The 53,575-nt window shown below is 69.5% G+C and carries 51 protein-coding genes, 1 rRNA gene and 2 pseudogenes (1 of these 54 only partly in view); 34 read left to right on the top strand and 20 right to left on the bottom strand.

Annotation, left to right across the window (positions count from 1 at the left end):
• Positions 1–91 (top strand): 5S ribosomal RNA (rrf, locus tag AB0H49_RS27260); the annotation flags it as partial.
• A gap of 7 nt (positions 92–98) precedes the next feature.
• On the opposite strand, the gene AB0H49_RS27255 is transcribed toward rrf, so the two are convergent.
• On the bottom strand, positions 99–1,670 hold the full coding sequence (locus AB0H49_RS27255) for a hypothetical protein (RefSeq protein ID WP_357255523.1): 1,572 nt from the start codon (positions 1,668–1,670) through the stop codon (positions 99–101).
• Between AB0H49_RS27255 and AB0H49_RS27250 the strand changes: the two are divergent.
• The 6 genes and pseudogenes from AB0H49_RS27250 to recN all read left to right on the top strand — a co-directional run.
• A pseudogene (locus AB0H49_RS27250) lies at positions 1,557–2,237 on the top strand (hypothetical protein); the annotation flags it as partial. The gene AB0H49_RS27255 and the pseudogene AB0H49_RS27250 sit on opposite strands and share 114 nt — an antisense overlap.
• Before the next feature lie 400 nt (positions 2,238–2,637).
• Positions 2,638–3,528, top strand: coding sequence for an HAD-IIA family hydrolase (locus AB0H49_RS27245; protein WP_357255521.1), 891 nt, complete (start codon positions 2,638–2,640; stop codon positions 3,526–3,528).
• Between the two features lie 13 nt (positions 3,529–3,541).
• Entirely contained in the window at positions 3,542–3,850 is a 309-nt protein-coding gene (locus AB0H49_RS27240) for a hypothetical protein (protein WP_357255519.1), read from the top strand.
• 1 nt (position 3,851) lies between these two features.
• Positions 3,852–4,673: a TlyA family RNA methyltransferase gene (locus AB0H49_RS27235; protein WP_067788262.1), complete on the top strand. Its 822-nt coding sequence runs from the start codon at positions 3,852–3,854 to the stop codon at positions 4,671–4,673.
• Positions 4,670–5,662, top strand: a complete 993-nt coding sequence (locus AB0H49_RS27230) for an NAD kinase (protein WP_355003103.1) — start codon at positions 4,670–4,672, stop codon at positions 5,660–5,662. Before AB0H49_RS27235 ends, AB0H49_RS27230 begins: the two co-directional genes overlap by 4 nt.
• Positions 5,640–7,409 (top strand): DNA repair protein RecN, encoded by a 1,770-nt coding sequence (gene recN, locus AB0H49_RS27225; protein WP_357255517.1) that lies wholly within the window; start codon positions 5,640–5,642, stop codon positions 7,407–7,409. Before AB0H49_RS27230 ends, recN begins: the two co-directional genes overlap by 23 nt.
• Before the next feature lie 123 nt (positions 7,410–7,532).
• Here the strand turns inward: recN and AB0H49_RS27220 are convergent, their stop codons facing one another.
• Entirely contained in the window at positions 7,533–7,955 is a 423-nt protein-coding gene (locus tag AB0H49_RS27220; RefSeq protein ID WP_355003105.1) for an SRPBCC family protein, read from the bottom strand.
• Between the two features lie 159 nt (positions 7,956–8,114).
• On the opposite strand from AB0H49_RS27220, the gene AB0H49_RS27215 reads away from it, so the two are divergent.
• On the top strand, positions 8,115–8,450 hold the full coding sequence (locus tag AB0H49_RS27215; RefSeq protein WP_355003106.1) for a hypothetical protein: 336 nt from the start codon (positions 8,115–8,117) through the stop codon (positions 8,448–8,450).
• Positions 8,451–8,525: 75 nt separating this feature from the next.
• Positions 8,526–9,713: a zinc-dependent alcohol dehydrogenase gene (locus tag AB0H49_RS27210; RefSeq protein WP_355003107.1), complete on the top strand. Its 1,188-nt coding sequence runs from the start codon at positions 8,526–8,528 to the stop codon at positions 9,711–9,713.
• 12 nt (positions 9,714–9,725) lie between these two features.
• Here the strand turns inward: AB0H49_RS27210 and AB0H49_RS27205 are convergent, their stop codons facing one another.
• The 4 genes and pseudogenes from AB0H49_RS27205 to AB0H49_RS27190 form a co-directional block, all read right to left on the bottom strand.
• The gene (locus tag AB0H49_RS27205; RefSeq protein WP_355003108.1) at positions 9,726–9,947 is read right to left on the bottom strand and encodes a lipopolysaccharide assembly protein LapA domain-containing protein; all 222 of its coding nucleotides are present in this window, start codon (positions 9,945–9,947) and stop codon (positions 9,726–9,728) included.
• A gap of 158 nt (positions 9,948–10,105) precedes the next feature.
• Positions 10,106–10,456: pseudogene (locus AB0H49_RS27200) on the bottom strand (hypothetical protein); the annotation flags it as partial.
• Between the two features lie 10 nt (positions 10,457–10,466).
• A complete protein-coding gene (locus AB0H49_RS27195; protein WP_357255514.1) occupies positions 10,467–11,273 on the bottom strand; it encodes an LLM class flavin-dependent oxidoreductase in 807 nt (268 codons plus the stop codon).
• A 160-nt stretch (positions 11,274–11,433) separates the two neighbouring features.
• Complete coding sequence (locus AB0H49_RS27190) at positions 11,434–11,829, bottom strand: nuclear transport factor 2 family protein (RefSeq protein WP_355003110.1); 396 nt, start codon at positions 11,827–11,829, stop codon at positions 11,434–11,436.
• Between the two features lie 304 nt (positions 11,830–12,133).
• On the opposite strand from AB0H49_RS27190, the gene steA reads away from it, so the two are divergent.
• The 12 genes from steA to AB0H49_RS27130 all read left to right on the top strand — a co-directional run bounded on the left by steA (position 12,134) and on the right by AB0H49_RS27130 (position 25,420).
• Entirely contained in the window at positions 12,134–13,360 is a 1,227-nt protein-coding gene (steA, locus tag AB0H49_RS27185) for a putative cytokinetic ring protein SteA (protein ID WP_355003111.1), read from the top strand.
• A complete protein-coding gene (locus AB0H49_RS27180) occupies positions 13,360–14,304 on the top strand; it encodes a copper transporter (protein ID WP_355003112.1) in 945 nt (314 codons plus the stop codon). Before steA ends, AB0H49_RS27180 begins: the two co-directional genes overlap by 1 nt.
• A gap of 156 nt (positions 14,305–14,460) precedes the next feature.
• On the top strand, positions 14,461–16,173 hold the full coding sequence (locus AB0H49_RS27175) for a CTP synthase (RefSeq protein ID WP_357255511.1): 1,713 nt from the start codon (positions 14,461–14,463) through the stop codon (positions 16,171–16,173).
• 8 nt (positions 16,174–16,181) lie between these two features.
• Positions 16,182–16,841: an NUDIX hydrolase gene (locus AB0H49_RS27170; protein WP_357255509.1), complete on the top strand. Its 660-nt coding sequence runs from the start codon at positions 16,182–16,184 to the stop codon at positions 16,839–16,841.
• A gap of 12 nt (positions 16,842–16,853) precedes the next feature.
• Entirely contained in the window at positions 16,854–17,804 is a 951-nt protein-coding gene (gene xerD / locus AB0H49_RS27165; protein ID WP_355003115.1) for a site-specific tyrosine recombinase XerD, read from the top strand.
• A gap of 308 nt (positions 17,805–18,112) precedes the next feature.
• Complete coding sequence (locus AB0H49_RS27160; RefSeq protein ID WP_355003456.1) at positions 18,113–19,057, top strand: ParA family protein; 945 nt, start codon at positions 18,113–18,115, stop codon at positions 19,055–19,057.
• Positions 19,054–20,073: a segregation/condensation protein A gene (locus AB0H49_RS27155; RefSeq protein ID WP_357255507.1), complete on the top strand. Its 1,020-nt coding sequence runs from the start codon at positions 19,054–19,056 to the stop codon at positions 20,071–20,073. The genes AB0H49_RS27160 and AB0H49_RS27155 overlap by 4 nt, the downstream gene beginning before the upstream one ends.
• Positions 20,074–20,147: 74 nt before the next feature.
• Positions 20,148–20,792 (top strand): SMC-Scp complex subunit ScpB, encoded by a 645-nt coding sequence (gene scpB, locus AB0H49_RS27150; RefSeq protein ID WP_355003457.1) that lies wholly within the window; start codon positions 20,148–20,150, stop codon positions 20,790–20,792.
• A gap of 8 nt (positions 20,793–20,800) precedes the next feature.
• On the top strand, positions 20,801–22,033 hold the full coding sequence (locus AB0H49_RS27145; protein ID WP_357255505.1) for a pseudouridine synthase: 1,233 nt from the start codon (positions 20,801–20,803) through the stop codon (positions 22,031–22,033).
• Positions 22,034–22,098: 65 nt separating this feature from the next.
• Entirely contained in the window at positions 22,099–22,770 is a 672-nt protein-coding gene (cmk, locus tag AB0H49_RS27140) for a (d)CMP kinase (protein ID WP_355003458.1), read from the top strand.
• Positions 22,767–24,182: a ribosome biogenesis GTPase Der gene (gene der / locus AB0H49_RS27135; protein ID WP_355003118.1), complete on the top strand. Its 1,416-nt coding sequence runs from the start codon at positions 22,767–22,769 to the stop codon at positions 24,180–24,182. The genes cmk and der overlap by 4 nt, the downstream gene beginning before the upstream one ends.
• A gap of 107 nt (positions 24,183–24,289) precedes the next feature.
• Complete coding sequence (locus AB0H49_RS27130) at positions 24,290–25,420, top strand: helix-turn-helix transcriptional regulator (protein WP_357255503.1); 1,131 nt, start codon at positions 24,290–24,292, stop codon at positions 25,418–25,420.
• Positions 25,421–25,582: 162 nt separating this feature from the next.
• On the opposite strand, the gene AB0H49_RS27125 is transcribed toward AB0H49_RS27130, so the two are convergent.
• Together AB0H49_RS27125 and AB0H49_RS27120 are read right to left on the bottom strand one after the other, a co-directional pair.
• Positions 25,583–26,257, bottom strand: coding sequence for a SnoaL-like polyketide cyclase (locus tag AB0H49_RS27125; protein ID WP_357255501.1), 675 nt, complete (start codon positions 26,255–26,257; stop codon positions 25,583–25,585).
• A gap of 352 nt (positions 26,258–26,609) precedes the next feature.
• Positions 26,610–27,458 (bottom strand): helix-turn-helix transcriptional regulator, encoded by an 849-nt coding sequence (locus tag AB0H49_RS27120; RefSeq protein ID WP_357255499.1) that lies wholly within the window; start codon positions 27,456–27,458, stop codon positions 26,610–26,612.
• Between the two features lie 138 nt (positions 27,459–27,596).
• Between AB0H49_RS27120 and AB0H49_RS27115 the strand changes: the two genes are divergently transcribed.
• Complete coding sequence (locus AB0H49_RS27115) at positions 27,597–28,376, top strand: NAD(P)H-dependent oxidoreductase (protein ID WP_357255497.1); 780 nt, start codon at positions 27,597–27,599, stop codon at positions 28,374–28,376.
• 102 nt (positions 28,377–28,478) lie between these two features.
• On the opposite strand, the gene AB0H49_RS27110 is transcribed toward AB0H49_RS27115, so the two are convergent.
• Positions 28,479–29,360 (bottom strand): hypothetical protein, encoded by an 882-nt coding sequence (locus AB0H49_RS27110; protein WP_357255495.1) that lies wholly within the window; start codon positions 29,358–29,360, stop codon positions 28,479–28,481.
• Positions 29,361–29,488: 128 nt separating this feature from the next.
• On the opposite strand from AB0H49_RS27110, the gene AB0H49_RS27105 reads away from it, so the two are divergent.
• The 4 genes from AB0H49_RS27105 (at position 29,489) to car (ending at position 34,865) form a co-directional block, all read left to right on the top strand.
• Positions 29,489–29,839, top strand: coding sequence for a DUF3703 domain-containing protein (locus tag AB0H49_RS27105; protein WP_355003459.1), 351 nt, complete (start codon positions 29,489–29,491; stop codon positions 29,837–29,839).
• Between the two features lie 78 nt (positions 29,840–29,917).
• The gene (locus AB0H49_RS27100) at positions 29,918–30,463 is read left to right on the top strand and encodes a carboxymuconolactone decarboxylase family protein (RefSeq protein ID WP_357255493.1); all 546 of its coding nucleotides are present in this window, start codon (positions 29,918–29,920) and stop codon (positions 30,461–30,463) included.
• Between the two features lie 48 nt (positions 30,464–30,511).
• Complete coding sequence (locus tag AB0H49_RS27095; RefSeq protein WP_357255491.1) at positions 30,512–31,267, top strand: acyl-ACP thioesterase domain-containing protein; 756 nt, start codon at positions 30,512–30,514, stop codon at positions 31,265–31,267.
• Positions 31,268–31,376: 109 nt separating this feature from the next.
• A complete protein-coding gene (car, locus tag AB0H49_RS27090; protein ID WP_357255489.1) occupies positions 31,377–34,865 on the top strand; it encodes a carboxylic acid reductase in 3,489 nt (1,162 codons plus the stop codon).
• Positions 34,866–34,990: 125 nt separating this feature from the next.
• Here car and AB0H49_RS27085 read toward each other — a convergent pair whose 3' ends face one another.
• The 6 genes from AB0H49_RS27085 to AB0H49_RS27060 form a co-directional block, all read right to left on the bottom strand.
• The gene (locus AB0H49_RS27085; protein ID WP_357255487.1) at positions 34,991–35,923 is read right to left on the bottom strand and encodes a TauD/TfdA family dioxygenase; all 933 of its coding nucleotides are present in this window, start codon (positions 35,921–35,923) and stop codon (positions 34,991–34,993) included.
• Between the two features lie 117 nt (positions 35,924–36,040).
• On the bottom strand, positions 36,041–37,381 hold the full coding sequence (locus AB0H49_RS27080; protein WP_357255485.1) for an LLM class flavin-dependent oxidoreductase: 1,341 nt from the start codon (positions 37,379–37,381) through the stop codon (positions 36,041–36,043).
• A gap of 24 nt (positions 37,382–37,405) precedes the next feature.
• Positions 37,406–38,275, bottom strand: a complete 870-nt coding sequence (locus tag AB0H49_RS27075) for an ABC transporter permease (protein ID WP_357255483.1) — start codon at positions 38,273–38,275, stop codon at positions 37,406–37,408.
• Positions 38,268–39,113, bottom strand: a complete 846-nt coding sequence (locus tag AB0H49_RS27070; protein WP_355003129.1) for an ABC transporter ATP-binding protein — start codon at positions 39,111–39,113, stop codon at positions 38,268–38,270. Before AB0H49_RS27070 ends, AB0H49_RS27075 begins: the two co-directional genes overlap by 8 nt.
• The gene (locus AB0H49_RS27065; protein WP_357255480.1) at positions 39,110–40,192 is read right to left on the bottom strand and encodes an ABC transporter substrate-binding protein; all 1,083 of its coding nucleotides are present in this window, start codon (positions 40,190–40,192) and stop codon (positions 39,110–39,112) included. Before AB0H49_RS27065 ends, AB0H49_RS27070 begins: the two co-directional genes overlap by 4 nt.
• Positions 40,193–40,551: 359 nt before the next feature.
• Positions 40,552–42,132, bottom strand: coding sequence for a putative glycoside hydrolase (locus tag AB0H49_RS27060; protein ID WP_357255479.1), 1,581 nt, complete (start codon positions 42,130–42,132; stop codon positions 40,552–40,554).
• 114 nt (positions 42,133–42,246) lie between these two features.
• On the opposite strand from AB0H49_RS27060, the gene AB0H49_RS27055 reads away from it, so the two are divergent.
• Positions 42,247–43,260 (top strand): polysaccharide deacetylase family protein, encoded by a 1,014-nt coding sequence (locus AB0H49_RS27055; protein ID WP_357255477.1) that lies wholly within the window; start codon positions 42,247–42,249, stop codon positions 43,258–43,260.
• Positions 43,261–43,273: 13 nt separating this feature from the next.
• Here AB0H49_RS27055 and AB0H49_RS27050 read toward each other — a convergent pair whose 3' ends face one another.
• Complete coding sequence (locus AB0H49_RS27050; protein ID WP_357255475.1) at positions 43,274–44,128, bottom strand: aminoglycoside 6-adenylyltransferase; 855 nt, start codon at positions 44,126–44,128, stop codon at positions 43,274–43,276.
• 467 nt (positions 44,129–44,595) lie between these two features.
• Here AB0H49_RS27050 and AB0H49_RS27045 point away from each other — a divergent pair, with 467 nt between their 5' ends.
• Complete coding sequence (locus AB0H49_RS27045; RefSeq protein ID WP_357255473.1) at positions 44,596–45,294, top strand: hypothetical protein; 699 nt, start codon at positions 44,596–44,598, stop codon at positions 45,292–45,294.
• A gap of 46 nt (positions 45,295–45,340) precedes the next feature.
• On the opposite strand, the gene AB0H49_RS27040 is transcribed toward AB0H49_RS27045, so the two are convergent.
• Positions 45,341–45,502, bottom strand: a complete 162-nt coding sequence (locus AB0H49_RS27040; protein ID WP_179831081.1) for a hypothetical protein — start codon at positions 45,500–45,502, stop codon at positions 45,341–45,343.
• A gap of 311 nt (positions 45,503–45,813) precedes the next feature.
• Between AB0H49_RS27040 and AB0H49_RS27035 the strand changes: the two genes are divergently transcribed.
• Together AB0H49_RS27035 and AB0H49_RS27030 are read left to right on the top strand one after the other, a co-directional pair.
• Entirely contained in the window at positions 45,814–47,055 is a 1,242-nt protein-coding gene (locus AB0H49_RS27035; protein ID WP_357255471.1) for a hypothetical protein, read from the top strand.
• Positions 47,056–47,181: 126 nt separating this feature from the next.
• Positions 47,182–47,622, top strand: a complete 441-nt coding sequence (locus AB0H49_RS27030; RefSeq protein ID WP_357255469.1) for a hypothetical protein — start codon at positions 47,182–47,184, stop codon at positions 47,620–47,622.
• A 48-nt stretch (positions 47,623–47,670) separates the two neighbouring features.
• Here AB0H49_RS27030 and AB0H49_RS27025 read toward each other — a convergent pair whose 3' ends face one another.
• A complete protein-coding gene (locus tag AB0H49_RS27025) occupies positions 47,671–48,132 on the bottom strand; it encodes a hypothetical protein (RefSeq protein WP_357255467.1) in 462 nt (153 codons plus the stop codon).
• Between the two features lie 236 nt (positions 48,133–48,368).
• Here AB0H49_RS27025 and AB0H49_RS27020 point away from each other — a divergent pair, with 236 nt between their 5' ends.
• Positions 48,369–50,249, top strand: coding sequence for a cutinase family protein (locus AB0H49_RS27020; protein WP_357255465.1), 1,881 nt, complete (start codon positions 48,369–48,371; stop codon positions 50,247–50,249).
• A gap of 139 nt (positions 50,250–50,388) precedes the next feature.
• Positions 50,389–51,279: a manganese catalase family protein gene (locus tag AB0H49_RS27015; protein ID WP_355003139.1), complete on the top strand. Its 891-nt coding sequence runs from the start codon at positions 50,389–50,391 to the stop codon at positions 51,277–51,279.
• A gap of 42 nt (positions 51,280–51,321) precedes the next feature.
• Here AB0H49_RS27015 and AB0H49_RS27010 read toward each other — a convergent pair whose 3' ends face one another.
• Positions 51,322–51,786, bottom strand: coding sequence for a hypothetical protein (locus AB0H49_RS27010; protein ID WP_357255463.1), 465 nt, complete (start codon positions 51,784–51,786; stop codon positions 51,322–51,324).
• Positions 51,787–51,894: 108 nt separating this feature from the next.
• Between AB0H49_RS27010 and AB0H49_RS27005 the strand changes: the two genes are divergently transcribed.
• Complete coding sequence (locus AB0H49_RS27005) at positions 51,895–52,572, top strand: phosphodiesterase (RefSeq protein WP_357255461.1); 678 nt, start codon at positions 51,895–51,897, stop codon at positions 52,570–52,572.
• On the top strand, positions 52,569–52,961 hold the full coding sequence (locus AB0H49_RS27000) for a hypothetical protein (protein ID WP_357255459.1): 393 nt from the start codon (positions 52,569–52,571) through the stop codon (positions 52,959–52,961). Before AB0H49_RS27005 ends, AB0H49_RS27000 begins: the two co-directional genes overlap by 4 nt.
• 11 nt (positions 52,962–52,972) lie before the next feature.
• Here the strand turns inward: AB0H49_RS27000 and AB0H49_RS26995 are convergent, their stop codons facing one another.
• Positions 52,973–53,575, bottom strand: the 3' portion of a protein-coding gene (locus tag AB0H49_RS26995) for an alpha/beta hydrolase family protein (protein ID WP_357255457.1). The gene runs 300 nt beyond the window's last position; only the last 603 of its 903 coding nucleotides appear in the window; its start codon lies beyond the right edge, outside the window; its stop codon occupies positions 52,973–52,975.

The following is a 53,575-nucleotide window of genomic DNA, read 5'->3' as shown; positions in this document are numbered from 1 at the left end:
GCCCGGTCCCATTCCGAACCCGGAAGCTAAGGCCACCTGCGCCGATGGTACTGCACTCGACAGGGTGTGGGAGAGTAGGACACCGCCGGAACATCCTTTCACGATAGGGGACCCAATTCTGGGTCCCCTATCGTCGTTTGGGGCGCTTTAGCGCCCCTGGCGCCGTCGAGTCCGAGCCCCGCCGACGGCACGTGATTCAATTTGATGGGGCCCTGAACAACCTCAGCGGAACCTAGAAGGGGATCACCGTGTCCGAAGACAACGACGGTCGGAAGCCATTCCGACGTAGCGCTTCCTCCTCGGGTCAGCGCGACGCCGGTTCGGACCGGCCGTCTCGCGGCACGGGTGGCTCGTACGGATCTTCGCGCGGCGGTTTCGACCGCAAAGGCGGGTCCGGTGAACGCGGTGAGTCCGGTGGACGCGGTGGCTTCCAGCGCCGCGAGGACCCCGGTAGCCGTGGTGGTTCTGGAAGACGCGAGGACTCCGATAGTCGCGGCGGTTTCGACCGCGGCGGCGAACGTCGCGGCGGTTTCCGGCGCGGTGAGGGCTCCGGCGAGCGCGGCGGTTATAGTTCGCGCGGTTCTTCCGAAGAGCGCGGTGGTTTCCAGCGCCGGGGAGAGTCGGGCGAACGCGGCGGTTACGAGCGCCGCGGCGATTCCGGAGAACGTGGCGGATTCAAGCCGCGCCGCGACTCCGATGACAAAGGCTTCAAGCCACGCGGTGGCTCCGAGGATCGCGGCGGCTACGGTCGCGGCGGTTCCAGCGAGCGCGGTGGATTCCAGCGCGGCGGCTCGGGAGATCGCGGCGGCTTCGAGCGCCGTGGCGGTTCCGGTGAGCGTGGTGGTTCCGATCGTGGTGGTTCCGAGCGCGGTGGGTACCAGCGCGGCGGTTCCGAAGAGCGTGGCGGGTTCAGCCGCGGCGGCTCGGGCGAGCGTGGCGGATTCAACCGTGGCGGATCGGGTGAACGCGGTGGTTACGAGCGCCGTGGCGGCTCGGGCGAGCGTGGCGGGTTCGAGCGCCGTGGCGGTTCCGGTGAGCGTGGTGGCTTCGATCGTGGTGGTTCCGAGCGCGGTGGGTACCAGCGCGGTGGTTCCGAAGAGCGTGGCGGGTTCGGCCGCGGCGGCTCGGGCGAGCGCGGTGGTTACGAGCGGCGCGGCGATTCCGGAGAACGTGGCGGATTCAAGCCGCGCCGTGACTCCGATGACAAAGGCTTCAAGCCACGCGGCGAGCGTGGCGGTTTCGACCGCGGCGGGGATTCCGGCGAACGGCGCGGGTTCTCCGGGCGCGGCGAGGGTGAGCGTGGCGGATACGAGCGCCGCGGTGACTCCGGAGAACGCGGCGGTTTCCAGCGCCGTGGTGATCGTCCCGACTTCGCTCGGCGCGAAGGCGGTCGCGGCGATGCCGAGGATCGTGGTTTCGATCGCGGCGAGAGCGGCGATCAGGGCGGTTTCAAGCGCCGGAGCGAATCGGGCGAGTACGACCGCGGGCAGCAGGATCGTCGTCGCGGTGGCGAGGGCGCTCGCACCGGTGGCCGTTCCATGGATCGGCGCCCGCCGCGTCCCGAGGAACCTGATCTGCCGGACGACGTGCAGGCGTCCGATTTGGACACCGCCGTCCGTCGCGATCTGCTGAGCCTGGACAAGGGCAATGCCGAGACCGTGGCGCGGCACCTGGTGATGGCGGTCCGCCTCGTCGAGGACGATCCGCGCTTGGCGCTCGCGCACGCACGCGCCGCCAGACAGCGCGCGGGCCGGATCGCGGTGGTGCGTGAGACCGCGGGCGTCGTCGCTTACCACGCGGGCGAGTGGGCGGAAGCGCTGTCCGAGCTGCGTACTGCCCGGCGCATGTCCGGCGGGCACGGTCTGCTCGCCGTGATGGCCGACTGCGAACGCGGTCTCGGTCGTCCCGAGCGCGCGATCGAGCTGGGGCGTAGCGACGAAGCCCGCACGCTGAGCGGTGACGAGGCCACCGAGTTGCGCATCGTCGTGGCGGGTGCGCGCATGGATCTCGGCCAGTACGACCAGGCCGTGGTGACGCTGCAAACGTCCGACCTCGACCCGGAGCGCACCGGCTCCGCTGCGGCTCGCCTGTTCTACGCCTACGCCGACGCCCTGGTCGCCGCGGGTCGCACCGACGAGGGCCTGACCTGGTTCCTCAACGCGGCCTCCGCCGACCTCGACGGCGAGACCGACGCCGAGGAACGCGCCGACGAACTGACCGGCGACACCGACCTGTAGTCCGCACCGACCGCGCTGGACTGCGCGGCAAACGCGGCCGCGTTGTAATCGTCGCCGGGTCCACACTGCGCCACGCCGCTTCAGGCGCTCGATGCGCGGCGGCTGAGGGGCCGACCGTGAAGCGCCGTCGCGGAACGGGTTTCGCAACCCGTGGGCGACCGAAGCCGTGCTCAGCACGTTGGGCCGGATCGTCCGCCCGGCGCTGTGTGCTCGGCAACGCGATGCCCTATCTGTCGGCCGCCTGACGTAGGGTCGAGGCCTCGGCGTGTGGTCGAGGCGCTCGGATCGGCGGGCGTGCGCCGCGACTCGGCCATGGCGGATCGATCCACGGCGAGCGGCGCGACGAGCCTTGGGCGCGCACGGAATTGGGCACGGCACGGTGACACGAAGTGAGAGTGGTGTGAAGCGGCTACGAGATCGCTACGAAGCCCTGTTGCTGGACCTGGACGGCACGCTGTATCGCGGTTCGGCGGTGATCGAGGGTGCGCCGGAAGCGTTGGCGGGCAACGGCGAGTCGGAGCAGCGGCTCGTGTACGTCACCAACAACGCGAGTCGCGGCCCGGAGGTGGTGGCCGAACATCTGGCGGACCTGGGTTTCCCCGCGACCGCTGAAGACGTGGTGACCAGTGCCCAGGCGGCCGCGCGGTTGCTGGCCGAACGCCTGCGCCCCGGCGCCGAAGTGCTCGTCGTCGGCACCGACGATCTGGTCGCCGAGGTCGACGCGGTCGGCTTGCGCGGCATCCGCCGCTTCGACGGGACCGTGCCCGCCGCCGTGGTGCAGGGGCATTCGCCGCAGACGGCTTGGCCGGATCTGGCCGAGGCCGCCTACGCGCTGCGTGCCGACGCGCTCTGGGTGGCGGCCAACACCGACAAGACCCTGCCGAACGAACGCGGTCTCGCACCGGGCAACGGCGCGATGGTCGCCGCGCTGCGCGCCGCCTCGGACCGCGAGCCGATCGTCGCGGGCAAACCGTACGCGCCGCTGCTGGAGGACGCGCTGGTGCGCGCCGGAACCCGCAGCGCACTGGTCGTCGGGGACCGGATGGACACCGACATCGAGGGCGCGCAGCGCGTCGGACTCGAATCGCTGCTCGTGCTGACCGGCGTGAGCACCTTGGACGAGCTGCGCACCGCACCCGAGACACGCATCCCCACCTACGTCGCGGATTCCCTGGACGCGCTGAACCACCCGCCGGTCGACGACGACTCGACCGACGACCTGTCCGAGCGGCTCCGGCGCTACCCCGGTCGGGCGGTGACCGTGCGCGCGCCCGATTCGGAAATCCGATAGCGTTGGCAACACGATGACTACTCCGACGCCCCGCCCGCAGGGACCCGGCGTGCCCGGTTCCGGACCGAACGCGCCCCGCCCCGGCATCCCGCTGCCCGGCAGGCATCTGCCCGGCGCGCAAGGTCGCCCGGAGCCCGCCGACCCGGACCGGATCCGCGGCGAGATCGACAGCCTGCTCGCCGAGCTCGACGCGCGCGGCGCCGCCTTCGGGGCGGCCCCGGAGAGCGCGGAATCCGGCGTCGACATCACCCGGCGCGCGCGCATCCTGGAGCAGGCACACGACGTGCTGGTCCAGGCCCTGGCTACGGTGGACAAGATCTGAGGTGGCCAGGCGCGCGCGAGTGGACGCCGAACTCGTTCGCCGCGGGTTGGCGCGATCGCGGGAGCACGCGGTCGAGCTGATCGGCGCGGGTCGGGTCCTGATTGCTGGATCGGTCGCCACCAAACCGGCGACCGCGGTGGAGGCGGGTACCCCGCTGCTGGTGCGGGAGGAGCCCGACGAGGTGCAGTGGGCCTCGCGCGGCGCGCACAAACTCCTCGGCGCGCTGGAGCGATTCGAGGCCGAGGGCGTGCGTGTCGCGGGCAAGCGCTGTCTCGACGCGGGCGCGTCCACCGGCGGGTTCACCGATGTGCTGCTCAGCAGGGGCGCGCGTGAGGTGGTGGCCGTCGACGTCGGGTACGGCCAGCTGATCTGGCGGTTGCAGAACGACGACCGGGTGCGCGTGTACGACCGCACCAACGTCCGCAATCTGACACCCGAACTCATCGACGGCACGGTCGAACTCGTCGTCGGTGACCTGTCCTTCATCTCGCTCGGCTTGGTGCTGCCCGCCCTCGCCGCCTGCGCCGCCGACGGCGCCGACCTGCTGCCCATGGTGAAACCGCAGTTCGAGGTCGGCAAGGAACGGGTCGGCTCCGGCGGTGTGGTGCGGGATCCGGCGCTGCGCGCGGAGGCCGTGCGGACGGTCGCCGCGGCGGCCGCCGAGCACGGGCTGCGCACGCTCGGCGCGGTGGCCAGCCCGCTGCCGGGTCCGTCGGGCAATGTCGAATACTTTCTGTGGCTGCGCAAGGACGGGCAGTTCGAATACGACGCGGAGCAGGTCGCTGCTCTGGTCGAGCGTGCGGTTGAGGAGGGTCCACAGTGAACGCGGTGGCGCCGGAATCCGGCGGCCGGGAGATCCTGCTGGTCTCGCATCCGGGCCGGGCCGAGATCATCGAGACCGCCCACCGGGTGGCGAAGATCTTCACCGAGGCGGGAATCGGGCTGCGGGTTCTGGACGACGAGGCCGACAGCACCCGCTTCGACGTCGAGGCCGGGCCGGACGCGGTGGCCCTCGCGGCGCCGGGCGGCTACCCGGTGCGGGTGGTCGAGCACGGCCCGCACGCCGCGGTCGGCTGCGAGATGGTGCTGGTGCTCGGCGGTGACGGCACGTTCCTGCGCGCCGCCGAACTGGCGCGTCCCGCGTCGGTGCCGGTGCTGGGAATCAACCTGGGGCGCATCGGTTTTCTCACCGAGGCCGAGGCCGAGCACTTGGACGAGGCCTTGGGCCAGGTGGTGCGCGGCGATTACCGCATCGAACACCGGATGACGATCGACCTGTCGGTCCGGGTGGACGACGAGGTGGTGGAGACCGGCTGGGCGTTGAACGAGGCCAGCATCGAGAACGCTTCGCGGATGGGCGTGTTGGAGGTGGTGCTCGAGGTCGACGGGCGCCCCGTCTCGTCGTTCGGCTGCGACGGCATCCTGGTCTCCACGCCGACCGGTTCCACGGCCTACGCTTTCTCGGCAGGTGGTCCGGTGGTGTGGCCGGAGCTGGAGGCGCTTCTGGTGATCCCGAGCAACGCGCACGCCCTGTTCGCGCGGCCGCTGGTGACCAGCCCGGAGTCAAGGATCGCGGTGGAATCCGTTGCCACGGGCCACGATGCGATAGTTTTCCTGGACGGCAGGCGCACCATGGCGCTGCCGAAGGGCGGCCGCGTCGAGGCCGTCCGCGGCGCCGAACCGGTGCGCTGGGTGCGGTTGGACTCCGCGCCGTTCGCGGACCGGATGGTGCGCAAGTTCCAGTTGCCTGTGACCGGCTGGCGAGGCCGACGGCGAACGGAGAGCACACGTGCTGACAGAGATCAGGATTGACAGCCTCGGCGTCATATCCACGGCCACGGCGCAGTTCCACGAGGGTCTCACCGTCCTGACCGGTGAGACCGGCGCGGGCAAGACCATGGTGGTGACCAGCTTGCATCTGCTGAGCGGCGCCCGCGCGGACGCGGGACGGGTGCGGCTGGGCGCGGCGCGCGCGGTCGTGGAGGGCCGGTTCACCGTCGAGGACGTGAACGAGGCCGCCCGCACCGAGGTCGGGCAGGTGCTGGAGTCGGCGGCGGCCGAGGCCGACGACGACGGCAGCATCATCGCGATCCGCACGGTCGGCAGCGACGGACGCTCGCGTGCGCATCTCGGCGGGCGCGGTGTGCCCGCCTCGGTGCTCGCCGATTTCACCGCGCCGCTGTTGACCGTGCACGGACAGAACGACCAGCTGCGCCTGCAACGCCCGGAACAGCAGCTCAACGCGCTCGACCAGTTCGCGTCCGAGACCGTCGGCCCGCTGCTGCGCAAGTATCAGGTGCACCGCCGCTCCTGGCTGGACGCACGCAACGAGCTGCTCGAACGCACCGCGCGCAGCAGGGAATTGGCGTTGGAGGCCGATCGGCTCAAGCACTCGCTCGCCGAGATCGACGCCATCGCACCCGAACCCGGCGAGGACGTGCGGATCGTCGGTGAGGTGCGCAGACTGAGCGACCTGGATTCGTTGCGCGAGGCCGCGGCGACCGCGCACGACGCGCTCGCCGGACCTGCCGACGCGCCCGAAGACGGTTCCGGCGCACTGGAATTGCTCGGCGCCGCGCGCTCGCGGCTGGAATCGGCCGACGATCCGGCCCTGTCCGCGCTCGCGCCGCGGCTGGGCGAGGCCATCGCGGTGGTCGTCGACCTGACCACCGAGCTGAGCGGTTACCTCTCCGACCTGCCGTCGGATCCCGGCGCGCTCGATTCGCTGCTGACCAGGCAGGCCGAACTCAAGAGCCTCACACGCAAGTACGCGCCCGACATCGACGGCGTCATCGCCTGGGCCGACGAGGCGCGCGCCCGGTTGGATTCGCTCGACGTTTCCGAGGAGGCACTGACCAAGCTTGCCGCGGAGGTCGACATCGCCGCCGAACGCGTGCGCGCGGCGGCCCGCAAGCTCACCGCGGCCCGCACCAAATCCGCGGGCAAGCTGGCCGCGGCGGTCAGCGCCGAGCTCGGTGGTCTGGCGATGGGGAAGGCGCGGTTGGAGGTCGAGGTGCGTCCGGTGCCCGCGGGCGCCCAGGATTCCGCGCCGCTGACCGTCGACGGCGCCGAACTGCACGCGGGTTCGTCCGGTGTGGACGAGGTCGAGTTCCGGCTCTCCGCGCATTCGGGCGCGCAGTCGCTGCCGTTGAGCAAGAGCGCTTCCGGTGGCGAGCTGTCGCGGGTGATGCTCGCGCTCGAGGTGGTGCTCGCCAGTTCCGATCACGGCGCGACGATGGTGTTCGACGAGGTCGACGCCGGTGTCGGCGGCCGGGCCGCGGTGGAGATCGGCCGCAGGTTGGCCAGGCTGGCGCGCACTCACCAGGTCATCGTGGTGACGCACCTGCCCCAGGTCGCGGCGTTCGCCGACACGCATCTGGTGGTGGACAAGTCCGATGACGGCAAGGGCAAGGTCAACAGCGGGGTTCGTGCGCTCACCAAGGACGAGCGCGTCATCGAGCTGGCCCGCATGCTCGCCGGTCTGGAGGACACCGAGACCGGTCGCGCGCACGCCGAGGAACTCTTGGAGACCGCCCGCGCCGAGCGCGCCACCGCCTGAAGTCCCGAACGCGAAGGCCCTCGTCCCGAAAGTACTTCGGGGCGAGGGCCTCGTCACGCAAGTCTTTTCGGCGCGCGTCCCGGGCTCAGAGTGGCTGGTGAGAACCCAGTGCGGCCGGAGTGATCAGCGGAACGCCTTCTGCGCGCCCTTGATGAACTGGTTGATCAGGACCCGCAGGCCGGCCTCGACCGCCTTGGCCGGCACCGGCAAGCTCGGCTCCGACTCCATCGTGTACGTCACCCGGGTGCCGCCCTCGGCGTCGGCGAAGGTCACGATGCCGACGTGGCGCTTCACGGGGACGCCCTTGACGATCTTGTATTCCATCCGCTCGCCGGGCACCAGCTTGGTGGTCTCCTCGATGAAGCCGACGGTACCGCGGCCCACCACGTACTGAGCGCCCACACCCGAGGGCGTCGGGGAGCCCGGCTTCTTCAGGGTGAACTGCACGCCGGGGAGGTGGCCGTTGATGCCGTCCCGTTCGGCGAAGAACTTGTAGACGGCCTCGCGCGGGGCGGGGATTACGGCGTCGACGGTGCTGCTGGCCATGCGTTTCTCCTCTTCGAGCTGTCTGTGACGGAAGTGTATAGGTACCACGTCACGCGCCGGAGTGCCGTGTAGGCGCGGTCACATTCCGTCGATTCGGTTTCGGTCCGCGCTGACGGGCAACTGCGGGTACATCGACAGCCGAAAATCAGGAGGACGACCATGTTCCGAACGGGTCTTCGCTTGGCGTTCATCACCGCGGCCGCCGCCTCGGCGGTCGTGCTCGGCGGCGCGCTGGCCGCCGCGGCCCCGACGCTCACCGCCGACACCGCCGAGGAAGGCAGCATCGCGGTCGGCAGCAACCCGGAGGGCGAGCAGTGGACCTGCGCGCTGATCGGCTCGGCCGAGCAGCAGGGGAGCCGCTTCGACATGGCGCGGGCCGGGGAGAGCCGCGGCGGATTCGCCGCGGGCAGCACGGTGACCGCGGGGTGCCTGAACACCCAGTCGTTCGCCATCACCGTCGTCACGGGCGTGACCTCGCTCGACGACGAGGACTGACGCGGCCTGGAAAGACTTCGTCCGACGGCTCATCAACGCCGCCGGTATATCCGAACACTCGGCGAGGAGACCCGCATGAAGGCCGTGACGTGGCAGGGCAGGCGCAAGATATCGGTCGATTCCGTGCCGGATCCGCGCATCGAATCGCCCACCGACGCCATCGTGCGGGTGACGTCCTCGGGCATCTGCGGTTCCGATCTGCACCTCTACGAAGTGCTCGGCGCGTACATGAGCGCGGGCGACGTGCTCGGGCACGAACCCATGGGCATCGTCGAGGAGGTCGGCTCGGAGGTGACCGGTCTGGCGAAGGGCGACCGGGTGGTGGTGCCTTTCCAGATCAGCTGCGGTCGATGCGTGATGTGCGCGGCGGGTCTGCCGACCCAGTGCGAGACAACGCAGGTCCGCGACTACGGCAGCGGCGCCGCCCTGTTCGGTTATTCCAAGCTCTACGGACAGGTGCCTGGCGGGCAGGCCGAATACCTGCGGGTGCCGTACGCCGAGCACACGCACATCAAGGTGCCCGAGGGCCCCGATGACGACCGTTTCCTCTACCTTTCGGACGTGCTGCCCACGGCGTGGCAGGCCGTCGAGTACGCCGGGGTGCCGGACGGCGGCTCGGTCACCGTGCTCGGTCTCGGTCCCATCGGTGATATGGCCTGCCGGGTCGCCGCGCAGCACGGCTACCGGGTGATCGGCGTCGATCGTGTGCCCGAGCGTCTGGCGCGGGTCGCCGCGCGCGGCATCGAGGTGCTCGACTTCGAGGCGGTCGGCGCGCCGCTGGGCGACGTGATCCGGGAGATCACCGAAGGCCGGGGGACCGACGCGGTGATCGACGCCGTCGGTATGGAGGCGCACGGCTCGCCGTTCGCCTCGATCGCCCAGCGCTCCGCGGCCTACCTGCCGGACGCCGTGGCGCAGAAGCTGATGGACAACGCCGGTATCGATCGTCTCGCCGCACTGCACTCGGCGATCGACATCGTGCGCAGGGGCGGGACGATCTCGCTGGTCGGCGTGTACGGCGGAATGGTCGATCCGATTCCGATGCGGGTGCTGTTCGACAAGCAGATCCAGCTGCGCATGGGCCAGGCGAACGTCACCCGCTGGGTCGACGACATCATGCCGCTGCTGGTGGACGGCGATCCGCTCGGCGTGGAATCCTTTGCCACGCACCGTCTTCCGCTGTCCGCCGCGCCGGAGGCCTACGCGATGTTCCAGCAGAAGTCCGACGGCGCGGTGAAGATCGTGCTGGAACCGAGCGCCTGATCTAGGCCCTGCCTAGCGCCGCTTGCGCATCGTCAGCACGCCGGCGATCCAGCCGACGGCGAACATGACGAGCAGGATCAGCCACATCGGCGACTGCACGCTGATCAGCAGGAATTCGATCGTCACCTTGGTGCGGTTCTCCAGGACGAACAGCACCGCGAGCACCGTCAGAGCGAGCGCGGCCCATTGCGTCGGCGAGATCCGCGACAAGAACGAACGGGATTCGGTGGCCATCGGTCGATCCTCTCTGCCCGGGTGCGCCGTCGCCTGCCGTGCCGTCGCCGCTCCCGACCTCGGCGACGCCGCGAACGTGCTCGGCATTGAGAAGTCGCTTCAATGTAGCCGAGGCGCTCGAGTGGCGGCGGCGATGACATGTAATTGCCGCCTCGACCTCAGCTGTTGGCGACGTAGGCGTCGATCTCGCGGAGGTAGCCGTCCAGGCGCGCCGGGGTCAGCCAAGACGCGGAATTGCGGGCCAGCTCCACCAGCCGGTCGTCCTCGACGATGTTGGTGCCGTGGTCGAGCCGGTCGACGCTGATCTCCTCCAGCGCTTGGCGGATGTGTTCGCGGGAGTCGGGTTGATCGATGTCGCAGTGCATGGTGAGCAAGAAGCCCTCGCGGCGAGCCCGTTCGAATGCGGCGGCGAACTTGCGCGGCGGGTTGCCGCGCTCGTCGGAGTCCAGGCCGACGCCGATGATGATCCAGTCCCGGTAGGGCAGCGCTTGCATCAGTGTGGAGGCCGATTTCCGAGGTTCACAGTGACTGCTGGAGCTCGGCGGCGAACTCGTAGCTCGCCTCCCACCCCGTGGGCGACGGCGCGAGGATCACCCGTTCGGCGCCGGCGGTGGCGTATTCGGCCAGTTGGTCGGCGGCCTGCCCGGGAGCGGTGGCCAGCGGCGGGGCGACCACGGTGATCGTCGGCGCGGTGCGACCGTATCCGTCGGGGAGCGTGGACAATTCGCGTGCGCTCGCGGAGACTTGCGCGGGACTCGCGCCGATCGTGATCCAGCCGTCGGCGTACTCGGCCGCCCGCCGCCGCGCCCGTGGACCGTCGCCCGCGACCAGAACCGGTGGCATCGTCGCGACGGGGGCGAGGGCGAGTTCGGTTCCGTCGGTGAGGGTCACCGGTTTTCCGGCGACCAGGTCGGGGAGAAGGCGCAGCGCCTCGTCGGTGCGTGGGCCGCGCTCGGCGAAGGACGCGCCCGCCGCGCGCCAACCGACGTCGCCGTGGGCCGGATTGCCGGTGCCGACGCCGAGCAACAGGCGGTTGTCCGACACATACTGCAACGCGCCGATCTGCCTGGCCGCCCAAGTGACCGGGCGCAGGGCGAGGATCAGCACCCCGTAGCCGACGCGCACGCGGTGGGTCGCGGCGGCCGCCGTGGCCAGCACCACCGTGCTGTCCAGAATCGGGCCGCTGGCCACCAAATGATCTGCGGCCCAGACCAATTCGAGCCCCGCCGCTTCGGCGAAGCTCGCGGCCGCACGGACGTCACCGAGCATCGGGTGTTCGGGATCAGGGGAGGAGGTGGGCAGGATGACGCCGAGCTGCAAAGTCATGCCCGCGACGTTACGAGCGGCTCCGACCGCGGCCAATGTCGCGAAAGCTCATCCTCATGTCACCGACGCTCACCGCGAAATCTTCTGCTCATCAGTGATTTCGACAGTGCGGGAATCTCGCGTCCGATCGCACCAGGCGCACCTGAACCGGCGCACGAGATCAGGCGGCGTCGGTGAGTTGGGTGAGCACGCACAGCCAGCGTCCGTCGTGACGCACGAACACATCGGTGGTCCATTCGTCGGCGTCGACGCGCCCGCCCTCGTAGTGCGCCGTATTGCGAACCCGCACCGTCAGCGTCGCGACGTCCCCGTACACCTGGATCCGAGGCTCGCCGACCCGCTCCATCATCGAGTGGCTCAGCGTCCCGGCGCCGACCAACTCGAGAAATCGCGCCCCCTCCGACACGCCGTTCGACGAAACGAAAACCCAGTCGTCGGAGACGAATTCGGCGATCAGCCGGGCATCGTTGGCTACCAGCGCCGCCAGCCACTCGTCATAACGCCGCCGGATCTCTTCCGCGACCGATCCATTCTCGATTGTCCCTGAGCTCCTCATACCGAAGCACGGTAGACCGCGTGGGCGCAGGCGGCTTGGACGAAAGGAACCCACCATGTCAGCGTTTCGGGCTTGGTGACTTCCTGCATGGTCGGCTGCGCCAGTCCGGCGCGGGCGACGACGCGCAGCGCGGCGTCGCAAACTCATGCCTCGAGCGGCAGCGCTGTCCGAGACGCGTGCGACGTGGAGGCAACCAGTCCGGTCGGTTCGAAAATGGGACAGGCTTGTATCACTGTGACGAATGGGGCGGGTGGTTCCGGCGCGCCTCCACCAGTGGTTGAGAGTTTGCGGCCATCATCGGGCCATGAGGATGCTGGCGTTGTTGTCGAAGAACACCGAAACGCTGCCCGGTCTGACCGGGACGGCCCGGGTGGATCGCAACACCCGGCGCCTGCTGCGACGGATCGGTCCCGGCGATGTCGTCGTACTCGACGAGATGGACCTGGATCGGATCACCGCCGATCGGCTGGTGGAGGCGGGTGTGGTCGCGGTGATCAACACCTCGCCCTCGATCTCCGGCCGCTACCCGAACCTGGGCCCGGAAGTGTTGGTGTCCAACGGCATTCCGCTGCTGGACACGGTCAGTTCCGACGCCTTCACCAAGATCAAGGACGGCAGCCGGGTCCGCATCGACGGGGGCGTCGTCTACGCGGACAAGCTGACCAAGAAGGAGCCGGAGGTCTTGGTCGAGGCCATCGAGCTCACCGAGGCCACCGTCGCCGAGCGGATGATCGAGGCACGCAACGGACTGGCCGATCACCTGGAAGCCTTCGCGGGCAACACCATCGAGTACGTCCGCACCGAGAGCGCGCTGCTCATCGACGGCATCGGCGTTCCCGAGCTGGAGCTCGACATGAAGCGCAGGCACGTGGTCGTGGTGGCCGACGGCCCCGACCACGCCGACGACCTGAAGCGGCTCAAGCCGTTCGTCAAGGAGTACACACCGATCATGGTCGGCGTCGGCCGCGGCGCGGACACCCTGGTGAAGCAGGGCTACCGGCCCGATCTGATCGTCGGCGATCCGGAAGAGATCACCTCGGCGACCATGAAGTGCGGCGCGGAGGTCATCCTGCCCGCCGACACCGACGGCCACGCCAAGGGCCTGGAGCGCATCCAGGATCTGGGCATCGGCGCGACCACCTTCCCGTCCTCCGGCGCGCCCGCCGACCTCGCGCTGCTGCTGGCCCACCACCACGGCGCCGCGCTGATCGTGACCGTCGGCGCGGCCGCCTCGCTGGACGACTTCTTCGACCGCGGCCGCCGCGACAGCAACCCGGCCACCTTCCTGACCAGACTCAAGCTCGGCACCAAGCTGATGGACGCCAAGGCCGTCGCCACCCTGTACCGCAACCGGGTGTCGGGCGTGGCGATCGCGATGGTGGTGCTGGCCGCGCTGATCGCGGTCATCGTGGTGCTGCTCGCCTCCAACTCCGGCGGCGAACTGCTCGACTGGGGCGTCGACACCTGGAACCGCCTCTCGGTTCGGGCCGAGGGCCTCCTACAAGACCTGTCGAACACTCAGGGGCGGTAATGATCTCACTGCGCCAGCACGCGACCTCCCTCGTGGCCGTCTTCCTCGCGCTCGCCATCGGCGTGGTGCTCGGCTCGCAGACGCTCGCCGCGGACCTGCTCTCCGGACTGCGCGCGGACAAGACCGAACTGCGTCAGCAGGTCGACGCGCTCGGCGAACAGAACCGCCATCGCACCGACCAGCTCGACGCCGCCGACCGGTTCATCGCGGGCTCCGCGGACCGCATTCTGGGCGGTGCACTCGGCGCTCGCTCGGTCGTAATCTTCACCACTCCGGACGCGGACGCCGCCGATATCGAGGCGGTGTCGAAGGGCATCCAGACCGCGGGCGCGACGGTGGCGGGCCCGATCGCGCTGACCGACGCGTTCACCGACGCGACCGAAGGCGACCGGCTGCGCACCGCGATCACCAACGTCATCCCGGCTGGCGCGCAGCTGCGCACCGGCGGCGTCGACCAGGGCAGCATGGCGGGCGATCTGCTCGGCCTGGTGCTGCTGCTCGATCCGGCCACCGCGCAACCGCGCAGCACCCAGCAGGAGCTGAGCCTGGTGCTGGAGACCCTGCGCGGGGGCGGCTTCCTCGCCTACGGCGACACGCCGGTGCAGCCCGCCCAGCTCGCGGTGGTGGTGACCGGCAACGGCGCGAAAGCCGCGGAGAACAGCCAAGGTTCGAATCTGGCCCGGTTCGCGGGCGGACTGCGCGGGCGCGGCGCGGGCGTGGTGCTCGCGGGCCGTTCCGGCGCGGCCGAGGGCGCGGGACCGATCGCGTCCGCCCGGTCCGACGCGACGCTGGCCACCACCCTGACCACCGTGGACAATCTGAATCGGGAGATCGGCAGGGTCACCGCCGTCCTCGGGCTCAGCGAACAGCTCAACGGCGGCGCGGGGCGATACGGCACCGGCGCGAAGGCGACCTCGCTCACCCTCGCCGCGCTGCCGGGCTGAACTCGCGGACCGCCGCTATCCGCCGCACGTGCGAACGCCGCCGGGCGATCCCGCTCACAGTCGCAGACCCGCCGCTCTGACCGAGTTCTGGCGATCGGTCAGCAAACGTGCGTGGCGTTCGTTTCACCGGGCTCGGACGTGTTACCGTGAAGACCCGTGGGTCAAACACGGATTCAGACGCGAACCGCTACCAAACACATCTTCGTCAGCGGTGGTGTCGCGTCCTCATTGGGTAAAGGCCTTACCGCTTCGAGCCTCGGTCAGCTGCTGACGGCGCGCGGTCTGCGCGTCACCATGCAGAAACTCGACCCTTATCTGAACGTCGATCCGGGCACCATGAATCCGTTCCAGCACGGAGAGGTGTTCGTGACGGAGGACGGCGCCGAGACCGATCTGGACGTCGGCCACTACGAGCGATTCCTCGACCGGGACCTGTCCCGCGACGCGAATGTGACCACGGGGCAAATCTATTCGTCGGTGATCGCCAAGGAGCGCCGCGGCGAGTACCTGGGCGACACGGTGCAGGTGATCCCGCACATCACCGACGAGATCAAGAGCCGCATCCTCGCGATGAGCGGCCCCGATCTGCAGGGGCAGACGCCCGATGTGGTGATCACCGAGATCGGCGGCACCGTCGGCGACATCGAGTCGCAGCCCTTCCTGGAGGCCGCCCGGCAGATCCGCCACGACGTGGGCCGCGACAACGTCTTCTTCCTGCACGTCTCGCTGGTGCCGTACCTGGCGCCCTCGGGCGAGCTGAAGACCAAGCCGACCCAGCACTCGGTGGCCGCGCTGCGCAACATCGGCATCCAGCCCGACGCGCTGATCCTGCGCTGCGACCGCGAGGTGCCGCAGGCGCTCAAGAGCAAGATCGCGCTGATGTGCGACGTCGACGTGGACGCCTGCATCTCCACCCCCGACGCTCCCTCCATCTACGACATCCCGAAGGTGCTGCACCGCGAGGGCCTGGACGCCTACGTGGTGCGCAGGCTCGGCCTGCCGTTCCGCGACGTGGACTGGACCGTGTGGGGCGATCTGCTCGATCGCGTGCATCAGCCGCGCGAGGAGGTCGAGGTCGCGCTGGTCGGCAAGTACGTCGACCTGCCCGACGCGTACCTGTCCGTCACCGAGGCGCTGCGCGCGGGCGGGTTCGCCTCGCGCGCCAAGGTGAAGATCCGCTGGGTGCCCTCCGACGAATGCGAGACCGAGTCCGGCGCGGCGGCCGCGCTGCGCGACGTGGACGCGGTGCTGATCCCCGGCGGCTTCGGCATCCGCGGCATCGAGGGCAAGGTCGGCGCGATCCGCTTCGCCAAGACCAGGAAGATCCCGCTGCTCGGGCTGTGCCTCGGCCTGCAGTGCGTGGTGATCGAGGCGGCCCGCTCGGTCGGCCTCGCCGATGCCAACTCGGCCGAGTTCGAGCCGGACACCACGCACCCCGTCATCTCCACCATGGCCGACCAGAAGGACGTCGTGGCGGGCGAGGCCGATCTCGGCGGCACCATGCGCCTCGGCGCGTACCCGGCGACCCTGGAGAAGGGGTCCGTCGTCGCGCAGGCCTACGGCGCCGAGCACGTGTCCGAGCGGCACCGGCACCGCTACGAGGTGAACAACGCCTACCGCGACAAGATCGGCACCAGCGGTCTGAGGTTCAGCGGCACCTCGCCCGACGGGCACCTGGTCGAGTTCGTCGAGCTGCCCGCCGACGTGCACCCGTTCTTCGTCGCCACCCAGGCGCACCCGGAGCTCAAGAGCCGCCCGACCCGCCCGCATCCGCTGTTCGCGGCGCTCATCGCGGCGGCGCTGAAATACAAGCTGGCCGAACGGCTTCCGGTGGACATCCCCGGCGAGGAACTGGCGAACGCGGAATAGGCATCGAAGTGAGCGACAGAGGGGGAGATGTGCCGGGACGTCACGAATTCGAGACCGTCGCGAGCAAGACGCTCTACACCGGCGCGATCCTGGCGCTGCGCCAGGATCGGGTGGCGATGCCCGGCGGGCACGTGGTGGAACGCGAGGTCGTCGAGCACCACGCCGCCGTCGCGGTGGCCGCGATCGATGACGACGACAACATCGTGCTGATCCGCCAGTACCGGCACCCGCTCGGCGCCCGGCTGCTCGAGCTGCCCGCGGGCCTGCTCGACATTCCCGGCGAGGACCCGCTCGCGGCGGCGAAGCGGGAACTCGCCGAGGAGACCGGGCTCGCCGCACGGGAATGGGCGGTCCTCGTCGACGTGGCGCTCTCGCCGGGATTCACCGACGAGGCGCTGCGGGTCTACCTGGCCAGCGGGCTGTACGACACCGACCGGCCGGACCCGGAGTTCGAAGAGGCGGATCTGGAACTGGTCCGGATGCCGGTCACCGAGGCGGTGCGCGCGGCGCTGGCCGGGGAGATCACCAACGCCACCGCGGTGGCGGGCGTGCTCGCCCTCGTCGCGGCGCGCTCCGGCGACACGCCGCTACGGCCCGCCGAGGCGCCGTGGCCTGGCCAACCCACCGCGCTGCTGCGGCGTAAAGCGGCGCCACCGCCGGAAAGCTGACAGGATTCGAGGGTGATCGCGCGCGAGATCGACTCCTACCTCGACCATCTCGCTGTCGAGCGCGGAGCCGCGCGCAACACCCTCGGCGCCTATCGCCGCGATCTCGATCGCTATCGCGACTTCCTGATCGGGCGCGGCGTCACCGAATTGGATCGTGTCGCCGAATCCGATGTCGCCGAGTTCACCGTCGCCCTGCGCGCCGGTGGCGAGCAGCATCCGCCGCTGGCCGCGAGCTCGGTGGCGCGCGCGTTGATCGCGGTGCGTGGACTGCACCGCTTCGCCGCGGCCGAGGGACTCACCAGAACCGATGTCGCGCACGCGGTGAAGCCGCCCGCGCCGGGTAGGCGGCTGCCCAAGGCACTGCCCTACGACAAGGTGCTGCGCCTGCTGGAGGCGGCGGGTGGCGGCGCCATCGCGGACGAGGAACAGAACGCGGTCGACGGCGGACCGCGCGGGCTGCGCGACCGCGCCCTGCTGGAACTGCTCTACTCCACGGGCGCGCGCATCTCCGAGATGGTCGGCCTCGACGTCGACGATCTCGACACCGACGACCGCGCCGTCGTCCTGCGCGGCAAGGGCGGCAAACAACGCATGGTGCCGATCGGCCGTCCCGCGCTGTCGGCGGTGGACGCCTATCTGGTGCGCGGGCGTCCGACACTGGCCGCGGCGGGCAAGAACGTCGCGGGCGCGCTGTTCCTGAACGCGCGCGGCGGGCGGCTGTCGCGCCAGAGCGCTTGGCAAGTCCTGCAGACCGCGGCGGAACGCGCGGGAATCGGCGCGGCCGTCTCGCCGCACACCCTGCGGCACTCGTTCGCGACGCACCTGCTCGACGGCGGCGCCGACGTGCGCGTGGTGCAGGAACTGCTCGGCCACGCCTCCGTGACGACCACCCAGATCTACACGCTGGTCACCGTGAACACGCTGCGCGAGGTGTGGGCGACCGCCCATCCGCGCGCCCGCTGAGCCGCGCACGTCGGCGTCGACCGCTCGTCGCCGACCCGGACAGCGGGTATCGTCCGAAATCGAAGTGCTTCCGGCAGCTCGGTCGTGACACGTGCGGCGAGTCGGGGTGGGAGAGCATCGCGACAGCAACGCGGGTGTCGCGTGTCCGAGCGCGGGTCTCGCGCGGTCAAGCGGTAGCGTCTACCGAGAGCTGGACCGTACGAAAGCGAGGTCGGGCCCGATCGGCCTCGCTAGGCTCGGCGAGGCAACGGGCAGGAACGTCTAAGGAGCAGCGGATCGTGACGACAGCCGGCGCGGCGGAGCCGCCGATGGGTGCTGGGGCGCAGCCGCTTACGGGGCCCCGGTCGGACGGGTACTCGGACGCCGCGGCGGAAACGCTGTGGGACAGCGGGGTCGAGCCCGTTCCGGAGAGCCCGGAACTGGGACCGACCGGACGCCCACTGCGCCTGGTGCCCGACCCGCCGCCGGTCGCCCGGCACGGCGAGGCGCTCATCGTGGCCATGTGCAACCAGAAGGGCGGAGTCGGCAAGACGACCTCCACCATCAATCTCGGCGCGGCACTGGCCGAATACGGCCGCCGCGTGCTGCTGGTCGATTTGGATCCGCAGGGCGCGCTCTCGGCCGGACTCGGCGTCGCCCACCACGATCTCGACCTCACGGTGCACAACCTGCTCGTCGGCAGCCGCACCTCCATCGACGACGTGCTGATGCGGACCAAGGTCGAGAACATGGACCTGCTGCCGAGCAACATCGATCTCTCGGCCGCGGAGATCCAGCTCGTCAACGAGGTCGGCAGGGAGCAGACCCTCGGTCGCGCACTGGAACCCGTGCGCGACCGCTACGACTACATCCTCATCGACTGCCAGCCTTCGCTCGGCCTGCTCACCGTCAACGCGCTGGCCTGCTCCGACGGCGTCATCATTCCGATGGAGTGCGAGTACTTCTCGCTGCGCGGGCTCGCGCTGCTCAACGACACCGTGGAGAAGGTGCGCGACCGGCTGAACCCGCGGCTGAGCCTGTACGGCATCGTTGTCACCATGTTCGATGCCCGCCTACTACATTCGCGCCAGGTGATGGCGCGTGTCGTCGAGGTCTTCGGCGAGCTGGTCTACGACACCGCCATCGCGCGCACCGTCCGCTTCCCGGACGCGAGCGTGGCCGGTGAACCCATTACCACGTGGGCGCCGAAATCCGGTGGCGCCGAAGCGTATCGGTCGATGGCGCGGGAAGTCATCCACCGGTCCGGCCGGTGAGCGAGGCAGCGGACCCCGCACGAACGACGACTACGCAGACGATCGGCCCGCACGTTGTCGCGCGGGGCGATTCGGACGAGCCGCGTGAACCCGCGGAATTCGGCGATGCGGTGCGACCGGACGATGCCGCGGAGTCGAGTGATGCCGCGGAGCCGCGTGATTCGACGACCACGGGCGATGCCGAGCAGGGCGGATCCGGATTCCGGCTCAAGCTCAGCAATTTCGAGGGGCCGTTCGACCTGCTGCTCACCCTGATCAGCTCGCGCAAGCTGGACGTCACCGAGGTGGCGTTGCATCAGGTCACCGACGAGTTCATCGCCTACACCAAGGCGATGACCGCGAGCATGAACGAGCAGAGCGGGCTGCGCGCGGACAAGATCCTCGACCAGACCACCGAATTCCTGGTCGTCGCCGCGACCCTGCTCGACCTGAAGGCCGCGCGGCTGCTGCCCTCCGGTGAGGTCACCGACGCCGAGGATCTGGAACTGCTGGAGGCGCGCGACCTGCTGTTCGCCCGGCTGCTCCAGTACCGGGCGTTCAAGCAGGTCGCCGAATTGCTCGGTGAACTGGAGGCGGTCGCGCTGCGCCGCTATCCGCGCTCGGTCGGCCTGGAGGAGCGGTTCGCCGGTCTGCTGCCCGAGGTTACGCTGGGAGTCGACGCGGCCGGATTCGCCGATATCGCCGCCGCGGCGTTCCGCCCGCGCCCGACGCCTAAGGTCGGGCTGGACCACCTGCACGCACACGCCATCTCGGTCGCCGAGCAGGCCGCGCTGGTGCTGGAACGACTGAAGGCGCGCGGCGCGGGCGGGTGGACGACGTTCGCCGAGCTGGTCGCCGACTGCGAGATGCCGGTGCAGATCGTGGCGCGCTTCCTCGCGCTGCTCGAGCTGTACCGGGGCAAGACCATCGAGTTCGACCAGCCCGATCCGCTCGGACCGCTCGCGATCAGCTGGATCGGCGAGCCCGAGGACGGAGCACCGGCGCAGGCCGTGACGATCGAGGAGGACTACGGGTGACGGACTCGACCATCGACACCGCCGCCGACGGTGCGGTAACCGACAGCGCGGCTCGATCTCGCGGGAGCGACGCAGTGGTGTCCGACACCCCCGAGACCCTCGACGACGCCGAATTCCGCTCCGCGCTGGAGGCGATGCTGCTCGTCGTCGACGCTCCCGCCCCGGTAGAACAGCTGGCCGCGGCCTTGGACGACACCACCGAACGGGTGGAGTCGGTGTTACGCGCGATGTCGGCGGAGCTGACCGCGCGCGGCAGCGGCATCGATCTGCGTTTCGTCGGCGACGGGTGGCGCTTCTATACTCGCAGCGAGTACGCACCGTATGTGGAGCGCGTACTGCTCGACGGCGCCAGGACCAAATTGACGCGGGCGGCGTTGGAGACATTGGCGGTGGTGGCCTACCGCCAACCGGTGACCAGGACCAGGGTGAGCGCCGTTCGCGGCGTGAACGTCGACGGCGTGATGCGCACGCTGCTCGCCCGCGGGCTGATCGCCGAGGCCGGGGTCGACCCGGAGACGAACGGCACGCAGTACCGCACGACCGAACTGTTCCTGGAACGGATCGGACTTGCCTCGCTGTCCGATCTGCCACCGCTGGCGCCACTGCTCCCGGGCGTCGACCTGATCGATGAGATCAACGAGAGCCTGGAAACGGACCCCCGTTACACCAGGTTGAGGAAACCCGCCGAGGCCGATTTGGATCTCGGCACCGAGGATTGACAGGACAGATGAATACTTCCGCTCGCCGAGATGGCACACCGGATCGTAGGAACAACAGCGGCCAGCCCGCCAGGGGCGGCGCCGCACGCAACGTAGGCGCCCGCGGCGCCAGGGCAGCCCAGCGCGGCGGAACCGCGCGCGGCGCCGCACCGTGGGGGTCGGACGACAGGGGCGGCGCACGGCGCGGCGCGGGAGGCGCGAGCCAGGGCGGATCCGCCCAGCGCGGCGCGGGCCAGCGCGGTTCCGGTCAGCGTGGGGCGGCGCAGCAGGGATCGAGCCATGGCGGTTCGGGTCAGCGGGGACGCGGCGGCTCCGGCCAGGGCGCTTCCACGCAGCGCTCCTCGTGGGGCCAAGGCGCGGCCAAGGCTCCGGCCGCTCGCAAGGCGAAGAATCCCAAGCCGCAGCGCCAGATCCCCGCGCAACCGCTGCTGAGCAACGCCAAGCCCGCACGCCGCCAGAACGTCGAGCCGGCGAACACCGAGGGCCCGGCCAAGCTGCCGTGGGGCGAGGGCGAGCGGCTGCAGAAGGTGCTCGCCAAGGCGGGCGTCGCCTCGCGGCGCGCGGCCGAGGAGATGATCGACCAGGGCCGAGTGGAGGTCGACGGCGCGATCGTGCGCGAGCAAGGCCTGCGCATCGACCCGCAGACGGCGGTGGTCCGGGTCGACGGAACCCGCGTCGTGGTTCGCGACGAACTGGTGCACGTCGCCCTCAACAAGCCGAAGGGCTGGCAGTCGACCATGTCCGACGATCTCGGTAGGCCCTGTGTCGGCGATATCGTCGCCGAGCGGATCGCGGCCGGACAGCGGCTGTTCCACGTCGGACGGCTCGACGCCGACACCGAGGGCCTGCTGCTGCTGACCAACGACGGTGACCTGGCGCACCGGCTCATGCACCCCTCCTTCGAGGTGTCCAAGACCTACCTCGCGACCGTCAACGGCGAGGTCAACAACAAGATCATCGGCAAGCGGCTGCGCGACGGCGTCGAACTCGAGGACGGCCCCGCCAAGGTGGACCGCTTCCAGGTGCTCGAACTCGGCGAGGGACGCTCGCTGGTGAAGATCGTGTTGCACGAGGGGCGCAAGCACATCGTGCGCCGACTGCTCGACGCGGTCGGCCATCCGGTGACCCGGCTGGTGCGCACCCATATCGGCCCGGTGGCGCTGGGCGATCAACGGCCGGGCACGCTGCGTGTCCTCGGCCGCGATGAAATCGGCAAACTCTACGAGGCGGTGTCGTTGTGAACGGTGTGGAGATTCCGGTCGAGGCTCCCGGTCGGCTGGCCGGCCGAGCTCCGCTGGTGGTCGCCATGGACGGGCCCTCGGGCACCGGGAAGTCCAGCGTCTCCCGGCGCCTCGCCACCCGGCTCGGCGCCCGCTATCTCGACACCGGCGCCATGTACCGGGTCGCCACCCTGCGGGTGCTGCGGACCGGCATCGAGCTCACCGACAGCGCGGCCATCGGCGCCGCGGTCAAGGAGCTGCCGCTGACGATCGGCACCGATCCCAGCCACGAGGTGATCGAGCTCGACGGCGAGGACGTGTCCGCCGAGATCCGCGGCGACGCCGTCACCAAGGCGGTCTCGGCCGTGTCCGCGGTGGCCGAGGTGCGCGAGCTGCTCGTCGCGTTGCAGCGCGAGATCACCGCGACAGCGCAACGCATCGTCGTGGAGGGCCGCGACATCGGCACCGTCGTGCTGCCCGACGCGGACGCCAAGATCTATCTGACCGCCTCCGCGGAGGCGCGCGCCGAACGGCGCAACCAACAGAACATCCAGGAAGGCCGCGGCGACGACTACGCGGCCGTGCTCGCCGACGTGCAGCGCCGCGACAACCTCGACTCCACCCGCAAGGTGTCCCCGCTGCGTCCCGCTGTGGACGCGGTGCTCGTGGACACCAGCGAGCTGAGCATGGACGAGGTCATCGACGAGCTGTACCACGTTGTCGCGCAGCAGATTTCGACAACGGGAGAGAATCGGTGACCGAGGACGTACTGGCCGGCGACGGCGTATGGAGCGACGAAACCGACTGGGAGATAGCCGATCTCGAGGGTGAGCAGGAGGGTGAGGAGCACCTCGCCATGCCGACGCTCGCGGTGGTCGGGCGTCCGAACGTGGGCAAGTCCACGCTGGTGAACCGAATTCTCGGCCGCCGCGAGGCCGTCGTCGAGGACGTCCCCGGCGTCACCCGCGACCGCATCTCCTACGAGGCGAGTTGGTCGGGTCGACGTTTCCTGGTGCAGGACACCGGCGGCTGGGAGCCCGACGCCAAGGGCTTGCAGCAGCACGTCGCTCGTCAGGCCGAGGTGGCCATGGCGACCGCCGACGCGATCCTGCTCGTGGTCGACGCGACCGTCGGGGCGACCGCGACCGACGAGGCCGCGGTGAAGAAGCTGCGCCGGTCGAAGATCCCGGTCATCCTGGTCGCCAACAAGGTCGACGACCAGCGCGTCGAGTCCGAGGCCGCGTCGCTGTGGTCGCTCGGGCTCGGTGAGCCGCGCATGGTCTCCGCCGCGCACGGCCGCGGCACCGGCGACCTGCTCGACGACGTGCTCGAGGTGCTGCCCGAGACGCCGCGCGAGGGCACCGGCGGCACCGGGCCGCGCCGCGTCGCGCTGGTCGGCAAGCCGAACGTCGGCAAGTCCAGCCTGATGAACAAACTGTCCGGCGACGAGCGCTCGGTGGTGCACGATGTCGCGGGCACCACCGTCGATCCGGTCGACTCGCTCGTCGACTTGGGCGGCAAGATCTGGAAATTCATCGACACCGCGGGTCTGCGCCGCAAGGTCGCCAACGCCAGCGGCACCGAGTTCTACGCCTCGCTGCGCACCAAGTCGGCGCTGGAGGCCTCCGAGGTGGCGATCATGCTGATCGACGCCTCGCAGCCGATCACCGAACAGGACCTGCGGGTGATCAGCCTGGTCGCCGACTCCGGGCGTGCGCTGGTGCTCGCCTTCAACAAGTGGGACCTGGTCGACGAGGACCGCCGTCTCCAGTTGGAGAAGGAAGTCGATCGCGAACTGGTCCGGGTGCCGTGGGCCCAGCGCGTCAACATCTCCGCGCACACCGGTCGCGCCGTGCAGAAGCTCGTGCCCGCCATGGAGACCGCGCTGGAATCCTGGGACAAGCGCATTTCCACGGGCCGCCTGAACACCTGGCTCAAGGAAGTCGTCGCGGCCACCCCGCCGCCGATGCGCGGCGGTCGTCTGCCGCGCGTCCTGTTCGCGACGCAGGCCTCCACCCGGCCGCCGACCTTCGTGCTGTTCACCACCGGCTTCCTGGAGGCGGGCTACCGCCGCTTCCTGGAGCGTCGTCTGCGCGAGGAATTCGGCTTCGACGGGTCGCCGGTGCGGATCTCGGTGCGTGTGCGGGAGAAGCGCGAGCGGAAGAAGTAGTCGAAGACGTCCCGGGCCCAGTCGTGGTGGCGGATCGACCAGATCCGCACCGGCCTCACATGACAGCCCCATACGGTTGGGGAGTGGACGCGGGTGACACTGGGCAGATGACGGATGGCGGCGCTACACGGCGCTGGCGGGGCATCGCCGCGCTGAACCCAGGGCGACTGGCGATCGTCGGCCGGATCGGCACCGCCGCTCTGCACGCGCATCACTCGGTGCAGGTCATCGTCGCGGACGAGAACATGGTGCTCGCCGATGCCGCGGGGGAGCGGGTGGCCTGCCGCGCGGCCGTCATCCCACCGGATGTCGCCCACGCGGTGATTCACGGTGCGCCACGTGGGGCTGTGGTGCACCTGGATCCGGAGTCGGTGCCGGGTGCGCGGTGGGCGACGGTGGCGCGACCCCGCGAGACGGCGCGCGGATGGGCTTGCGCGGCAGCGGAATTGGGGTTGGAAGCCGCCGTGGACCGGTTGCGGCTCGAGCAGTTCTTCAGCCGATCATGGCCCGCCGCAGCAGGTGCTGTCGAACGGTCGATCAGCGAACCGAGTGCCGGTGAGCCGTCGCCCCGTGGATCTGGTGAAGCGTCACGGGACGAACTGGCTGCTGGCGCTCCGGAGGTCGATGAGGTCGGCGGCGGATTGCGCGTCGTGCGGCACATGGCCGAATGCTCGCCCGGCAAGGCGAGTGCTGGCGAACGGTCGTCCGGTGCGGCGAGTGCTGGTGAGCGGCCGCCCGGTGGGTGGGGAGCTGGTGAGCCGTCGTCTGGCGAGGCAGGTGCTGTTCGAAGGCCGCAGGCGTCACTCAGTGATGAAGCGACCGCCTTCGTCGGCTGGGTGTGGTCGGCGTTCGAGTCGGGATCGGAGGCGGAGTGGCTGCGCGGCGGCGCGGGGGAGGCGGTGCGCCATCCCGCGGTGGCCGAGGTGCTGCGGCTGCTGCCGGAGCGAATCGCCGCGGGTCCGGTGCGGCTGGCCGACCTGGCCCGCGCCGTCCATCTGTCGGAAAGTCGTCTCGCGCACGTCTTCTCGGCCGAACTCGGTCTGCCGTTCCGTCCGTACCTGCGCTGGCTGCGAATCCAGCGCGCTGTCGAACTGCTCGCCGCGGGCCACTCGCTCACGGACGTGGCGCACGAGGCGGGCTTCGCCGACAGTGCACATTTGACCCGCGTCTGCCGCGCCATGTTCGGCGCTCCCCCTTCCCAATTCGGCGACCTCGACTGGCGAGGCGCCCTCCGTTGACGACAGCGCCGCACCCCTCGGAGAACTGCCTTCGGTCAGCGGAGCAATTCGTCTGCCACCGGCGCCCCGGGATCGGTTGCGCTGCAAGCGAAGCCGCCGCCGCACCGCGAACCCTGAACTCCCGGAACGAGCTCAGCGTCACGCCCGATCCGGAAGGCGCGGTCAGGACTTGGACACCGGGCAGCCGTGGGCCAGTGGGCTCAGTAGCTGGTTGTTGTCGTAGAAATGCTCGAGCTCGAGGATGCGCAAATCCTCACTGACCCTGGCGATCGTGACGCCGAACATCTCGATCGTCGCTCCGGTGGGCTGGTGCTCTCGGTACGGCCCGTCGTAGCGGCCCCAGTGCCGCCAGCGGAAGCTGACGGTGGGCGGGCCGGACAGCACCTCCAGCACCTCCCAGAAGAAGCCGTTCGGGAAGGCGGTGTGGAAGATCTTGTGTGAGCTGTCGAAGGTCTCGGCTGCGGCCTCATAGTAAGGGTTGTCGCCGATCAGGATGTTGTAGCTGCCGATCCGCGCGAATTCCTCCGCGTCCTGCCAGGGACCGCCGTTCACCCGGCCGCGGTAGTGCTCGGCCACCAGTGACACCCATGTCGCCGGATCCTTCTTGTGCGAGACCTCCATCTCGAAGACCCGCACCAGATCCTCGACGATCGCTTCCAGCGATCCCGGTGCGTGTTCGGTGATCCGCTCGCGCGGCACGATCTCATCGGTCAGGCGGTAGTCCGGTGCGCCGTTGCGCCAGTCCTCGGCCGCGGCGGCCGCGACCACGGCATCACGGCCGCGCAACCACAGCGGCGTTTCGTCCGTGGGTGTCGAATCAGTTGTGTCAACCGTCATTTCGGTTCTCATCCCGTTGAAGCTATTGGACGTGACGACCGTAACAGTCGGTCGATAGGTTGTCGCGACATCTCGACTGCGCTGGATAGCTCGAATGTTGTTGGGCTTCTGCGATATTCGTGTGTAGAAGTTCGTGCAACCCGCCACAGCGAGGCATCGTTGCGCAGGGTTGCGGACCCGGCCGCGGGTCATCGGATTCCGCGGTGGTCGACGCCGCCGAGAAATTGCTGTCGGTGACAGTCGGCGGTTCGGAGTCGCACTACGCCGCTTGCCAATTCGGCGAACTCGACTGGCGAGGCGCCGTCCATCGCCGGCAGCGCCGCCGGCCAGGCGGTAGTCGGACATCGTCGAGTTACTCGCGCACCTGAGCGTTCGTGGTGGAATGCGCCTCACCGCTGTCCACGCCCAGGCCCGCGAGCAGGCGCAGCCCATCCTCGGTGGGGCTGCCGGGGGCCGCGGAGAGCACCAGCAGCTCCATGCCGGATCCGTCCGGTAGTGCGAAGCTCTCGTGGTGCAGTTCCAGCAGTCCGACCAGCGGGTGCCGGTACGCCTTGCGGCCATGCGTGCGGGCGCGCACGTCCGCGCGGGCCCAGAGGCGGCGGAATCGCTCGCTGCCCATCGCCAGCTCGCCGATGAGCGAGGCCAGGCGGGGATCCTCGGGGTATTTGCCCGCGGCCAGGCGCAGGTGCCCGACCACGTCGAGGGTGCAATTCTCCCAGTCCGCGTACAGGCCGCGCTCGGTCTCCTCGAGGAAGATGTGCCGGGCGGTGTTCAGGCCCGGCATCGGCCGACCGTAGAGGAGCCCGGCGAGACGGTTCCCGGCGAGCACGTCCAGGCGGTGGTCCATGATCAGCGCGGGTGCGTCGGCGACCAGGTCGAGGACGCGCAGCAACTCCGGCCGGACCCGCCCGCCCGGCGCCTTCGCGCGGCGGCGGCGCTGCCGGGCGAGCCGGTAGAGGTGCTCGCGTTCGGTCTCGTCGAGGCCGAGGACGCGGGCGAGCGCGTCGAGGACCTGGTCGGACGGCTGGGTCGCGCGGCCCTGCTCCAGGCGTACGTAGTAGTCGACGCTGACTCCGGACAGGTGCGCGACCTCTTCGCGGCGCAGCCCTTCGACCCGGCGGTGCCTATCGGTGGGGATGCCGACGGACGCGGGGTCGACCCGCGAACGCCGCGTCCGCAGGAAGCCCGCAAGATCGTCCATGCCCCCAGTATCACCTCGATGGTGGCCGTGAAGGTGGTCCTGCTGTTACCAGGAAGTCCCGTCCGATGGAAGACGCGCCCCTGAACGCCCGGCGCCGCGGCGCCCAGGATCGAAGGCATCCGATCCGAAGGAGTTCCCATGAAGACACTGATCGTCCACGCCCACCCGGAGCCGAGGTCGCTCAACAGCTCGCTGAAGGACCTCGCGGTGTCCACCTTGGAGACCGCCGGGCACGAGGTGCGGGTGAGCGATCTGTACGCGATGAACTGGAAGGCGGTCGTGGACGCCGCGGACTACGGCCCCGACGCTTCGAGTCCGCTGAAGGTCGCACGGGACTCGGGCCGGGCCTTCGACGCCGGGACGCTCACCACGGACGTCCGAGCCGAGCAGGAGAAGCTGCTGTGGGCCGACACGATCATCTTCCAGTTCCCGCTGTGGTGGTACACGATGCCCGCGATCCTCAAAGGCTGGGTGGATCGGGTGTTCACCTACAACTTCGCGTACGGCGTCGGCGAGCACAGCGACACCAGGTACGGCGAGCGCTTCGGCGAAGGCACCCTCGCGGGTAGGAAGGCCTTGCTGTCGGTGACCGTCGGCGGCCCGGAGTCGCATTACGCCGCTCGCGGGATCAACGGCCCCATCGATGACCTGCTGTTCCCGATCCACCACGGCATCCTCTACTACCCGGGCATCGAGTCGCTGCCGCCGTTCGTGCTGTACGGCGCGGACCGGATCACCGGCGAGGACTACCCGGACGTCGCCAAAGCTTGGGAGCAGCGCCTGCTCACTCTGGAGTCGACCGAGCCGATCGCGTTCCGGCGGCAGAACTTCGGCGACTACGAGATCCCCTCCCTGCACCTGAAGGAGGGACTGGAGCCCGCGGGCCGCACGGGTTTCGGGCTGCACGTGTGCCCCTGACCTCCGGCGACGCGAAGGACGAGCTGGGAGGAGCCGCCCGAAGGCCGTGGCGAGTGCGGCACCTGCCAGGGTGTGCGTGGCCGGCACGAGGGTGGAAGGCGGCTATTCGGCGAGCGCCGATCGCAGGTGTTCGTAACCCGGTGCCAGGCAGCGGATCCGCGCCGCGAGTTCGGCATCGTTGCCGGTTACCAGCGAGTACTGGAGACTGCCGACAATGCGTGACTGTTCGACGGCGATGGTCGCCGCCCGGTGGCGGCCCACGCTCGACAGGCTCACCGCGGCGTCGGCCAAGCGGCGAGCGCCGACACGTATGCCGAACGCTTCCAGTAGGTCTCGGACGTGCGGCGGAAGTCCCGCGTCGACCAGTTCGGCGATCCGCTCCGCGGAGTCTGCCGCGCCCGTCAGCCAGCGGACCGCTTTCGGCAATGCCTTCTCCAATGCCGCCTCGATGGAAACGGCACGCGCACGGACGAATTCCGACCGCATGACGAAAGGGCCGTCGGCGTAGGCGATCTCGTCCGCCCGCCACGCCACCGCTAGATCGGCGGCGGGCAGCGTCGCGTACGGATGACCCTGAGGGTCATGCAGGACAACGACATCAGCCTCCATCGCGAGCGCCACGACATAGTGGTCCGCACCGATAGCCGCGCGGGAGCCTGGCCGGTAGCTCAGCAACCCCATGTCGAGCGGACCCACCAGGACCGGGCCGTGCTCGAGCGCGGCGCGGAGCCGGTCCACGGCGTCGGCGGCGGACCCGCCCTTCCTGCGCGCGCACCGCCATCCCAGCAGATCGATCGCCGCGTCCAGGCCGATCTCCGGGTGCCAGCCGACCGGATCGAAGTACGGTTGCTCGCGTTCCACCTGCGCGCCGAACGGCGCTCCGGTCAGGGTCTCGATCACCCCGACCGGTGGTGCGTGCTCGCCGAGCAGCATGGCGAGGGAGTTGCTGTAGCAGTAGGGGCCGGAGCCGATGTAGGGATGCATGGGCCCAGCCAACGATCTGACACGGTGTGAGAGTCAAGCAGCAGGTTTGTTCAAGACTTCGGCCCGGCTGGTCGACGAGGCTCGATGGCGAGACATTCCCGCTCTTCCAGGAGGAAACCGTGGCTCCGATGCCGCCCACCGTCCGCACCGCCTTCGAGGACGAACTGCGATCGGCAAGCGCCGCAACAGATCTCGACGACATGTGGCGCGCGTTGGAGCGCGCGCACATTCTGTCCCAGCGCTGGCCGTGGCCGCACACCCGCGCGCACTGGCACATGCTGCGGCTGGCGTTGCGATGCCGCGACAGGAAGGAGGCGCTGGGCCAGGTGGTCCGGCTGTCGGGCGCGGGTCTCGGCTCGGCGGTCGGCAGGGTGCCGATCGGCAACACCGGTCGCGCCACCGTCGGCATCTTCCAGCCCATGCCGATCCCGGCCGACCTGGCGGCGATCCTCGAGGCGGGCGAGACCGCGCGCACCTAGCCGAATGCCTACTACGGCCTGTCGTTTTGGGCGTAGGATGGCGGCAGTTGGTCGTCACGAGCTCAGGGGAGGTCGGACATGCGAGCGGTAGAGCGTATCCGGAACCATTCGCGGACCCTGCGACGGGCCAAGCGCCATCGCACGGATCTGGTCGGCTGGCTGGCGCGCAGACCGCAGCTGCTGGCGAGCACGGCGTTCTACGAGACGATGCTGATCTTCGCCAACCGCCTCGACCCGCGGCTCAAAGAGCTGGCCGAACTGAAGGCCGCGGGCTTGGTGAACTGCGAGTTCTGTCTCGACATCGGCTCGGCCATCGCGCAGAGCAGCGGGCTCACCGAGCGGCAGATCACCGATCTGCCGCGCTACCGGACCAGCGACGCCTACACCGAGCTGGAGAAGCTGGTCATCGCCTACGCCGAGGCCGTCACGTCGACGCCCGCGATCGAGCTGGACGAGCTGCGCAAGCAGCTGCTGACCCATCTCACCAAGGCTCAGCTCACCGAGCTGGCCACCGCCATCGCCTGGGAGAACCAGCGCGGCAGGCTCAACCAGGCGCTCGGCGTGCGGCCCACCGGCATGTCCGAGGGCATGGCGTGTGCGATTCCCGAGTCCCGATTGGGCTGACCGGAGTGCCGGACGGGCCGACCCGGCCGCGCCTGGCATCATCCGACCATGGTCATTCCCAGCGCGCTGCCGGAACGTCCGTCCGGGACCCCCTTCCAGACGGGGTGGCCGGTTCGTCTCGCCGACACCGACAGACAACAGCGGCTTCGCCTCGACGCCGTGGCCCGCTACCTGCAGGACATCGGCTTCGAACATCTCGACGCGGTGGAGGACGGCGATACCCACCGCGGCTGGGTGGTGCGCCGCACGGTGATCGACGTGCTCAAGCCGGTGGTGTGGGGAGAGCGGGTGACCCTGCACCGCTGGTGCTCGGCGCTGTCGAACCGCTGGTGCAACATGCGCGTGCAGATCTTCGGCAGTGCGGGCGGTCTGATCGAGACCGAGGCCTTCCTGATCCACTTCGGCATCGAGAGCGGCGTGCCCACCAGGATGAGCGACCGCTTCATGGCGCCGATGCTGGCCAGCACCTCCGAGCATCGCCTGCGCTGGCAGGCCGCCCTCACCGAGCCGATGCCCGACCTGACGGCGGCCGATGTCGAGGTGCTGCCTTTCCCGCTCCGGGTGGCCGACATCGACGTGCTCGACCACGTCAACAACGCCGTCTACCTCGGCGCGCTCGAGGAGTTGCTGACTCGGCACAGCGACCTGATCTCGGCCGCGCACCGGGTGGTCATCGAGTACGCCAAGCCGCTCGAGTCGCGCGACGAGGTCAGGGTGATCGGCCGTCGGGTCGGCGACACCCTGGACGCCTGGCTCGCCGTCGGCGACGAGGCCCGCGCGGTCGCTCGCGTCACCCCGCGCTGAGCGGACGGGAGTGACGATGCGGTCTCGGGCTCCGCGGAACCCGTGACCGAGATCCTTAGGTGAGCTAACGTGTCGAGAGGACCGGGTGGCTCATCGTGGAGGCGTACCTATGGCGGACTTGGCACGTGCCGCGCGACAAACCGAGCGAGTCGCGCGGTTGTACGCCGAGCACCGGCAGATCCGGGACGCGAAACCGAGCGCGGAAATCAGCGCGACGATCCGGCAACCGGGGATGCGGTTACCGCGCATCGTCGAAACCCTCATGACCGGCTATGCCGATCGGCCCGCACTCGGCAGCCGGTCGGTGGAGCTGACCGCCGACCCGCGGACCGGCCGCCGGACGACGCGTCTGCTGCCGTCCTTCGAGACCATCACCTATGGCGAGGTGTGGGCGCGCGTCGGCGCGGTCGCCGCCGATTGGCATCACGAGATCGGCTTGCGCGCGGGCGATTTCGTCGCCGTCCTCGGTTTCACCAGTGCCGAGTACACCGTCCTGGATCTGGCCTGCGTGCACGTCGGCGCTGTCGCGGTGCCGTTGCAAGCCAGTGCGCCCGTCACGCAGCTGCGCTCCATTCTCGCCGAGACCGCGCCGCGGATTCTGGCCACGAGTCTGGACCTGCTCGACCACGCCGTGGACTGTGTGCTCGACGGCCATGCTCCTGATCGCTTGATCGTCTTCGACTACCAGCATGGCGTCGACGATCAGCGCGAGGCGCTGGCGGCCGCCCGCCGTCGACTGGCCTCGACCCCGATCGTGATCGACACTTTCGACGACGTCATCGTTCGCGGCCGCGGACACGCGCCCGCACCCCTGCACGATCCCGACGACGATCCGCTGACGCTGCTCATCTACACCTCGGGCAGCACCGGAACGCCGAAGGGCGCCATGTACACCGGCAGCTTGGTAACCGCGATGTGGCTGGCCCAGCCGGTGGTCTCGGCGATCAACCTCAACTACATGCCGATGAGCCACGTGGCGGGCCGGATGACGCTGCACGGCGTGCTCGCCCGCGGCGGCACGGCGTATTTCGCGGCGGCGAGCGACATGTCGACGCTGTTCGAGGACATCGCCCTGGTGCGGCCGACCGAATTGTTCTTCGTGCCGCGCGTGTGCGACATGGTCTTTCAGCGGTATCAGAGCGAATTGGACCGCGGGGCCGGTGGCGGCGTCGCGTCCGCCGAGCTCGCGGAACAGGTGAAAAGCACACTGCGGCAAGACTTCTTCGGTGGCCGCTACATGACCGCGATCTGCGGCAGCGCCCCGCTCGCCGCCGAGATGAAGACATTCCTGGAATCCGTACTCGACCTGGATCTGCACGACGGTTACGGCTCGACCGAGGCGGGCGGCGGACTGGTCATCGACACCCTCGTGCGCAGGCCGCCGGTGCTGGACTACAAGCTCGTCGACGTCCCGGAACTCGGCTATTTCCAGACCGATTCGCCGCATCCGCGCGGCGAGCTGCTGCTGAAGACGACCGCGATGATCTCCGGGTACTACCGGCGCCCCGATCTGGACGCCGAGATCTTCGACGAGGACGGCTTCTACCGCACCGGCGACATCGTCGCCGAACTCGGCCCGGACCGCCTGGTCTACGTGGACCGTCGCAACAACGTGCTGAAGCTGTCCCAGGGCGAATTCGTGACGGTCGCCAAGCTGGAGGCCGTGTTCGCGGGCAGTCCGCTGGTGCGGCAGATCTTCGTGCACGGCAGCAGTGAACGGGCCTACCTGCTCGCGGTGATCGTGCCCACCGACGAAGCGCTGAACCGTTGGGAGGGGGCGGAACTCACCGCGGCGCTGAGCGAATCACTGCAACAGGTCGCCAAGGACGCGGAGCTGAACTCCTACGAGGTCCCGCGCGATTTCCTGATCGAGATCGAGCCGTTCAGCGCGGCGAACGGCTTGCTCTCCGGCATCGGAAAGCTCTTGCGCCCCAAGCTGAAACAGCGATATGGCGCACGCCTGGAGCAGCTCTACGCCGACCTGGCGGCGGCCCAGAACGACGAATTACTCGCGCTGCGCCACGAGGCGGGCACGCGGCCGGTGCTGGAGATCGTCGGCCGGGCGACCCGCGCCCTGCTCGGGTGCGCGGGCGCGGACATCCGTCCCGACGCGCGTTTCGCCGATCTCGGCGGCGACTCGCTGTCGGCCCTTTCCCTGTCGAACCTGCTCGGCGACATCTTCGGTGTCGAGGTGCCGGTGGGCGTGGTGACCAGCCCGGCCAACGATCTGCGCAGGCTCGCCGACTACATCGACGCCGCCAACGAAACCGACAGGCGGCGGCCGACATTCGCGTCCGTGCACGGCGACGGCCCGCGGGTGACCGCCGCACAGCTGACCCTGGAAGCCTTTCTGGATCCGGCGACACTGGTGGCCGCGACCGACCTGACCCCGGCCGCCGGTCCGCCTCGGACGGTGATGCTCACCGGAGCCAACGGCTACCTCGGCCGATTCCTCTGCCTGGAGTGGCTCGAACGGCTGAACAGCTCAGGGGGACAGCTGATCTGCCTGGTGCGCGGCACCGACGCGTACGCCGCGCGCCAACGGCTCGAGGAGTCTTTCGACACCGGCGACGCCGACCTGCTCGGCCGCTTCCGCGAACTGGCCGACGGCAACCTCGAGATCCTCGCCGCCGATATCGGTGAGCCGAATCTCGGTGTGGACGAAGCTACTTGGCGACGGCTTGCCGCCGAGGCCGATCTGATCGCACACCCGGCGGCGCTGGTCAATCACGTCCTGCCGTACCGGCAGCTGTTCGGTCCCAACGTGGTCGGCACGGCCGAGCTGATCCGGCTGGCGCTCACCGCGCGCCGCAAGCCGATCACCTACCTGTCGACGGTGGCGGTCGCCGCGCAGATCGATCCGTCGAAGTTCGCCGAGGACGGCGACATTCGCGAGATGAGCCCCGTGCGCGTCCTCGACGAGAGTTACGCCAACGGCTACGGCACCAGCAAATGGGCGGGCGAAGTGCTGCTGCGCGAAGCCAACGACCGCTTCGGACTTCCGGTCGCGGTCTTCCGTTCGGACATGATCCTGGCGCACAGCCGGTACACCGGTCAGCTCAACCTGCCGGACATGTTCACCCGTTTGCTGCTCAGCCTGCTCGCCACGGGTATCGCGCCGCGATCGTTCTACCGGACCGACGCCGCCGGTCGGCCTCGTCGCGCCCACTACGACGGCCTGCCAGTGGATTTCACCGCCGCCGCAATCACCGCGCTCGGTGCCGCCGCCACCGACGGCTTCCGCGCCTACGACGTGCTCAACCCGCACGACGACGGGATCTCCCTGGACACCTTCGTCGACTGGCTGATCGAGGCGGGGCACCCGATCCACCGCATCGCCGACTACGACGACTGGTTCATCCGTTTCGAATCCGGCCTGCGCGCCCTCCCCGAGCATCAGCGCGTCAACACCCTGCTGCCGCTGCTGCACGCGTTCCGGCGTCCGGCGCGGCCATTGCGCGGCGCGGCGCTGCCCGCCGAGCACTTCCGCGCCGCCGTCCGATCCCTCGGACTGCCCGACGCGGGGGACATCCCGCACCTGTCGCCGCGACTGATCGAGAAGTACGTGAGCGATCTGCGTCAACACAAGCTGCTCTGATCGAAGATTCTTCGCGCCGACGGCTGATCGCCGCAGCACCGCGACCTGATAGGCGCAGCGCCGCAGGCTGATCGGCAAAGCGCCGCGTACCCAGCGTTCGGGTGCGCGGCGCCGCGTCGCTCGGATCAGGACCCCACGAACTGATCACCGGCGATCGACCGGGACGGCGCACCGTCCACGCCGACCGGAATGTCCCCTTCGAGCGTGGTCCGGTAGAGCACCCGGGTGACGCTCAGGTGATCGAGGTCGCTCGGAGCGAGATGGGCGGTGGACCGGTTGTCCCAGAACGCGAGACTGCCCTTCTGCCAACGGAACCGGACGGTGTAGGTGGGATCGGAAAGCTCGTCGAACAGCAGCTTCAGCACCGCGTCGCTCTGGCGCGGACTGAGTCCGACAATCCTGGTGGTGAAGCCCGGATTGACGAACAGAATCCGCTCGCCGGTGACCGGATGCACCCGCACTACCGGATGTTCGGTGACCAGCGGAGCCTTGGCCACCTTCTTCGCGTAGTCGCTGTCCGCCTGCCACGCGGGCTGCTTGCCGCCGAAGCGATGCTCGGCGCGCAGACCGTCGATGAAGTTCCTGAGCGACTCGGGCAGACCCGCGTACGCGGCGGCCAGGTTCGTCCAGCTGGTGTCGCCGCCGCGCTCCGGTGCGATCTCCGCGCGCAGCAGCGAGGCGGCGGGCGGGTTGATCAGCGGCGAGACGTCGGTGTGCCAGTGATTGGTGTAGCTGAATTTCTCGACGCCGAAACGCTTCTCGTACAGGCGGCTGTCCACCGCGAGGATTTCCGGGAACTCGGTGGGCGCGTCGTCGTCGTACGGGTGCGAGGGCGTGACCGCGCCGAAACGCCGGGAGAAGGCGATCTGCTCGGCGTGGCCGATGTGCTGGTCGCGGAAGAACAGCACCTTGTGCTCGTGCAGCGCCGCGGTGATGTCGGCGACCTGCTGGTCGGTGAGGTCGGCGCGTAGATCGACGCCGGAGACCTCCGCGCCGATGTGCCCGGCGACGGGAGCGATGTGGACGGTGGCGGTGGGGACTTCGCTGACGGCGGTCATGATCGTGTCTTTCGAAGAGGGATCGGAGGTGGGCGGCGGCAACGGCGACAGGTGCTGCTGCCGAGGCGCATGTAGTCGACTTCGAGTCGACGGATCAGCGGCATGACGTCGGCGAGGTCAGGCGGTCGCCCGCGTATCGTCCTGCGCGAACTGGCTTTCCACCGGTTCCAGTCCGTAGTGACCGCGCAGCGTGGTGGCCGTGTACTCGGTACGGAACAGCCCGCGTTGCTGGAGGATCGGCACCACCCGGTCGACGAAGTCGGTGAGGCCGCCGGGCAGGTACGGGGGCATGATGTTGAAGCCGTCGGCGGCGCCGTTCTCGAACCAGGTCTGCAGCTCGTCGGCGATCTGCTCCGGGGTTCCGGCGAAGGTGCGGTGCCCGCGCCCGCCACCAAGCTTGCCGATGAGCTGGCGCACCGTCAGTCGCTCGTGCTCGGCGAGTTCCTTGACGAGCGTGAATCGGCTCTTGCCGCCCTCGATCTCGCTCTCCTCGGGCAGCGGGGGCAGCGGCGCGTCCAGCGCGTGCGCGGTGAGGTCGACGCCGAGCAGCCCGGACAGCTGGCGCAGCGCGTAGTCGGGCGAGATCAGGTCGGTGAACTCCTGCTCGAGCGCGCGCGCTTCCTCGGCGGTGTCGGCGATGAACGGCACCAGGCCGGGCAGCACCTTCAGCTCGTCGGCCGAGCGCCCGTACTTGGGCAGCCGCGACTTCAGGTCGCGGTAGAACCGCTGCCCCTCCTCGAGTGTGCGCTGCGCGGTGAACACCGCCTCGGCGTGCTGCGCGGCGAAGTCCTTGCCGCTCTCCGAGGAACCGGCTTGCACCAGCAGCGGACGCCCCTGCGGACTGCGCGGCGAGTTGAGCGGTCCGCGGACGCGGAACCGCTCACCCGCGTAGTCGATGGTGTGCACCCGGTCCGGATCGGCGAACACACCGGTCTGCTCGTCGAGCACGATCGCCCCCGATTCCCAGCTGTCCCACAGCTGGATGGCGACGTCGACGAACTCCTGCGCGCGTTCGTAGCGGCGCGCGTGCTCCGGGATGGCGTCGTAGCCGAAGTTGAACGCCTCCTGCTCGTTGCCGGAAGTGACGATGTTCCAGCCCGCGCGGCCGCCACTGAGGTGATCCAGCGAGGCGAAGATCCGGGCCAGGTTGAACGGCTCGTTGTAGGTGGTCGAAGCGGTCGCGATCAGCCCGATCCGTTCGGTCGCCGTGGCGATCGCCGAGAGCAGCGTCACCGGCTCGAAGACGGCCAGCGTGTTGCGCTTGATCTGCGGGCCGACAGCGAGCCCGTCGGCGAAGAAGACCGAATCGAGCTTGCCGCGCTCGGCGATTCGCCCGAGCTCCTGAAAGTGCGCGACGTCGAGCACGCGGCGTGCCTCGGTGCGCGGGTGCCGCCAGGCGGCCTCGTGGTGGCCGACGCCCATCAGAAAGGCATTGAGGTGGAACGTTCTATGGGACATGAGTTCTGCGTTCTTTCAGAAGAGTCAGGAGTGGTTGCGCCAGCGGGAGAAACGGCGTTCGAGGGCGACGAGGATCCCGTTGAAGGCCAGGCCGACCAGCGAGATGGCGAGGATGCCCGCGTACATGTCGGGGATCTGGAAGTTCTGCTGCGCCGCGGTGATCAGATAGCCGAGTCCGGCTCGCGCGCCGACCATCTCGGCGGCGATGAGCACCAGGATCGAGGACGCCGCCGCCATCCGGACGCCGGTGAAGATCGACGGGACCGCGGCGGGCAGCACCACCTTCTGGAACAGCCGCAGTGGTCCGAAGCCGAGGGAGACCGCCGATTTGATCAACAGCGGATCCACCGTGCGCACGCCGGTGATGGTGTTCAACAGGATCGGGAAGAAGCTCGCGTAGAGCACCAGCGCGACCTTCGAGGTCTCCCCGATGCCGAGGATCAGCACGAACACCGGAAGCAGCGCCAGCGCCGCGGTGTTGCGGAACAGCTCCAGGATCGGATTCAGGAAGTCGGCCACCGGCTTGTACCAGGCGATGCCGATGCCGACCGGGATGGCGACGAGCAGCGCGAGGGTGAAACCGCTGAGCGAGCGGGTCAGGCTGGTGGACACGTGCTCCCACATCTCACCGCTGGCCACCAGCTCGGCGAACGCCTGCACCACCACCGAGAAGCGCGGCAGGAACACCTCGTCGACCAGCCCGAGCCGCGGCGCGGTCTCCCACAGTGCCAGGAACAGCGCGATCACCACCGTCGGCTTCAAGACCCGCCAGGCCAGCCCGAGGGCCGCGGCGAGCAGCCGGGACGCCTGCGCCTCGACCACCGGCACCGGAGCGGCAGCCTCGAGCTCGGCTGGGGCGGCGGTCTTTTCCAGCACCTGCACTGCGCTAGACATTGGCGTGCCTCCTGTCGTTGCCCGCGGAGCCGATCTCCGCGCGTTCGAGTCCCTGCGCGCGACTCACCTCGGTCTGCAACTGCTCCCAGATCGCGTGCCGGTATTCGCGGAAGCGCTCGCCGGAACGGATGTCCGCGCCGGATTCGCGGTCGATATCGATCTCGAGGATCGACTTCACCCGCCCCGGTCGCGAGGTCAGCACCGCGACTCGCTGCCCGAGATAGACCGCCTCGTCGATGCCGTGCGTGATGAAGAGGATGGTCTTGCCGGTCGCCTTCCAGATGCGTAACAGCTCGTCCTGCAACGACTCTCGCGTCTGGGCGTCCAGCGCGGCGAACGGCTCGTCCATCAGCAGCACCTCCGGGTCGAAGGCCAGGCTGCGGGCGATGGCGACGCGCTGTTTCATGCCGCCGGAGAGCTCGTGCGGGTAGCGGTCGCCGAAGCCCGCCAAGCCGACCAGTTCCAGGTAGTGGTCGGCCAGCTCCCGGCGCTGCGCCTTGCGCAGCCCTTTGGCCTCGAGTCCGAACTCGATGTTCGTCCGCGCGGTACGCCAGGGCAGCAGCGCGTACTGCTGGAACACGATGCCGCGGTCCAGACCGGGTTTGGTGATCGGCTTGCCGTCCAGCAGGAGTCGGCCCTCGGTCGGCTTGCTCAGTCCGCCGAGCAGATCCAGCAGCGTCGACTTGCCCGAGCCGCTGGGACCGACCAGGACGAGGAACTCGCCCTCGTGCAGGTCGAGCGAGATGTCCGCGAGCGCGGTGAACTGCTCCTGCGAGCCGCGGACCGCGAACTGCTTGCGCACTCCCTCGAGGCGCAATTTCACTGCGGTGCCGCTCATTTCGCCGCCACCACCTCTCCGGTCGGGCCGGTCGTCGGTCCGTAGGTCCCGTTGGCGTAGGGGTTGTCCTTGTTGGTGAACAGGTCCTTCGCCGAGAGCTTGCCCTCGGGCAGGTCGCCGGTGCGGACCAGCCAGTCGATCCAGATCTGCAGTTCCTTCTCCGCGATCACCGCGCCGGGCACCGGAATGCCGGGGCTGCGCCAGTACTTCAGCAACTGGGTGTTCTCGTTGCGTCCGCGCTTGTCGATGATGGACTCGAAGCGGGCGAGCACCTCGTCGCGCGGCGTCACCTGCAGCCAGCGGGTGGCGCGGGCCGTGCCCTGGACGAAATCGCGCACCGCGGCCGGATGCTGCTGGAGGTAGTCGTTGCGGAAGACGTAAGTGCCGTAGTCGAACTCGCCGAAGATCGCCTTGTCGGTGAACAGCGGGCGGATACCGCCGCGCTCGACCGCGGTCTCCCGGAACACACCGCCCAGCGCGCCCACATCGATCTGCCGGTTGCGCAGCGCCTCCTCGGTGTTCACCGGCGGCACCACCACGAGCTCGACCTGTTCGATCTCCTGCTCGCTCAAACCCTCTCGGTGCAGCCACTCGCGGGTGACGAACTCGTGGTGCGCGCCCAGGGTGTTGATACCGACCTTCTTGCCGATCAGATCCCGAGCCGACGTGATGCCGGAATCCTCGCGCACGAAGTAGCCGGTGAACGAGAGCTCGTCGGCGCCATAGGAACTCAGGACGGAGGTGACCTGGGCGCCGCCGGACACCAGCTTCACGACGGCGCCGTTGAACGCGCTGCCGAACTCGATCTGCTTGGTGGCCGCGGCCTGGATGTTGGCGGGACCGCTGGTGGTGTCGCCCTCCCAGCGCAGCTCGATCTCCGAGAAGTAGCCGAGATCGGCGGCCAATTCGAACGTCGTGACCTGGCCGGTCTGCCCCTGGTAGCGGAGCACGGACTTGCCATCGGCGGTCGTGGCGGGTTCGGACGAGCCGCACCCGGCCAGAACCGCCACGGCGGTGGGGATGGCGAAGGCGGCGGCGAGTGCGCGGACCACCCGCGGTCGTCGATTCAGGGACAACATCTTTCGGTTCTTTCGCTGAATGCGCCCACCACCCGGAAAAGGGCATGCCGATACGGCAGGTGAGCGGGGGAAGGGCTACCTGATCGAGGGGCGTGGCGCGGCGTGGCGCCACCGCTCAGCGGCGACAGACTCCGTGCGGGACGCGCATGAAGTCCACCGTGCGGCGGCGGATCAACGGCAGACCTGCCTCACCCATGCGGACCTCCCGTGCGCGGCGACCAATAGAACGTGCAAGCACTATCGCCGGGCGGGCTCGCCGCGACAATGGTTCCGCGCAGGGCGCGTAATACTGTGGGCGCCCTTCTGGGCGTATCTCCGCCTGCGCTACGGGCATAGCGCGGGCTGTGGACGGCAGCGCGTCAGAGGTGATACCGCACGACGGGACTCCACAGCACGAAGCTGTCGATCCCCGCGGCCGCTGTCGCGTCGATCTGGGCCTGCACCTCGGCGTGGCCGTAGGTGACCCCGAGGCTGAAGTCCTGCAACCACGGCACCACCTTCGCGCCGGTGCCCTCGGTGACCCGCCGGAAATCTTGCAGTGAGCGCAGCACGATGTCGTAGGGCTGCGCGTTCGGGTTCGCGACGCCGTACTCGCCGGAGTTCCAATGCGAGGGGTAGACCATCGGCGCCACGTAGTCCAGGTGCGCGGCCATCATCGGGATGTCCTGGGCGATCTGATCGGGGCGGGTGACGGCGATGCCGAACACCGCCGCGCTCTGAAAAGCGCCCGCGTCGTGTACCGGGTCCCGGCTCTCGCGCAGGAACTCCGCGATCGAGACGATCGGGTCCACCGTCGCGCCGGGGAACGCCATGCTCGACAGGCTGCCGTCCGGGCGACGGATGTAGTCGTACATGATCTCGTCGAAGCCGAGCGCGGCCGCTTCGACGGCGAGATCGATGTTGTACTTGCGCACCTCGGGGTGCGCGAAGTTGGTGAACGCGATCGCGCCGTAGTGGCTGGAATACGGCCGGCCACCGGGATTCTGCACGACCCAGTCGGTGCGCCCCCCGTGCCAGGCCCATTCGGCCAGCGTCGGGTCGCGGAACGCCACGATGCGGCCGATCACCCGCAGACCCATGTCGTGCAGCTGGGTCAGCGCGGCGCGCGCGTCGTATATCGCGGTGGCAGCGCCGGATTCGCGCGCCAGTGGCACCTGGGAGTCGTAGCCGACGACGCCGTCCTCGTCCTTGATGTCGAGCTGGACGGTGTCGATGCGGCCGGAACGGGCCAGGTCGAGCACGCTCTCGCGCAGTCCGTCGTGCGACCACGCGTGCGCGGTGACGTGCACCGCCCTGATCCTGGGCAGCTCGACGGTCGCCGTGAGGGGCGTTCGGCTCGTGTTGCCCGCCGCGTCGACCGCGACGAGTTCGACGCCTTTCGGCGCGCGGGGCAGGGTGATCTCGAAGGCGCCGTCCTCGGCGACCTGCACCGAGACGGAACCGACCGAGACCGACTGCGCGCCGATCGCCTTGCCGCGCAGCGTGACCGGCTCGCGGTAGGAGCGCACCGGCTTGGTCGGGTCCAGCTGAATCGTGGGCGGCGTCGTGTCCACCGTGACGGAGGCGGTGGCGCGCGGACCGGAGCGCAAGAAGCCGAGCGGGCCGTCCGAAGGGATCTCGGCGGTGAATTCATATGTCCCGTCGGGCAGTACACCCGGGCGATAGACGACGTCGTCACCCTCGACCGCACCCGCCACCGGCGAGCCGTCGAGCTCCAGGCGGACGGCATCCGGATCGTGGCCCGCCGCGTCGACGCGCAGCGCCAGCTCCGGCGCGGCGGCGGCGCCGACGACACCGGCGGGCAGTCCCGTCACCGCTAGCCGCTCTCCCTCGGGCCGAAAAGCCGTGATCAGGACCGCGACGGCGAGAATCGACCCGACGACGGCCACCGCGATCACCGCGAGCCGCCGAGCGCGGCTCTCCGGAACACGTTTGAGCAACGCGCACACCAACTTTCACCTCAGGTTCCCCTACTATCCACGGCGGCGCGCCCGATGTCGGGTATTTCGCCCATATGTCGTCGATTCGATGCGGGGCCCGCGTACGGTGAGCCGATGGCGAGCACTGGCGCCTTCGCGTATCGATGGGCATTGTCGGCACTGGTTTCCGCGCTGTTGCTCGGCTGCGGGACGACGGCGGAATCCGCTGCTCCCGAATCAGTTTCGACTTCGACGACATCCGAATCCGTGCCTGTGCGGGTGGACCCGGCCGCGGTCGGCGCGAACGAACTGGGGCTCGTCCCGGTGCTGATGTACCACCAGGTGACGCCGAACCCGGCGGGCGAATACGACCAGACGCCCGAGGAATTCCGCGCGGAACTCGAGCGGCTGTACCGCGAGGGCTACCGCCCGGTCACGGCGGCGGCCTATATCTCGGGCGTCATCGACATCCCCGCCGGCACCCACCCCGTGGTGCTGACCTTCGACGATTCGACCGTCAGCCAGCTCACGCTGACCGGCGACGGCCGCCCCGCACCCGACAGCGCGGTGGCCGTTCTCGAGGAATTCGGCGCGCGGCACCCCGATTTCCGGCCGACCGCGACCTTCTACGTGAACAACGAGCCCTTCGGCGACGACCCCCGCGCACTGGCCTGGCTCACCGAGCACGGATACGACCTCGGCGCGCACACCGCGTCCCACGCCAACCTCTCCGGGCTGGACGCGGCGGGGGTGCAACGCGAATTGGTGCAGAACCTGCGGGCCGTCGCCGCGGCCGCGCCGGGCGCCCGGGTGCGCACCATGGCGTTGCCGCTCGGCATTCTTCCCGCCGACCGCCGGCTCGCCGCCGCGGGCGAATGGGACGGCACGCCCTACGCTTTCGAGGCCGTCATGCTGGTCGGCGCGGAACCCGCGCCCTCGCCGCACGGCCAGATCGACCCGGCCGGTATCCCGCGGATCAGGTCCGGACGCGGTGCCGTTCCGTTCGATTCGGCGCACTGGCTCGACCGGCTCGTCCAGGACCCCGGCCTGCGCTACACCTCCGACGGCGACCCGAGTCGCGTCTCCTTCCCGCGGAGCCTCGCGGCGGAACTCGGTGCGGCGTGGGCGGATCGGGCGCAACCCTACTGAGCGTCGCGCCGGCTCAGCGGTGCGCCCGGTACTCGGCGAGCAGCCGTCGCACACCGTCGACCAATTCGTCGCGCCACGGAAAACCCAGGCGGGCGGCCACTTCCGCGCCGACATCGGCGAACAGGTCGACCGTGGCGTCCAGCGCGCGCCGGGCGTCGGCGGCGTCGAACCGGCCGAAGGTCTCGTGGACCCGCCGCCAAAGATCGGCGGGCAGCCACTCGTCCATGTGGTGGCCGATGTACCAGGTGTAACGCTGGCGGTCGGGGTCGGTCGCCCCGTACCACTCCAGCATCTGGAGCAGGCACTCCTTCATGGTGTTGTCACGGAACTTCGCCACCCACAACTCACCGCGGTTCAGGTAGATCGGCACCTGAGTGGCCTCGAAGAAGAATTCCTCGGTGACCGTGGTGAATTCGGCGAGATCCGGCACGATCGGCTTCGGGGTCTCACCCGTGGGCGCGGGGAGTCTCGCGGCCAGACCGGTGCGGTCCCAGTGCACGCGGAAGCCGCGCTGGTACAGCTCGTCGAGCCCGTGCTCGATCATGTCGGTGAGGCGTTCCTCGCCCGCGACGGTGACATCGATCTTGCGCCCGCCCGTGAACACGACGAGCAGGGGAGCGGGCCACGGGCGGTCCTCGTCCTCGTCCTCGAAGGACACGGTGAGCAGGACGGCGCCGAAACGGTCCAGCCAGCTCTGGTCGGCGAAGAGGTCACGCCACTGCGGAGTGATGATCTCCAAGTCGAGATCGGAGTATCGATCGATCCGGTCGCCGCGGCCGCGCGATCCGGTCTGCACGAGCGCGGTGATCCGGTCGTCCTGTCGCGCCCAGGCGACGACGGCGGCGAGGAGTTCCTCGGCATCCTCCATGGGACGACCGTACCAAGGAGCGGAATTCCGGCGGGCCAGATGGGATTCGGGCTGAAGCCGGGACCCGAGTCCCAGCTGACCTGCTCGGCGATGGTGGGCGCGTTTCGGGGGCATCGCGACCCACCCTGCAACCTCGGGGCTACCGAGGTGGTTCCAGCGTAAGCCAATGGTTTGCTATGCCAGCTCGTTTCGGGTGAATGACGCCGTGTCGTTACCGAAAGCACGCAGACAGAGTGTGTTTCTGGTCCTAATTCGCCGGATGTCACAAGGTGTTGCGCGATGCCTGCGAAGCGGTCACGGTCGCGCCACGAACGGCGCGTCGGACGCCACGTCGGGCAAAGAGTTGGACCGATCGGCTATGACAAGGCACACTTCACCGTGTATTACCGCGGATTCTGTGTATCCCTCAGTGGTCGAGTGATTCGTGACCCCGCCCCACGGGCGGGACGCAGGAAAGGTCGTGGTCGATGATCCGGGAACGCGTGGACAAGGTCGTGCTGTCGGCGATCGACAAGGGCGCTCGCTGGCAGACGCCGTTGGTCGAACGCTACGGCGACTGGCTACGCGCCGCGCATCCGGACGAAACGCCCGAGCAGGTACTCGAACGTGTGCAGCGGCACTACCTGACCGCCGTGACGGCGAGCGGCGTCACGGTCGGTATCTGCGCCGCGGTGCCCGGCATCGGCGTGATCACCGGCTTGGCCGCGATGGGCGTGGAGACCGTCTTCTTCGTCGAGGCGTCGGTGCTCTACGCGCTCACTTCCGCCGCGATCCACGGCGTCGAGCCCGAGGAGGTCGCCCGCGAGACCGCGCTGGTGTCCGGGATCGTGTTCGGACCCGGTGGCGTCCAGTTCGTCGGCAAGAACACCGCGAACTCGGCCAAGAACTGGGCGTCCGAACTCGCGAACCGCATTCCCGTCGTGTCGAGTCTCGGCGAGGGGCCGGTCAAGCAGATCGTCGTGCGGACCATCGCCAAACGCAGCGTGCTCGCCTTCGGCAGGGTGATCCCGGCGGGCATCGGCGCGATCATCGGCGCGACCGGCAACCGCGTGCTGGCCAAGACGGTGATCTCCAACGCGCGCAACGCATTCGGCCCCGCTCCGGCGAGCTGGACCGCGGTCGAGCTGGAGGAGGAGCAGCGCGAAGAACCGCTCCTCGACGCATGAGGAACCGAAGTGAAGCTCTGGCGCGAGGCGGGGAATGCTGGAAGGGCTACTGCTTCGTGGTCCCGTAGCGAGTCTCGCGCGGAGTGGCAGGCCGGGCGCTCGAGCCGAACATGACGCGCTGCCACCACGGCTCGAGTCGGCTGGGTTCGGGCCAGATGACGATGGCGGGATCGGGTTCGGACTGCTCGGTTGCGGCGTTGTCGACCATGCGTGCCTCCTCGGCAGTGGGCTGGGCGCCGACATAGTCGTGTCGCGGTACACCGCGGCGTGCGACATTGCACCGGACCGACGGGCGAAACCCAAAGACTTCCTGCCCCCAAACGAGATGACGCGAACAGGACGCCGACCCACTTCGTATTCCAGGTATCGACAATTTTAGCTGATGTCAGCGTTGCCGGGCCGAAACTTTTCGGACGGGGTCCCCGTACTCAGCCCGGTTTGCGAACGCTGAGACAGGTGCGGCGCCCGATTCCGGCCGGTAGGTGGCGTGATATCGGTGCACGGTGGGAGTGTGGGTTGATGGCGACGGAGGAGAATTTCCGGTGCGCGGGTGGTCCGCCGAGGCGGGTGATCAGATCCTCGGCGGCGCTCGTGGCGGCGCTGGCACTCTTGCTCGGCGGGCTCGTCGGGTGCGGTGAGCAGCGCGGCGTCGTCGCGGCCGCGCCCGGTGAGGTCGTCTCGGTGACGCAGGTGCTCGGCGCGACGACGGAGCAGACCGCCGCGTACCTGAACCAGTGGGCGATTCAGACCCCGGTCCGCAACGGCGTCGACGCCTACCGGGTCGTCTACCGCACCTTGGGGCCCGACGGCGACGGCACCACCGCCAGCGGCCTCGTCGTCCTGCCCCGCGGCGAGGCGCGCAAGCTTCCGGTCGTCAGCTACGCGCACGGCACGATCGTGCGCAAGGACGAGGCGCCGTCGGCCGACGCCGAGACCGATCGGGCGCGGACCGTCCTGTTCGCGGCCGCGGGCTACGCAGCGGTCGCCCCGGACTACCTAGGTCTCGGCGAAGGCCCGGGTCCGCACCCGTACGCGCACGCGCCCACCGAGGCGAGCGCCTCGGCGGATCTGCTGCGGGCCGCCCGCGCGGTGGCCGAGCGAGAGGGCCGCGAACTCGACGGCACGCTGCTGGTCACCGGGTTCTCCCAGGGCGGCCAGGCCGCGATGGCCCTGGCCCAGCGGGTGGCCGCCGAGCCGGAATCGGGGTTCACCCTGGCGGGTGTCGCGGCGGTGAGCGGTCCCTACGCTCTCCGAGAGGTGCAGAAGCCCGCCGCGTTCGACGGCCGGATCACCCCGCGCGCCGCGGTGCTCTACATCGCCTACTGGCTCACCGCGATGAACCGGATCTACCACCTCTACGACGATCCGAGCGAGGCGTTTCAGCCGCCCTACGCCGAGCGCGTCGAGCAACTCTTCGACGGTCGGCACGACATCCTCTCCGTCTCCACCGGACTACCCGCCACCCCGCGCGAACTGCTGACGCCTCGGTTCCAGGAACTCGCGCTCGACCCGACCGGCGCGGCGCTGCGCGCCATGACCGACAGCGACGGGGTCTGCGACTGGACGCCGCCTGCGCCGGTGCGGCTCTACGTCTCCTCGGCCGACCGCGCCGTGCCCGCCGCCAATGCCGAGCTGTGCCGGGCGGACCTGGGCGACCGGGCGAGCGTCGTCGATCTCGGACCCGTCGACCACTCGGCGACCGTGCGCTTGGCGCTGCCGCGAACACTCGACTGGTTCGGCGAGCTGGCCCCCGCTCCGTGACAGCTTGCGCGATCGACGAAACATCTTGTCGGGCAATGCCGCTGGTGAAACTCGTGCAGGTGGCGCGGGCGGCGATCATCGGTATATTGACCGTCAGGTCGGGGCTTCGATAGGAGAGATTCACTGATGCGTCAAAGATTGACGTTCGGCCTCGGCGTCGCGTCCGTCGTCATGGCAGCGGCCGGGGTACTCGCGCCGCAAGCGGTCGCGCAGGAGCTCGCGCCCGGCGTTTCGTGCGAGGGATACAGCTGTCGCAACGACACCGACGACACCTACCGGGTGGAGTCCGTTGTGACGTGCTCGGATGGGGTCGGCCAGGTCCCGGTCGTGACGTACGCGCGGCCACGGGCCACGACCGACCTGGTGTTCGTTTGCCCGACCAAGACCATTCCGGGCCAGTTGCAGCAACAGCCGCCGGTCTTGAACCCGAATGGTCCGGGGTACGTCAACCCGCCGCCCACGATGGGCCCGCCGGAGATGAAGATCACTCATCCGGTGCTCGTCGAGCACCGCGGTGCCGTGGTCGACAACAACCCGCCGCAGGAGCCTTCGGGCTCGGCGAACTGATCGTCGCGGAAGGCGGGGTGCTCGCCGCCCCGCCTTCTCGCGTTGGGGTCAGGGAAGATTCGTTCGCGCGATCGGCATCGGCTGCTCGGGACCGCGCGCCTGCTGAACCGTGGCCGCCAAGACATCGGTCGCCGGAACGGGCGCGCGCCGGTATCGGCCGCGATGACTGGCGACGACGCCCGCCGCGATGGCGATCAGCACCGCCATCGCGGCGGCGAGCCAGTTCTTGCGCGACAGCCTCCGGGCCCGTCGGCGCGATACGGCCTCGTCGAGTGCTCGCATCAACCGGTCTTCCAGACCGGCGGGCGGGGGCAGGGCATCGAGAATGCTCAACGCGGCCAACGTTTCTCGCGTCGCGCCGACCATCGCGTCGAACTCCGCGGCGCGTGTCCGATCGGCGGCCGCGCGTCGCCGCTCGATGAGTTCGCGCTCGATCTCGGTGACGGCGTGCATCGCGTAGGGGTAGGCCAGCTCGAGCAGGTCCGCGTCGGGCTGTTCTGGGGGGATCATCGGGTGTCACTTCCTGTCGGGCATGCTCTGCCGTCGTCGCGCGCCGAGCCGGCCACGGTCTGATTCGATAGAAAGGACTTCGGTCAGCTCCCGCGCGCGGATTGGTCGATCAGGCGGTTTCTCGCGGCCAATGTGTGAAATTTGCGCGTTTCACCTCGGGGATCGGTGCGTCGCTGGTGAAATGGGTTGGCGATATTCGGGACTCGGCCCGCGCCGGAGCGGCAGGAGGTGCTCAGGTGAATCGATCCGACCGTTCCGCCAGGGGTCGGGTGCCGATCCTGCTGATCTCGGCGGTGATCGCGGTGGTCGCCGTGATCGCGCCCGTCGTCGCTCGTGCGGAGGCGGACGCGGGTTGTCCAGCGGTCGCGGGGGTCTTCCTGCCGGGGACCTGGGAGACGAATCCGTGGGCGGACGAATCCGCGCCGGTGGGCATGCTCGCGCCGCTCGCCACGGCGCTGGCGACGGGTCTCGGCGACGCGTTCGCCTTCCGCTTCCCGGCCTACGAAGCCGCGGCCTTCGACCGCATGCCCTACGGCGACAGCAAGGCGACCGGCGTCGAAGCGGCGACGCGCGCCATCGACGAGCTCGGCCGCGACTGTCCCGCAACGAAATTCGTCCTCGCCGGATACAGCCAGGGCGCCGACGCGATGGGTGACGTGGCCGCGGCGATCGGCTGCACCGGCGCACCGGTCGCCGCGGACCGTGTGCTCGCGGTCGGCTTGCTCGCCGATCCGCGCCAGGGCACCGGCGGCGCGACCCTGGTCGGCCCGCCCGTGCCGGGGGAGGGCATCGCCGGGCCGCGTCCGAGCGGGTTCTGCGCGGTCTCGTCGGTGACAGCCCAGATCTGCGCGACCAAGGACAGGTACTGCTCGACCGACGCGGCCACCCACCCGCTGCTCGCCTCTCTCGGGAGGCTGCTCGCCCAGCCGACCGACGCCGACCAGACCACCGTGGACGACTCGAACACCACCGCGCTGAACAGCCTGCTTGCCTCCGACTTCGGCGACGTGCGCCTGGCGGAGCTGCCCGCCGCGATCGACCAGCTCGGTGGATACGGTGCCGCGGGGGCGCGCGCCACCGCGCGGCTGGCGGCCGCGGCGGGTGGGTTGGTCGCGACGCTGCGCCCGCTGCGTGAACTGGCGGGCTGGATGGACGAACATCCCACGGCGCGAGACGAACTCGCCGATGGCTCGGCGTCGGAGCGGCTGGCGGCGGCCGTGCTGGACGGGGTGGCCCGATCCGATATCGGTGCCGCGCTGGCCGTGCTCGACGCACTCGCGGAGCCCGACCGCGAGCCCGCCGCTGTGACCGGCCACGCCGTTGCCGTCGTCGCCGACGTGACCGCGCCGCTGCTCGAGCTGGTGCGCACCGAACCCGAGCAGACGTTGCGCGAGGCGTGGCGGGTGCTCGCCGAGCTGTGGCCCTCGGTGCTGATCGGGCGGATCGCGTCGGTGGCCGCCGACGCCGTCCATTTCGCGGCGCGGCTGCCCGCCGTCGGCGCGGCGCTGGGCCGCCTGGCCGATATGATCGCGAACGGTGTCGACTTCGCGGCTGTCGTGCGCGAACTGTACGACATTGTCGCGCAACTCAATTCGGCGTTCGCGCCGCTGCTGCGGACGGTGGGCGAGGACCTGCGCGAGGTGTCGCGGCTGCTCGGCCTGATCCCGGACGACAGCGGCGCCGTTCATCTCGCGGCGCAGTTGGTGCGCGCGGTCGCGGAGATCGACGCGCCCGCGCTGGTCGGTCAGGCGACCCTGTTGCAGGACGATCTGTGGGACGTCGTCCAAGCGTCGCGCTCCGGTGCGCCGCCGCTCGACCTCGCGGCACGGGTGCACGCCGTGCTCCCGACACTGTTCGGCTTCGTGACCCTGGCCGCGGACGACCTCACCGGCGCGGCGGGCGCGGAACTGCACCGGCTCACCCGCGACGTGCTCGGCACGGTCGGCGGCCAGGGACCGGACGCCGTGCTGCGCCTGATCTCGGAAGCGTTGAGCGCCACCGCTTTCGTCACCTCGGGCGCGCACCAGAGCTACGGCCACTACGTCATCGACGCCGACGGCCGAACCGCCGTCGACTGGCTGGCGCGGTGGTTCCTCGACCGCGCCGGGGACGCGTGAGGACGGACGACTTCACGCGTCGCTCATAGAAGGGCGCCAGGCCCGCCGACGGTGTTCGGCAGGTCTGGTTTCGGGGTTGGGCGTGGGGGTAGGCGGCACCCATCGGTGTTTTGCCACTTCACGACCATCGAGGAGAGAGATGTTCATCCACAACAAAGATCTCCAGTTCGAGGTGCGGGTGGACCGGCCGGACCCGCGGTTCGCGACCCTGTTGCAGGAACAGTTCGGCGGGGCGAACGGCGAGCTGAAGGCGGCGATGCAGTACTTCAGCCAGGCGTTCGTGCTGCGCAAGAAGCACCCCAAGATGTACGACCTGTTCATGGACATCGCGACCGAGGAATTCAGTCACCTCGAGATCGTCGGCTCGATGATCACCATGCTGCTGGACGGGCTCAACGACGATCTGAAGCAGGCCAACGAACGCTGCGACTGGATGCCGGTGATCGCCACCTCCGACGGGCGCGAGCAGGCTGTGCATCAGGTCGCGGCCGATCCGCTGTTCTTCTCGCTGTCCGGCGGCGGTCCCGACGTCAGCAATTCCGCGGGTGTGCCGTGGTCGGGGTCCTATGTGAACTCCAACGGCGAACCGTCGGTCGACCTGCGCAGCAATCTCGCGGCGGAATCGCGAGCCAAGATCGTCTACGAGTACCTCAAGCAGTTCACCGACGACCCGGGTGTCCAGGACACGCTGTCGTTCCTGATGAGCCGCGAGGTCGCGCATTTCCAGCAGTTCACCGCGGCGCTGAACGAGCTCCCGGTCAACTTCCCTCCCGGCGCACTACCCGGGGACGACCGCTTCCAGAACGTGGCCTTCAACATGTCCAACGGTTCGGCGAGCGCCCGCGGCCCGTGGAACGAGGGACAGGGACCGTGGCCGGAGGGCATGGAGTGGCGCTATATCGAGAACCCGGCCTCCGAGTGGCTAGGCACCAGCGAGCGGGAGAACCACGGCGCGGAGACGAATCCGGAAGGAAGCCCCGCGGTGGAAGGCAGCAAGCCGTTCACGCACGAGCAGCACACTCCGGCCTGAGATCCAGGCACACCGTGGCCGTCCGTGCGCGGGCGGCCACGGTCAGGCGGCGGAAACTCCCGGCTGCCAATCGAAGTCGACCTCGGTCGGGTAGCCGTGCCTGGCGCGGTCGAAGTGGGAGCGGGTGACCCGGGTGTCCTTGGTGAGCGCGTCGACGATCTGCCAGCCGACGGCGTAGGGCTCGCGGTGCAGCTCCGACCGGGTGGTCGCGGACAGCCGCACCCGCGTCATGTCGCCGGCACAGGAGAGGGTGCAGTCGAGCGTCGAGTCGTCGGTGGCGGAGTCGACGAGTTTGCGCGCTACCTCCTCGACGATCAGCCCTAGCTCGGCCGCGCCGTCGGCGTCGGCGTAAGCGACCACCGCGGTGGATTCCACGGTCGTGCGCAGCATCGTCAATCCGATGGGCCGGGCAGGTACCCGCACGCTGACCGTCTCGATGGTCGGTCGGAGTGCTTGGGTCGATGTCATCGTGTTCACCGCCTTGCGGTACTGGGATGTGATTGTCATCGTCTTTGGAGTACCCACGAGAGCGCTCCTGCCACATCGCGGCCCGGTTTATTGTCCGCGCGGCGGGGCAGTCGGTGGATGTCGACCGCCCCGATCGAAGGAGTCGCGATGACCGATCTCGCAGCGGATGCCGTGCGCGGTGTTTTCTCCGGAGTGGCGAAGTTGCGCCATGCTCGGGTCTTCCATCCGAACGGACTGCGCCTGTCCGGGCGACTGCATGCCGAACCCGAGTACGAGTTCTTGTTCGGGGAGGGGGAGCGGGCGGTGCTCGCGAGGTTGTCCAAGGGCATCGGCACCCCGGCCGGGCTGCCGGACGTGCTCGGCCTCGCGTTGCGGGTACTCGATCGCGACGACCACCCGTGGGACTTCGCGCTGGCGACCACCGGCACCGGTTCGCTGAGCCGCTTCGTGATCACCCCGGCGCGCAGCTGGCGCACGGCCAGGTACGGCTGCCTGATGCCCTACCGGCTCGGCGACTCCGCGGCGACCTGGATCTTCGCCGAACCCGACGACGACCAGCCGGAGACCCCGTCGCTCGACGCCCTGGCCGACCACCTGCGCGGGGAGCCCGCCACCTTCGTCCTCTCGGCGAGCGAGATGGGCAAGCCGGAGCGCAGGCTCGCCGAGGTCACGCTGCATCCGGCCGACCCCGGCGACTACCGCACCGACTTCTTCGACCCGATGACCAACCATCCCGACGAGGTCCGGATCCTGCCCGAGGTGATCGGGCGGGTGCGTGAACTCGCGTACGTCGGCAGCCGCAGCGGTCGCGGCGAACAGCCATGAAAGCGGTGCGCCGGGTCGGTCGCCCGACCCGGTTGGCCGCGGTGCTGGCGCTGATCGCGCTGGCCGCGGCGTGCGGCGGCGATTCTTCCGAAGAGGATCCCGTCGCATCCAGTCCACCGCCCGGCCCGCCGCCGATTCCCGCCGTCACCATCACGATCCAGGATCTGGCCTACCCGCGGACGCCGCCGATCACCCCGAACGCGGACATCACGGTGGTGAACAACGATCTGGTGGAACACAGCATCACCAGCAAGCGGCCCGGACTGTTCGACCACGACATCGATCCGGGGCGGTCCGTCACCTTTCCCGCGCCCGCCGAGATCGGCTCGCATCCGTTCTATTGCCGGTACCACGGACTGATGGATGGGTGGCTGAGCGTGCGGCAGTAGCCGGACCCGGCTCACGCGCCGATCGCACCGGCCAGATGCGGCCACGACTCGTGCAGATCCTTCTCGAACAGCCCCCAGGTGTGCGACCCGGTCGGCCGTTCGACGTGCACCGCGGAAATCCCGAGCTCGTCGAGCCGACCCGCGAACGCCGCGGTGCACGCGTTCGCGATGGCCTCGACGGGCGGGAAGGGCAATCCTCGGTCGATCGCTCCCGGTACGCCGGAGCCCGCGGACAGGTAGACGGCCTTACCGGCCAACGCGCCCGCGCGGGCGAAGGCGTCGTGCGCGCGCCAACCCGCGCCGCCCGGCGGGCCCCACATATTGGCCGGGTTGGCCCCGCCGCGCACCACCTGCGCCGTCACGAAGGCGATGCCGAGCGAATCGGACGTCCAGGGGCATCCGCTGTAGGCGGCGACCGCGCTGTACAGGCCGGGCGCCTGGATGGCGAGGTCGACCGCGGAGGCCGCGCTCATGGAGACACCGGCGATCGCGTTGCGGCCGGTGGCGCCGAGCTGTTCGTCTACGACCGCGGGGAGTTCCTCGGTGAGGTAGGTCTGCCAGCGGTGGCGGCCGATCGACGGGTCGTCGGCCTGCCAATCGGTGTACATGCTGAA

The sequence above is a fragment of the Nocardia sp. NPDC050713 genome (assembly GCF_040654315.1).
Taxonomy (GTDB): domain Bacteria; phylum Actinomycetota; class Actinomycetes; order Mycobacteriales; family Mycobacteriaceae; genus Nocardia.
Note: the sequence above shows the minus strand (reverse complement) of the source record. Positions and strands in the feature narration are given on the sequence as shown.

What these genes read in the sequence shown, in the direction of transcription:
- AB0H49_RS27240 (WP_357255519.1), top strand. Translation starts at nt 3,542, where the DNA reads ATGACTACTCCGACGCCCCGCCCGCAGGGACCCGGCGTGCCCGGTTCC.
- AB0H49_RS27220 (WP_355003105.1), bottom strand. Translation starts at nt 7,955, where the DNA reads ATGGCCAGCAGCACCGTCGACGCCGTAATCCCCGCCCCGCGCGAGGCC.
- AB0H49_RS27215 (WP_355003106.1), top strand. Translation starts at nt 8,115, where the DNA reads ATGTTCCGAACGGGTCTTCGCTTGGCGTTCATCACCGCGGCCGCCGCC.
- AB0H49_RS27210 (WP_355003107.1), top strand. Translation starts at nt 8,526, where the DNA reads ATGAAGGCCGTGACGTGGCAGGGCAGGCGCAAGATATCGGTCGATTCC.
- AB0H49_RS27205 (WP_355003108.1), bottom strand. Translation starts at nt 9,947, where the DNA reads ATGGCCACCGAATCCCGTTCGTTCTTGTCGCGGATCTCGCCGACGCAA.
- AB0H49_RS27195 (WP_357255514.1), bottom strand. Translation starts at nt 11,273, where the DNA reads ATGACTTTGCAGCTCGGCGTCATCCTGCCCACCTCCTCCCCTGATCCC.
- AB0H49_RS27190 (WP_355003110.1), bottom strand. Translation starts at nt 11,829, where the DNA reads ATGAGGAGCTCAGGGACAATCGAGAATGGATCGGTCGCGGAAGAGATC.
- steA (WP_355003111.1), top strand. Translation starts at nt 12,134, where the DNA reads ATGAGGATGCTGGCGTTGTTGTCGAAGAACACCGAAACGCTGCCCGGT.
- AB0H49_RS27180 (WP_355003112.1), top strand. Translation starts at nt 13,360, where the DNA reads ATGATCTCACTGCGCCAGCACGCGACCTCCCTCGTGGCCGTCTTCCTC.
- AB0H49_RS27160 (WP_355003456.1), top strand. Translation starts at nt 18,113, where the DNA reads ATGGGTGCTGGGGCGCAGCCGCTTACGGGGCCCCGGTCGGACGGGTAC.
- AB0H49_RS27145 (WP_357255505.1), top strand. Translation starts at nt 20,801, where the DNA reads ATGAATACTTCCGCTCGCCGAGATGGCACACCGGATCGTAGGAACAAC.
- cmk (WP_355003458.1), top strand. Translation starts at nt 22,099, where the DNA reads ATGGACGGGCCCTCGGGCACCGGGAAGTCCAGCGTCTCCCGGCGCCTC.
- AB0H49_RS27130 (WP_357255503.1), top strand. Translation starts at nt 24,290, where the DNA reads ATGACGGATGGCGGCGCTACACGGCGCTGGCGGGGCATCGCCGCGCTG.
- AB0H49_RS27125 (WP_357255501.1), bottom strand. Translation starts at nt 26,257, where the DNA reads ATGACGGTTGACACAACTGATTCGACACCCACGGACGAAACGCCGCTG.
- AB0H49_RS27120 (WP_357255499.1), bottom strand. Translation starts at nt 27,458, where the DNA reads ATGGACGATCTTGCGGGCTTCCTGCGGACGCGGCGTTCGCGGGTCGAC.
- AB0H49_RS27115 (WP_357255497.1), top strand. Translation starts at nt 27,597, where the DNA reads ATGAAGACACTGATCGTCCACGCCCACCCGGAGCCGAGGTCGCTCAAC.
- AB0H49_RS27110 (WP_357255495.1), bottom strand. Translation starts at nt 29,360, where the DNA reads ATGCATCCCTACATCGGCTCCGGCCCCTACTGCTACAGCAACTCCCTC.
- AB0H49_RS27105 (WP_355003459.1), top strand. Translation starts at nt 29,489, where the DNA reads ATGCCGCCCACCGTCCGCACCGCCTTCGAGGACGAACTGCGATCGGCA.
- AB0H49_RS27100 (WP_357255493.1), top strand. Translation starts at nt 29,918, where the DNA reads ATGCGAGCGGTAGAGCGTATCCGGAACCATTCGCGGACCCTGCGACGG.
- AB0H49_RS27095 (WP_357255491.1), top strand. Translation starts at nt 30,512, where the DNA reads ATGGTCATTCCCAGCGCGCTGCCGGAACGTCCGTCCGGGACCCCCTTC.
- car (WP_357255489.1), top strand. Translation starts at nt 31,377, where the DNA reads ATGGCGGACTTGGCACGTGCCGCGCGACAAACCGAGCGAGTCGCGCGG.
- AB0H49_RS27085 (WP_357255487.1), bottom strand. Translation starts at nt 35,923, where the DNA reads ATGACCGCCGTCAGCGAAGTCCCCACCGCCACCGTCCACATCGCTCCC.
- AB0H49_RS27080 (WP_357255485.1), bottom strand. Translation starts at nt 37,381, where the DNA reads ATGTCCCATAGAACGTTCCACCTCAATGCCTTTCTGATGGGCGTCGGC.
- AB0H49_RS27075 (WP_357255483.1), bottom strand. Translation starts at nt 38,275, where the DNA reads ATGTCTAGCGCAGTGCAGGTGCTGGAAAAGACCGCCGCCCCAGCCGAG.
- AB0H49_RS27070 (WP_355003129.1), bottom strand. Translation starts at nt 39,113, where the DNA reads ATGAGCGGCACCGCAGTGAAATTGCGCCTCGAGGGAGTGCGCAAGCAG.
- AB0H49_RS27065 (WP_357255480.1), bottom strand. Translation starts at nt 40,192, where the DNA reads ATGTTGTCCCTGAATCGACGACCGCGGGTGGTCCGCGCACTCGCCGCC.
- AB0H49_RS27055 (WP_357255477.1), top strand. Translation starts at nt 42,247, where the DNA reads ATGGCGAGCACTGGCGCCTTCGCGTATCGATGGGCATTGTCGGCACTG.
- AB0H49_RS27050 (WP_357255475.1), bottom strand. Translation starts at nt 44,128, where the DNA reads ATGGAGGATGCCGAGGAACTCCTCGCCGCCGTCGTCGCCTGGGCGCGA.
- AB0H49_RS27045 (WP_357255473.1), top strand. Translation starts at nt 44,596, where the DNA reads ATGATCCGGGAACGCGTGGACAAGGTCGTGCTGTCGGCGATCGACAAG.
- AB0H49_RS27040 (WP_179831081.1), bottom strand. Translation starts at nt 45,502, where the DNA reads ATGGTCGACAACGCCGCAACCGAGCAGTCCGAACCCGATCCCGCCATC.
- AB0H49_RS27035 (WP_357255471.1), top strand. Translation starts at nt 45,814, where the DNA reads ATGGCGACGGAGGAGAATTTCCGGTGCGCGGGTGGTCCGCCGAGGCGG.
- AB0H49_RS27030 (WP_357255469.1), top strand. Translation starts at nt 47,182, where the DNA reads ATGCGTCAAAGATTGACGTTCGGCCTCGGCGTCGCGTCCGTCGTCATG.
- AB0H49_RS27025 (WP_357255467.1), bottom strand. Translation starts at nt 48,132, where the DNA reads ATGATCCCCCCAGAACAGCCCGACGCGGACCTGCTCGAGCTGGCCTAC.
- AB0H49_RS27015 (WP_355003139.1), top strand. Translation starts at nt 50,389, where the DNA reads ATGTTCATCCACAACAAAGATCTCCAGTTCGAGGTGCGGGTGGACCGG.
- AB0H49_RS27010 (WP_357255463.1), bottom strand. Translation starts at nt 51,786, where the DNA reads ATGACAATCACATCCCAGTACCGCAAGGCGGTGAACACGATGACATCG.
- AB0H49_RS27005 (WP_357255461.1), top strand. Translation starts at nt 51,895, where the DNA reads ATGACCGATCTCGCAGCGGATGCCGTGCGCGGTGTTTTCTCCGGAGTG.
- AB0H49_RS27000 (WP_357255459.1), top strand. Translation starts at nt 52,569, where the DNA reads ATGAAAGCGGTGCGCCGGGTCGGTCGCCCGACCCGGTTGGCCGCGGTG.